The organism is Staphylococcus intermedius NCTC 11048, from assembly GCF_002902385.1.
Lineage (GTDB): Bacteria > Bacillota > Bacilli > Staphylococcales > Staphylococcaceae > Staphylococcus > Staphylococcus intermedius.
Map to the genome: position 1 here is coordinate 1 of NZ_PPQH01000040.1, position 57,671 is coordinate 57,671.

Annotated in this window: 55 protein-coding genes, 1 riboswitch and 1 other annotated feature; of the genes, 40 read left to right on the forward strand and 15 right to left on the reverse strand. The window is 37.4% G+C overall.

Going from position 1 to position 57,671, the window contains the following annotated elements; genetic code table 11:
* The first annotated feature begins 63 nt into the window (after positions 1–63).
* Positions 64–975, forward strand: coding sequence for an NERD domain-containing protein (locus tag CD138_RS08730; protein WP_019168372.1), 912 nt, complete (start codon positions 64–66; stop codon positions 973–975).
* Between the two features lie 180 nt (positions 976–1,155).
* Entirely contained in the window at positions 1,156–1,992 is an 837-nt protein-coding gene (locus CD138_RS08735) for an aldo/keto reductase (RefSeq protein WP_019168373.1), read from the forward strand.
* 15 nt (positions 1,993–2,007) lie between these two features.
* On the opposite strand, the gene CD138_RS14655 is transcribed toward CD138_RS08735, so the two are convergent.
* The 4 genes from CD138_RS14655 to CD138_RS08750 all read right to left on the reverse strand — a co-directional run bounded on the left by CD138_RS14655 (position 2,008) and on the right by CD138_RS08750 (position 3,297).
* The gene (locus tag CD138_RS14655; RefSeq protein ID WP_258026496.1) at positions 2,008–2,142 is read right to left on the reverse strand and encodes a hypothetical protein; all 135 of its coding nucleotides are present in this window, start codon (positions 2,140–2,142) and stop codon (positions 2,008–2,010) included.
* A 109-nt stretch (positions 2,143–2,251) separates the two neighbouring features.
* A complete protein-coding gene (gene crcB / locus CD138_RS08740) occupies positions 2,252–2,599 on the reverse strand; it encodes a fluoride efflux transporter CrcB (RefSeq protein WP_019168374.1) in 348 nt (115 codons plus the stop codon).
* The gene (crcB, locus tag CD138_RS08745) at positions 2,596–2,961 is read right to left on the reverse strand and encodes a fluoride efflux transporter CrcB (protein ID WP_026066838.1); all 366 of its coding nucleotides are present in this window, start codon (positions 2,959–2,961) and stop codon (positions 2,596–2,598) included. Before crcB (CD138_RS08745) ends, crcB (CD138_RS08740) begins: the two co-directional genes overlap by 4 nt.
* 33 nt (positions 2,962–2,994) lie before the next feature.
* Positions 2,995–3,297 (reverse strand): hypothetical protein, encoded by a 303-nt coding sequence (locus CD138_RS08750; RefSeq protein WP_019168376.1) that lies wholly within the window; start codon positions 3,295–3,297, stop codon positions 2,995–2,997.
* Positions 3,298–3,449: 152 nt separating this feature from the next.
* On the opposite strand from CD138_RS08750, the gene CD138_RS08755 reads away from it, so the two are divergent.
* Both CD138_RS08755 and CD138_RS08760 read left to right on the forward strand, forming a co-directional pair.
* On the forward strand, positions 3,450–4,160 hold the full coding sequence (locus CD138_RS08755) for a transaldolase (RefSeq protein ID WP_019165952.1): 711 nt from the start codon (positions 3,450–3,452) through the stop codon (positions 4,158–4,160).
* Between the two features lie 177 nt (positions 4,161–4,337).
* Positions 4,338–4,787 (forward strand): HPP family protein, encoded by a 450-nt coding sequence (locus tag CD138_RS08760; protein ID WP_019168377.1) that lies wholly within the window; start codon positions 4,338–4,340, stop codon positions 4,785–4,787.
* A 2-nt stretch (positions 4,788–4,789) separates the two neighbouring features.
* On the opposite strand, the gene CD138_RS08765 is transcribed toward CD138_RS08760, so the two are convergent.
* Together CD138_RS08765 and CD138_RS08770 are read right to left on the reverse strand one after the other, a co-directional pair.
* Entirely contained in the window at positions 4,790–5,221 is a 432-nt protein-coding gene (locus CD138_RS08765) for a competence protein ComK (RefSeq protein WP_019168378.1), read from the reverse strand.
* Between the two features lie 2 nt (positions 5,222–5,223).
* Positions 5,224–5,721, reverse strand: coding sequence for a sigma-70 family RNA polymerase sigma factor (locus CD138_RS08770; RefSeq protein ID WP_238310407.1), 498 nt, complete (start codon positions 5,719–5,721; stop codon positions 5,224–5,226).
* Between the two features lie 190 nt (positions 5,722–5,911).
* Between CD138_RS08770 and CD138_RS08775 the strand changes: the two genes are divergently transcribed.
* The 7 genes from CD138_RS08775 to ribH all read left to right on the forward strand — a co-directional run bounded on the left by CD138_RS08775 (position 5,912) and on the right by ribH (position 12,922).
* Positions 5,912–6,133 (forward strand): hypothetical protein, encoded by a 222-nt coding sequence (locus tag CD138_RS08775; RefSeq protein WP_019168380.1) that lies wholly within the window; start codon positions 5,912–5,914, stop codon positions 6,131–6,133.
* Between the two features lie 157 nt (positions 6,134–6,290).
* Complete coding sequence (gene sagB, locus CD138_RS08780; RefSeq protein WP_019168381.1) at positions 6,291–7,154, forward strand: peptidoglycan release complex glucosaminidase SagB; 864 nt, start codon at positions 6,291–6,293, stop codon at positions 7,152–7,154.
* Positions 7,155–7,527: 373 nt separating this feature from the next.
* Positions 7,528–9,111 (forward strand): FAD/NAD(P)-binding protein, encoded by a 1,584-nt coding sequence (locus CD138_RS08785; RefSeq protein ID WP_019168382.1) that lies wholly within the window; start codon positions 7,528–7,530, stop codon positions 9,109–9,111.
* Positions 9,112–9,286: 175 nt separating this feature from the next.
* Positions 9,287–9,420: riboswitch (FMN riboswitch) on the forward strand.
* Between the two features lie 147 nt (positions 9,421–9,567).
* Positions 9,568–10,614: a bifunctional diaminohydroxyphosphoribosylaminopyrimidine deaminase/5-amino-6-(5-phosphoribosylamino)uracil reductase RibD gene (ribD, locus tag CD138_RS08790; protein WP_019168383.1), complete on the forward strand. Its 1,047-nt coding sequence runs from the start codon at positions 9,568–9,570 to the stop codon at positions 10,612–10,614.
* Positions 10,615–10,618: 4 nt separating this feature from the next.
* Positions 10,619–11,248, forward strand: coding sequence for a riboflavin synthase (locus CD138_RS08795; protein WP_019168384.1), 630 nt, complete (start codon positions 10,619–10,621; stop codon positions 11,246–11,248).
* Between the two features lie 12 nt (positions 11,249–11,260).
* Positions 11,261–12,442: a bifunctional 3,4-dihydroxy-2-butanone-4-phosphate synthase/GTP cyclohydrolase II gene (locus CD138_RS08800; protein ID WP_019168385.1), complete on the forward strand. Its 1,182-nt coding sequence runs from the start codon at positions 11,261–11,263 to the stop codon at positions 12,440–12,442.
* Positions 12,443–12,454: 12 nt separating this feature from the next.
* On the forward strand, positions 12,455–12,922 hold the full coding sequence (gene ribH, locus CD138_RS08805; RefSeq protein WP_019168386.1) for a 6,7-dimethyl-8-ribityllumazine synthase: 468 nt from the start codon (positions 12,455–12,457) through the stop codon (positions 12,920–12,922).
* A 172-nt stretch (positions 12,923–13,094) separates the two neighbouring features.
* Here the strand turns inward: ribH and CD138_RS08810 are convergent, their stop codons facing one another.
* Positions 13,095–13,628, reverse strand: coding sequence for a TetR family transcriptional regulator (locus CD138_RS08810; RefSeq protein WP_019168387.1), 534 nt, complete (start codon positions 13,626–13,628; stop codon positions 13,095–13,097).
* A 164-nt stretch (positions 13,629–13,792) separates the two neighbouring features.
* Between CD138_RS08810 and CD138_RS08815 the strand changes: the two genes are divergently transcribed.
* Positions 13,793–14,716: an alpha/beta hydrolase gene (locus CD138_RS08815; protein ID WP_019168388.1), complete on the forward strand. Its 924-nt coding sequence runs from the start codon at positions 13,793–13,795 to the stop codon at positions 14,714–14,716.
* 302 nt (positions 14,717–15,018) lie between these two features.
* Here the strand turns inward: CD138_RS08815 and CD138_RS08820 are convergent, their stop codons facing one another.
* Complete coding sequence (locus tag CD138_RS08820; protein WP_019168389.1) at positions 15,019–16,005, reverse strand: proline dehydrogenase family protein; 987 nt, start codon at positions 16,003–16,005, stop codon at positions 15,019–15,021.
* Positions 16,006–16,493: 488 nt separating this feature from the next.
* Between CD138_RS08820 and CD138_RS08825 the strand changes: the two genes are divergently transcribed.
* The 4 genes from CD138_RS08825 (at position 16,494) to CD138_RS08840 (ending at position 19,609) form a co-directional block, all read left to right on the forward strand.
* On the forward strand, positions 16,494–16,826 hold the full coding sequence (locus tag CD138_RS08825; RefSeq protein WP_019168390.1) for a hypothetical protein: 333 nt from the start codon (positions 16,494–16,496) through the stop codon (positions 16,824–16,826).
* A 140-nt stretch (positions 16,827–16,966) separates the two neighbouring features.
* A complete protein-coding gene (locus CD138_RS08830) occupies positions 16,967–17,791 on the forward strand; it encodes an alpha/beta fold hydrolase (RefSeq protein WP_019168391.1) in 825 nt (274 codons plus the stop codon).
* A gap of 160 nt (positions 17,792–17,951) precedes the next feature.
* The gene (locus tag CD138_RS08835; RefSeq protein WP_019168392.1) at positions 17,952–18,902 is read left to right on the forward strand and encodes an L-lactate dehydrogenase; all 951 of its coding nucleotides are present in this window, start codon (positions 17,952–17,954) and stop codon (positions 18,900–18,902) included.
* A 296-nt stretch (positions 18,903–19,198) separates the two neighbouring features.
* Positions 19,199–19,609, forward strand: coding sequence for a transcriptional regulator, SarA/Rot family (locus CD138_RS08840; protein ID WP_019168393.1), 411 nt, complete (start codon positions 19,199–19,201; stop codon positions 19,607–19,609).
* A 365-nt stretch (positions 19,610–19,974) separates the two neighbouring features.
* On the opposite strand, the gene mnmM is transcribed toward CD138_RS08840, so the two are convergent.
* On the reverse strand, positions 19,975–20,541 hold the full coding sequence (gene mnmM, locus CD138_RS08845) for a tRNA 5-(aminomethyl)-2-thiouridylate-methyltransferase MnmM (protein ID WP_019168394.1): 567 nt from the start codon (positions 20,539–20,541) through the stop codon (positions 19,975–19,977).
* Complete coding sequence (mnmL, locus tag CD138_RS08850) at positions 20,538–21,491, reverse strand: tRNA modification radical SAM protein MnmL/YtqA (RefSeq protein ID WP_019168395.1); 954 nt, start codon at positions 21,489–21,491, stop codon at positions 20,538–20,540. Before mnmL ends, mnmM begins: the two co-directional genes overlap by 4 nt.
* A 146-nt stretch (positions 21,492–21,637) precedes the next feature.
* Here mnmL and CD138_RS08855 point away from each other — a divergent pair, with 146 nt between their 5' ends.
* The 3 genes from CD138_RS08855 to CD138_RS08865 all read left to right on the forward strand — a co-directional run bounded on the left by CD138_RS08855 (position 21,638) and on the right by CD138_RS08865 (position 25,882).
* Positions 21,638–22,819, forward strand: a complete 1,182-nt coding sequence (locus CD138_RS08855; RefSeq protein ID WP_019168396.1) for an MDR family MFS transporter — start codon at positions 21,638–21,640, stop codon at positions 22,817–22,819.
* 69 nt (positions 22,820–22,888) lie between these two features.
* Positions 22,889–23,080: a binding site (T-box leader), on the forward strand.
* A gap of 47 nt (positions 23,081–23,127) precedes the next feature.
* Entirely contained in the window at positions 23,128–25,542 is a 2,415-nt protein-coding gene (gene leuS, locus CD138_RS08860) for a leucine--tRNA ligase (protein ID WP_026066840.1), read from the forward strand.
* A 28-nt stretch (positions 25,543–25,570) separates the two neighbouring features.
* Positions 25,571–25,882 carry a rhodanese-like domain-containing protein gene (locus tag CD138_RS08865; RefSeq protein WP_019168398.1) on the forward strand — a complete coding sequence of 104 codons (312 nt, stop codon included), beginning with the start codon at positions 25,571–25,573 and terminating at the stop codon, positions 25,880–25,882.
* A gap of 740 nt (positions 25,883–26,622) precedes the next feature.
* Here the strand turns inward: CD138_RS08865 and CD138_RS08870 are convergent.
* Positions 26,623–27,879, reverse strand: a complete 1,257-nt coding sequence (locus tag CD138_RS08870; protein ID WP_019168400.1) for a BaiN/RdsA family NAD(P)/FAD-dependent oxidoreductase — start codon at positions 27,877–27,879, stop codon at positions 26,623–26,625.
* A gap of 116 nt (positions 27,880–27,995) precedes the next feature.
* Here CD138_RS08870 and CD138_RS08875 point away from each other — a divergent pair, with 116 nt between their 5' ends.
* The 8 genes from CD138_RS08875 (at position 27,996) to CD138_RS08910 (ending at position 36,148) form a co-directional block, all read left to right on the forward strand.
* Positions 27,996–29,630, forward strand: a complete 1,635-nt coding sequence (locus CD138_RS08875; RefSeq protein ID WP_019168401.1) for a putative polysaccharide biosynthesis protein — start codon at positions 27,996–27,998, stop codon at positions 29,628–29,630.
* Positions 29,630–30,328, forward strand: coding sequence for a pseudouridine synthase (locus tag CD138_RS08880; protein WP_019168402.1), 699 nt, complete (start codon positions 29,630–29,632; stop codon positions 30,326–30,328). The genes CD138_RS08875 and CD138_RS08880 overlap by 1 nt, the downstream gene beginning before the upstream one ends.
* 82 nt (positions 30,329–30,410) lie before the next feature.
* The gene (locus CD138_RS08885) at positions 30,411–30,809 is read left to right on the forward strand and encodes a YtxH domain-containing protein (RefSeq protein WP_019168403.1); all 399 of its coding nucleotides are present in this window, start codon (positions 30,411–30,413) and stop codon (positions 30,807–30,809) included.
* 330 nt (positions 30,810–31,139) lie between these two features.
* Positions 31,140–32,549 (forward strand): dipeptidase PepV, encoded by a 1,410-nt coding sequence (pepV, locus tag CD138_RS08890; protein WP_019168404.1) that lies wholly within the window; start codon positions 31,140–31,142, stop codon positions 32,547–32,549.
* A 3-nt stretch (positions 32,550–32,552) separates the two neighbouring features.
* Positions 32,553–33,401: a D-amino-acid transaminase gene (gene dat, locus CD138_RS08895; protein ID WP_019168405.1), complete on the forward strand. Its 849-nt coding sequence runs from the start codon at positions 32,553–32,555 to the stop codon at positions 33,399–33,401.
* Positions 33,402–33,633: 232 nt separating this feature from the next.
* Complete coding sequence (locus CD138_RS08900; RefSeq protein ID WP_019168406.1) at positions 33,634–34,425, forward strand: phosphotransferase family protein; 792 nt, start codon at positions 33,634–33,636, stop codon at positions 34,423–34,425.
* A 15-nt stretch (positions 34,426–34,440) separates the two neighbouring features.
* Complete coding sequence (trmB, locus tag CD138_RS08905; protein WP_019168407.1) at positions 34,441–35,094, forward strand: tRNA (guanosine(46)-N7)-methyltransferase TrmB; 654 nt, start codon at positions 34,441–34,443, stop codon at positions 35,092–35,094.
* Between the two features lie 220 nt (positions 35,095–35,314).
* Positions 35,315–36,148 (forward strand): YtnP family quorum-quenching lactonase, encoded by an 834-nt coding sequence (locus tag CD138_RS08910; protein WP_019168408.1) that lies wholly within the window; start codon positions 35,315–35,317, stop codon positions 36,146–36,148.
* 67 nt (positions 36,149–36,215) lie between these two features.
* Here CD138_RS08910 and CD138_RS08915 read toward each other — a convergent pair whose 3' ends face one another.
* A complete protein-coding gene (locus tag CD138_RS08915; protein WP_241522226.1) occupies positions 36,216–36,449 on the reverse strand; it encodes a hypothetical protein in 234 nt (77 codons plus the stop codon).
* A 179-nt stretch (positions 36,450–36,628) separates the two neighbouring features.
* On the opposite strand from CD138_RS08915, the gene CD138_RS08920 reads away from it, so the two are divergent.
* From CD138_RS08920 to ccpA, 10 genes are all read left to right on the forward strand, one after another.
* Positions 36,629–37,696, forward strand: a complete 1,068-nt coding sequence (locus CD138_RS08920; protein WP_019168410.1) for a M42 family metallopeptidase — start codon at positions 36,629–36,631, stop codon at positions 37,694–37,696.
* Positions 37,697–37,707: 11 nt separating this feature from the next.
* Entirely contained in the window at positions 37,708–38,016 is a 309-nt protein-coding gene (locus CD138_RS08925) for a thioredoxin family protein (protein WP_019168411.1), read from the forward strand.
* Between the two features lie 92 nt (positions 38,017–38,108).
* On the forward strand, positions 38,109–38,975 hold the full coding sequence (locus tag CD138_RS08930; protein WP_019168412.1) for a DUF1444 domain-containing protein: 867 nt from the start codon (positions 38,109–38,111) through the stop codon (positions 38,973–38,975).
* A gap of 5 nt (positions 38,976–38,980) precedes the next feature.
* The gene (gene ytpR / locus CD138_RS08935) at positions 38,981–39,580 is read left to right on the forward strand and encodes a YtpR family tRNA-binding protein (RefSeq protein ID WP_019168413.1); all 600 of its coding nucleotides are present in this window, start codon (positions 38,981–38,983) and stop codon (positions 39,578–39,580) included.
* A gap of 19 nt (positions 39,581–39,599) precedes the next feature.
* Entirely contained in the window at positions 39,600–42,869 is a 3,270-nt protein-coding gene (locus CD138_RS08940) for a DNA translocase FtsK (protein ID WP_019168414.1), read from the forward strand.
* 28 nt (positions 42,870–42,897) lie between these two features.
* Complete coding sequence (gene murC / locus CD138_RS08945; RefSeq protein WP_019168415.1) at positions 42,898–44,211, forward strand: UDP-N-acetylmuramate--L-alanine ligase; 1,314 nt, start codon at positions 42,898–42,900, stop codon at positions 44,209–44,211.
* Positions 44,212–44,290: 79 nt separating this feature from the next.
* Positions 44,291–44,899, forward strand: coding sequence for a DUF948 domain-containing protein (locus CD138_RS08950; protein ID WP_019168416.1), 609 nt, complete (start codon positions 44,291–44,293; stop codon positions 44,897–44,899).
* Positions 44,900–44,994: 95 nt separating this feature from the next.
* The gene (locus tag CD138_RS08955) at positions 44,995–46,056 is read left to right on the forward strand and encodes a hypothetical protein (RefSeq protein ID WP_096560124.1); all 1,062 of its coding nucleotides are present in this window, start codon (positions 44,995–44,997) and stop codon (positions 46,054–46,056) included.
* Between the two features lie 316 nt (positions 46,057–46,372).
* Positions 46,373–47,464: a bifunctional 3-deoxy-7-phosphoheptulonate synthase/chorismate mutase gene (locus CD138_RS08960; RefSeq protein ID WP_026066884.1), complete on the forward strand. Its 1,092-nt coding sequence runs from the start codon at positions 46,373–46,375 to the stop codon at positions 47,462–47,464.
* A gap of 422 nt (positions 47,465–47,886) precedes the next feature.
* Positions 47,887–48,876 (forward strand): catabolite control protein A, encoded by a 990-nt coding sequence (gene ccpA / locus CD138_RS08965; RefSeq protein ID WP_019168988.1) that lies wholly within the window; start codon positions 47,887–47,889, stop codon positions 48,874–48,876.
* A gap of 84 nt (positions 48,877–48,960) precedes the next feature.
* On the opposite strand, the gene CD138_RS08970 is transcribed toward ccpA, so the two are convergent.
* Positions 48,961–50,118 carry an acetoin utilization protein AcuC gene (locus CD138_RS08970; protein ID WP_019168989.1) on the reverse strand — a complete coding sequence of 386 codons (1,158 nt, stop codon included), beginning with the start codon at positions 50,116–50,118 and terminating at the stop codon, positions 48,961–48,963.
* Positions 50,119–50,132: 14 nt separating this feature from the next.
* Entirely contained in the window at positions 50,133–50,765 is a 633-nt protein-coding gene (locus CD138_RS08975; RefSeq protein WP_019168990.1) for a GNAT family N-acetyltransferase, read from the reverse strand.
* A 166-nt stretch (positions 50,766–50,931) separates the two neighbouring features.
* Between CD138_RS08975 and acsA the strand changes: the two genes are divergently transcribed.
* From acsA to CD138_RS08990, 3 genes are all read left to right on the forward strand, one after another.
* On the forward strand, positions 50,932–52,641 hold the full coding sequence (acsA, locus tag CD138_RS08980) for an acetate--CoA ligase (RefSeq protein WP_019168991.1): 1,710 nt from the start codon (positions 50,932–50,934) through the stop codon (positions 52,639–52,641).
* Between the two features lie 555 nt (positions 52,642–53,196).
* On the forward strand, positions 53,197–54,483 hold the full coding sequence (ltrA, locus tag CD138_RS08985) for a group II intron reverse transcriptase/maturase (protein ID WP_096601439.1): 1,287 nt from the start codon (positions 53,197–53,199) through the stop codon (positions 54,481–54,483).
* Between the two features lie 301 nt (positions 54,484–54,784).
* Positions 54,785–56,452, forward strand: a complete 1,668-nt coding sequence (locus tag CD138_RS08990; protein WP_019168060.1) for a formate--tetrahydrofolate ligase — start codon at positions 54,785–54,787, stop codon at positions 56,450–56,452.
* A gap of 162 nt (positions 56,453–56,614) precedes the next feature.
* On the opposite strand, the gene CD138_RS08995 is transcribed toward CD138_RS08990, so the two are convergent.
* On the reverse strand, positions 56,615–57,511 hold the full coding sequence (locus CD138_RS08995; protein ID WP_019168059.1) for a biosynthetic peptidoglycan transglycosylase: 897 nt from the start codon (positions 57,509–57,511) through the stop codon (positions 56,615–56,617).
* Between the last annotated feature and the right edge of the window lie 160 nt (positions 57,512–57,671).

Here is a 57,671-nt window from a genome sequence, read left to right on the forward strand (position 1 = left end):
ATTTTATAGTTATTTAATATAATAGAAATAACTGTAGAAAAGTGATAAAGGAAGGTATTGCTCATGACACAATTTGGTCCAATGGAAATCGGCCTCATTGCTGCGATTGTTGTAGCAGCATTATTCTTTATTTTGTTCTTAGTGGCATTGAAAAGCAAAAAGAAAGCGAAACAAACTTATGCAACTCAATACCAAACAAAACAAGATAAATTAACACATGAACATCAAGAAGAACTTGAAAAAGTACGCATCGACAAGAAAAAAGCTGAAACACGTCATAAAGAAGAATACGAAACAATGGTATCTTCTAAAAACAGAGAAATTGATGCACTGAAACTATTTTCTAAAAATCATAGTGAATATGTAACAGATATGCGTTTACTTGGTATTCGTGAGCGTTTGGTCAAAGAAAAGAGAATCCGTCCAGAAGATATGCATATCATGGCGAATATCTTTTTACCGACAAATGATTTAGAGGACATCACACGTGTCAGTCATCTTGTTTTAACACGCACAGGCCTTTATGTGATTGATTCAGAATTGTTAAAAGGGCATGTCTATCAAGGTATCAGTCAACAACAGTTTGCTGACAATCCAATGATGGAACAAGTGTTCAAAACGTTGAACTTAAGTCCTCAAACACCACAGACAGTTGTGTTAGATCAAAGTGAAGCAGCTCAAAATACATTATCAGTTGTGGATTACACAGACCGTTTGGCACATGTGGAAGCTTTAGCCGTGAAGTTACAGAAAGAGTTGGATTTGAAATATACACCAACACCGATTCTTTATTTCAATCCACGTCATGAAGGTGATGTTACAATATCGAATTATGCTTCTCATGGTGTGACAAAAGTCTTAGTAGGTCCGGAACAATTGAATGAGTTTTTCAATCGATTCGTATTCCATGGACGTATTCAATATGATGTGAACGCTTTACAAAATATTATGGACGAAATTGAATCATTTAATTAATAGATGTATTGAATGGCATTAAGATGTTGTACGCATCTTACAAGAAGGGCTGGAGTCTGATCTCCGGCTCTTTTTTTGAGCAAATATAAGTATAAAGTTTCAATGCTACGGGTCATATTAATTGCGCAATAACGCTACGATTCGATACGATAAGGTGAGACGACAAAGGAGCGATGACTTATGAAACATGTAACGTTTTACAATGGCAATCAAATGCCTCAAGTGGGTTTAGGTGTATTTAGAGTAGAAAATAATGATACTGCAAAAGAGGCGGTTAAACATGCGATAAAAAGTGGCTATCGTAGCATTGATACTGCGATGATTTATCAAAATGAAGAAAAAGTAGGCGAGGGCATTCGTGAAGCATTAGCAGAAACGGATTTAACGCGTGAAGATTTATTCATTACATCAAAATTATGGCTCACTGATTATGGTCGCGAAAATGTCGCTGCAGCATATCAAGCCTCTTTAGATCGCCTGGGACTCGACTATTTAGATTTATATTTAGTCCATTGGCCAGGATTAGATGAAGATGTGATGATTGATACGTGGAAAGGTATGGAAGATTTATATCACGATCAAAAAGTGAAAAACATTGGTGTGAGTAACTTTAATGTTGAACATTTAGATAAGTTATTAGCGGCTTCACGTATTAAACCAGTGATTAACCAAGTGGAATTCCATCCTTATTTAACGCAAAAACGTCTACGTGTTTATTTAGAAGCACAAAATATTCAAATGGAATCTTGGTCACCATTAATGAACGCACAAATTTTAGAAGATGATACTGTGAAAAAAGTGGCTGAAGAAATAGGGAAGTCACCGGCACAAGTCATTATTCGTTGGAACATTCAGCACGGCGTTGTGACGATTCCAAAATCAACAACACCAAGCCGAATTGAAGAAAATTTGAATGTGTTCGATTTTGAACTTTCACTTGCACAAATGGAAGCATTAGATGCATTGAATGAAGATCGTCGTATTGGACCTGATCCATTACAATTCAATGGGAAGTAATTTCTAATGCGTCTCTCATGCAGCTTTGTACGCATTCGTCATCACTGTACCGCATGTGTCTGATCCATAGACTGAACTTTCGTAGCATTCTTGTCGGCGATACTGAGATACTGATGATAGATGTTTAAGTTCAGCAATAGGTTGAATCATATTGCGCTGTTTTACGATTGTTGACAGTGTGTAAATATTAATTTGTAATACAAAAATAGCAACGTGGCCTCACTGGCATCACGTTGCTATTTTTGTTTGATATCAATGGCTACAATTGCATGCCAAGAAAACAAAAAACAAAACAACCGACATATTGCAAGGTGCTATAAATGAAAAATGAGATCCACAATTTGGAATTCAACATTTGAAACAGCTCCAAAGTTAATGTCGAAAACGTCGTGAAACCGCCGAGTAGGCCTGTGACGATGAATAACTTCATATCAGGTGATAGCCACGCAAAGTGAACGCAATAACCGATACAAAATGCACCCATGAGATTGACAATAAGTGTCGCGATAGGGAATGACGACTTGATTAAACGTGATGATGTTGCGCTAATGAGGGCACGTAAAACAGCGCCGATACCACCGCCCAATGCCACAAATAAAATATTCAAGTGTGCACACCCCCTAATTTGTACCCAAAGAAACAACAGATAAGTCCTCCACAATAGCTGGACAAACCGTAGATGATTAAAGTCAACCAGTCAAACTGTTGCGCAAGTGTAACGAGTTCAAGTTGAAAAGTGGAAAATGTCGTTAACGCGCCTAAAAAACCCGTTGTCAGTCCTTGCTTGAGCTTTGGATGCTTAATGTGCCAATGCTTCAAACGTACCGTGAAATACCCCATCAAAAAGGCACCTAACAAATTTGCGATGAAGGTGCCTAGCGGTATATGATATCCAATTGTGATGAGGCTCGTCTGCCATCTTAATAGTGCACCTATGCCACCACCAAGAAAAATTAAAAAATACTTCAAAATATCACCATTTCTTTTTAAAATTTCTTTATATTAAATGATGCCAAAAGTGTAAAGTGACGCAAGAAGATGTAACACTAATACGATGAGTAGTAACAATGGTTGTATTTTAGAGGCTTTATGGATCCAACTTCGACGCTCTGGTAAATGTTTAATTGATTTATCAGCATAACGAATGGCCAACAGTAAAATGACACAATTGACGATACTACATAATAAAATGAGTTTAATGATTGATGTAAAATGTGTGTTAAGCCATGGATTTTGCGTATTAAAATAGAGACTGATGAGCATTAACAACACGGATAAATAAAAATATTTCTTAGACTTAGACATCGTATGCCTCCTTTTCGTATCGTTTGTTATCATATCACATTTTTGCAGTCATTTGAATCTGGTTAAAAATCTTGTAAGCGTAAAAATGGCATTACAGTGATAAAAAATGTTATAACTTTAGTATGATAAAAATATCAAGGAGGCACAATTTAATGGCTGATTTAAAAGTACGCGTGTTTGCTGATGGTGCAGACATCGAACAAATGAAAAAAGCATATCAAAATAAAGAGGTAGACGGTTTCACTACAAACCCAAGCTTAATGGCAAAAGCAGGCGTGAAAGATTACGTTGAATTCGCTAAAGAAGCAGTTGAAGCGATTCCTGATGCTTCTATCTCATTCGAAGTGTTTGGCGATGACATGGAAACAATGGAAAAAGAAGCTGAAATCATCCAACAATTTGGTGAAAACATCTTCGTTAAAATTCCAGTTGTGAACACTAAAGGGGAGTCAATGATTCCACTGATTAAAAGTTTATCAGCTAAAGGCGTAAAACTTAACGTTACAGCTGTATACACAATTGAACAAGTTAAAGAAATCACTGAAGCTGTAACTGCAGGTGTTGAAACGTATGTATCAGTATTCGCTGGTCGTATTGCCGACACAGGTGTAGATCCAATGCCTTTAATGAAAGAATCAGTTGAAGTGACTCACAGCAAGGAAGGCGTGCAACTTTTATGGGCAAGCTGTCGTGAATTATTCAACGTCATCCAAGCTGATGAAATTGGTGCAGACATCATTACTTGTCCTTCAGATGTTGTTAAAAAAGTATCCAACATCGGTCGTGACATCAATGAATTATCAGTAGACACTGTTCAAGGTTTCGCTAAAGATATCAAATCTTCAGGTTTGAGCATTTTATAATCTGACAGTATCTCATTCATACTGATAGAATAAAGCACATGAGCGTGGGCAAGAAATCTAGTCAAGTTTAGATTTTAATGCCCAGCTTCATGTGCTTTTTTGTGTTGAGTCGAGCTTGCAATACAGCTCGATTTTAGCTATGCTTTGTGAAGGTAAAACGACATAAAGGAGTCTATCATGCGAAAAGACGTATTTGAATATAAGGTTAAAAAAGAGCTGTGGTATCTCAATCGACGTGAAAAAAATGATTTAACACAATACTTTGAAAAGCATTCTATTGAGACATTGCAACAACAATTTTCGACACCACGACGTTTTGTGAGTCATTATTTGCAACATGAAATATTTGGAACACGTATCGTTTCATCGGGTCATTTAGTCACATCATTAGTTGGCTTGCTTGTTACGAACATTTTGTTATTAGGATTGTTTATTACTGGTATGTTGCTCAGTTTAAGTGCAGTGAATTACTTTATCCAGCCTCAAGTCAGCTTATCGATGAGTGTTGTCATTGCTATATTATTAAGTGCCATCATATTAATGATTGTTGCTGTTTACTTCATGAAACGCGCGAATGCATTCTTCACAAAAAGATTGCTATTATATAAATTTAATAAAGTGAGTTAAAGCTACATTAATGCTGTGAGCAAATAAGCGTCTTTCCATTTGCGAACGAATTGATTGATAGGCATAGGGACAATGAGTGATAAGTTGTTGTAAAAATGAATGCGTGTGTTTTGTTTGTGAGACGAAACGGCAATGACTTGTGTGATATTGATATAATATTGCATCGTTGCGCGCTGTGATTGAAGCGGACATAGAATGAGTGACTTACTTAAAAATATAGGCACCATTTGATGTACTTTCAATATCTCGCTCGCAATTTTTTGTTGGGTGCGCACATCTCTTTGAAATTGATAAGCCAGTTGTTCAATAAACTGTTTCATCGACATTTGGCTCGTTTGTTGATGTGTGAGATGTTGAATGACCAATTGATAATCTACTGTTTCTGAAGATTTAATATAAAGTATGCTTTCGTAATGTGGTTTTGATACTGTCATGGCTAAAATCCTTTCTTTAAATCATCTAGTGTCAAAGTTTGTTGGATATGGTGAAAGGTAGCAATTTTATATTTACGAATCGTAGTGGCTGACACTTGCATCAACTGTTGAATTTCTTTTTGTTGATAACCTTGCAAATAAAAACGAAACCAAGTGCGATGTGTCGGCTTTAATGTTTGAACGACATCTTCAAGTAACCAATAAAGATGCGATGGCGATATCGCTTTTATTTCATGAGCAGATGCTTCAAGTGAGGTCGTTGTATACTGTTTCTGTGCTGAGCGTAATAAATCAATCAGATAATATTTCAGTTGATAATTGATATACGTCTTAAAAGATTGGTTAAAAGAGGCATCATATTTCATTGAAAGTTCCCATAACCGTATCAATAACAATTGGAAGTATTCATCATAATTATACGAAATTTGATGCTGATGTAGTAAAAAATGTATCAATTTATAGTATTGTGCATAAAGCGTATCAAAAACGATATGAATCACTCCTTTTCTGATTTTGACCGGTCAATGGAGTTATACCATAGCGAAATGATTGTGACATATTACTTTTTGTGCTATTTTATGTTTAATACAAGAATTAGGCACTGTTTTACCGTTATTTTTTTGAAGAAACGATGTAAAAGTGATGAAAGAAAACATTTCGTATGTAATGAATGATTAGGGGGAGGTTATTATGGATTACGAACATTTAAATTTAGAACATTTTTTTGCACGCAATGATGATTTGGACATCATTAGAGACCGTTCAGAGTTCGTCATGATTAACAATATGACAAAAGAAATGATGTATCGCGATGGGGATGTAGAAGGTACAATCAATCTTGCACGCTATTATTATAAAAATCGCTCGCAGGCAGCAAGTTTCATAATGATGGATTATCACCGCGAAAAATAGTAATGAATTAGTTTACATATTCATTACTATTTTTTTATGAATTTGTAACAAGACATGAAACCAATTGTACAGAGTCGTCTAAGGTGGTAAAATTTGAAGTCAAGCGAGTAAATTTTATTTCATGTAATAATATGAAACATTCTGAAGAGGTGTGTTTATGAGAAAGCACAAGAAAGGTTCCATTCTTGCTGTCCTTGCATCGTTAATCATTGCTGCAGCTGCAGGCTTTTTCTTTTTCAAAATGATTGAAGATCAAATATTCTTCAAAAGTGTTGATCAAGTAGAAAGAGTCGAAAAGTTAGATGTCACATTAAAAGAAGCATCTGAAAAGCAAATTGATAACTACACAAGTCAGCAAGTTTCAAATAAAGACCATACCAATTGGCGTGACGCATCAGATTCTGAAATTCGAAATGCGATGGATAGCTCATCTTTTATGGATGATAAGCGTCAGAAATACCAATTTTTAGATTTGTCAAAATATCAAGGTATTGATAAAAATAGAATTAAGCGTATGTTGCGAAATCACCCGACATTGTTAGCACATACGGATGATTTTGTAGATGCGGCAAAAGAAAAACAAGTCAATGAAGTGTATTTGATTTCTCATGCACTTTTAGAAACCGGTTCTGTCGTTTCCGAATTGTCAAACGGTGTTGAAATTGACGGAAAAAAATATTATAACTTTTATGGTGTTGGTGCATTAGATGAAGCGCCTGTTAAAACCGGAGCAGAATATGCGAAGAAAAAAGGTTGGGATACACCAGAGAAAGCGATTAATGGTGGTGCAGCGTTCATTCATGACCATTACTTATCCAATCCAAACCAAAACACGTTATACAGTATGAGATGGAATCCGAAAAATCCAGGTGAACATCAATATGCCACAGACATTAACTGGGCAAAAAGTAACGCAGTGATTATGGCGGATTTTTATAAAGATATGAAAACTGAAGGTAAATATTTTAACTGGTATGTATACAAAGATGATAAAAAGCATCAAAATGGTCATAACTATTAACCAATATTTGAATAAAAAGGTTGTGTCGACACGATATATGTGTGCGACACAACCTTTTTTGATGCAATAGGATGAAATTACTCCGCTTTATTGTTACGACCAATTACAAAAAATAATACGATAGTTGAAATGATAACTTTGATAATCATTTTTAACATAGTATGCACTCCTTTATGCCATCAGTTTACTATTAAGATGATGACGAATCCAATTTATTGTGTATTTCATCTACAATTTGAACAACCATTTTTCAATGTACAGTATAACGAATCAATGTGGACAAAAAATGGTGAATTGTAAAATAAAACATTATGCGGTGTCATTCAGGGTATAATAGAGGTGAATATATTAATGAGTGTAAGGATGGTGCAAAATGAGAGTAGCCATTGTCGGAATGGGAACAGCAGGCGTGAGTGTTTTGAGACAACTCGTAAAGTATAAACAGTTTAAAAAGTTAGAAGTCGATTTATATGATGATGCAGATCGAATGGGCCAAGGAGAACCTTTTCAAAATGATAGCGAAGATTTTTTAATCAATGTGCCTGTTGACCACTTATCATTAAATATTGATAATGTTTTAGAATTTAGAGAGTGGTACAACGAACAAGATACTTTTGATTATGGGGATGCCGAATATTTACCAAGATATGTATTTGGACATTACATGAAGAGCTATTTAGAACAGTTTGACACGACATTCGATAATGTCAATGTCATTAAACATGAAGTGACGCATATGTATGTTGAAGAGCAAAAAAGCGAAATTATTCCTAAGCGTATTGTCGTATGCACTGGGGATGATGTCAATTCATGTCAAAAATATGATTATGTGTTCTTCACAATAGGTACGATGTCTTATCAGGATCCATTTGGTTTGAAAGGGCTAAAAGGTTATATTCATTCGCCGTATCCAGCCAATCAAACGTTAGCTGAAGTTGATGATAACGAAGCTGTAGCGATTATTGGGACAGGGTTAGCAAGTTTAGATGTCGTACGTCATGCTTTAAGTCATCATCAGCATCGACCTATTGTGATGGCGAGCCGTAGCGGTAAATTACCTAGTGTGCGTGGAACGATGCAAGACATCATGTTCCAATTTGTAACGATTGAAAATTTTGACGCATTGAAAGCTAAAAACATGGGTGTAGTGCCTTTAGAAGAAGCGGTTGCATTGTTTAAAAAAGAGTTTGAAGTGCGCGACATTCCATTAGAGAAGTTGTTAAAGCGTCGTAAATATGATGCGATTCGTGACTTGAATTATGATTTGAATCATCCAGAAGAAGTCGGGGCGTTACAAAGTATATTTGAAACGTTAAAAGAAAATATGGATTGGATTTGGAATAGTTTAAGTCGTGAAGACCAAGAACAATTTCTCAATAAATACCATCGCTACTTGAGGGAAAATACGAATCCGATGCCAAGAGAAACTGCACAATTGTTAGTGGATGAAATCAAAGCAGGACATCTACAAGTGTTGTCAGGTTTAGAGCACGTACGCCAATTTTATGGTAAATATCGTTTACGCTTTAAAAATGTTGATGAAGAGATGAAAATGGATGTCATCATTAATGCTACGGGGCCAAAGAAACATTTAAGCCAATTAGATGAAGACGACGCATTACTTTTAGATGTGGCCAACCGTCAAATCGTTCAAGCGCATCCACTCGGAGGGATTCAAATCGTACCGTCAACGAACGAAGTCATCAGCCCGTTGTATGGCACGTTAAACAATATGCGTGCAATTGGACAAATGACGAACGGTGTTAACTTTGAACGTAATGGTGTAACGATGATTATTCAACAAGCCGTTCGTGCGGTAGAAAATTTATATGATACGTATAAAGCGAAAAAATCACTAGAAAAAGAAGCGCGTAAACAACAAAAGAAAGCTGAAGAAAAAGCAAAAAAGAAAAAAGAAAAGAAGAAAGATAAGAAGAAAAAGAAGAAGAAAAAATAAAGGGATTACACATAGTAGAATCGGTTAAACAGTGAAATAAATGACAATACTTTTAATTTGATGGTTCCTAATTTTTGATGTTCAATCAATTGTAAAAATAAAAAAGATACGCTAATATAGACGCATGGACTTTTCATAAGTTCATGCGTATCTTTTATTCTCAATACAATTTCATATATTCTTTCGGGGCTGGGTGAAATTCCCAACCGGCAGTAAATGTAAGCCTGCGACCCGTATCATTGATTTGGTATGGCTGATCTAGTGAGAATCTAGAGCCGACAGTGAAAGTCTGGATGGGAGGAAGAATAGTGACGACAATTTTTCACAATTCAGTTGTGGGTTTATTTGTCGTATCCAAATTTTGAATGAAACAGAAGCAATGTGTTTTGCTTTCTTTTCATATATCCTACCACTCGAAGTCGACAATCGGGTGGCTTTTTTATTGAGGTGAAGGTTTTGAATCATTATTTAGAATATGCGATACAATTGGCGGAAATGACGGAAGGCCAAACTGGAACGAATCCAGCAGTGGGTGCCGTCATTGTAAAAGATGGCCGTATCATTGGTTTTGGTGCGCATTTGAAAAAAGGTGAGCGACATGCCGAGATTCAAGCGATTGATATGGCAGGTTCAGAGCAAGTTAAAGGTGCGACCATTTACGTTTCACTCGAACCATGTTCACATTACGGAAGTACACCACCATGTGCCCAACGGATCATTGACACAGGTATTGCAAAGGTCGTCTATGCTGCCAAAGATACGACGTTACAAGAAACGGGTCATGACATGATGGCGCAACATGGCATCGAGGTAGCATATCGTCCGCATCCACGCGCACAACAATTGTATGCTGATTTTTATAACAGTAAAGAGGAAGCAGTGCCCATTGTGACAGTGAAAGTCAGTGCGAGTTTAGATGGCAAACAAGCGACAGATCATTTTGAAAGTCAATGGATTACATCAAAAGCAGTAAAAGCAGATGTTTTTCAATTAAGACATACGCATGATGCCATCTTAACGGGAAATGGGACACTGACTCATGATAATCCGAGTTTAACGACACGCATTGAAGACGGGCATCATCCAGCGAAAGTGATTTTGTCGCGTTCTGGCAAAATTAACTGGGATGCACAGCTGTTTCAAGATCGCGTGACACCGATTTATATTTATACAGAAAATCAAGCACTGTCAACGTCAATGGACCATGTTGAAATCATCTATCAAACAAATATCCAAATTGAAGCAGTGCTCAAAGATTTATATCAAAAAGGTTATGGTCGTGTTCTTGTCGAAGCAGGCCCTAACGTCACTTCACAATTTTTAGCGTCTCGATTTGTGACGCACTTCATCCTATATTTAGCCCCGAAAATCATAGGTGGTCAAGGTGTCAACCAATTTTATCAAACTGAATTTGTTACACCTTTAAACCAACTACCACAATTTGAAATTGTACACACTGACATATTAGATACCGATATTAAATTGCACATGCAAAGGAAGTGACGACATGTTCACAGGTATCGTTGAAGAGGTCGGTACAATTCAACATATTCAAAAACGTAACCCCACAACAACACTTACCATTCAATGTCAAAAAATATTAGAGGACATGCAAATTGGAGATTCGATGAGTGTGAACGGTACATGTTTGACTGTGACACGGTTTGACCAACATAGTTTTACAGTTGATGTCATACAAGGTACCGAAGATAGAACATACTTAGCTGACTTAAAAACAAATGATTCGGTTAATTTAGAACGTGCACTATTGGCCACTGGAAGACTAGGGGGTCATTTTGTACAAGGTCATGTCGATGGAAAAGGCGTCATTCAACACATTCAAACATCGCAAAATGAATGGATTTATACGATTAAAGCTGAACCGTGTTTGCTCGATCAAATGATTCCACAAGGCTCTATTGCTGTCGATGGTGTGAGCTTAACGGTGTTTAAAAAGTATCGTGATCGTTTTGATATTCATTTAATTCCCGAAACACGTAAAGCAACGATTCTTGCTGACAAAAAGCAAGGCAATCCTGTTCATTTAGAAACCGACATGCTATTTAAATATGTCCAAGCGATCACAAAACAAAAATCACAGCTGTCTGTAGAAGATTTATTGAATGCAGGTTTTTAAGGAGGGGCTTAAATGCAATTAGACAAAATTGAAGAAGCGTTAGAGGCATTGAAACAAGGCGACATGATTATTGTCGTTGATGATGAAGACCGTGAAAATGAAGGAGATCTTGTTGCCATTACAGAGTGGATGCATGATGATACGATAAATTTTATGGCGAAATATGGCCGTGGCCTCATATGCACACCAATTTCTGCAGAGATTGCCAAACAAGCAGGCCTTGATAGTATGGTTAAACATAACAATGATCCACACGGCACAGCATTTACACAAAGTATTGATCACGTGCATTCGACAACAGGTATCAGTGCTTTTGAAAGAACAGCCACAGTCAGAGCGCTGATTGATGATGAGATGACAGCAGAAACATTTCATCAACCTGGCCATATTTTTCCACTTATTGCCAAAGAGAAAGGTGTCCTTGAACGTCGTGGTCATACGGAAGCGACGATTGATTTGGCCAAATTAACAGGTGCACGTCCAGCTGGTGTCATATGTGAAATTATGAATGAGGATGGTACGATGGCGAAAGGTGAACAATTAGAACAATTTAAAGCGAAACATCAATTGAAAATGATCTCAATTGAAGACCTTGTGGCATATATTAAAGCGGAACAGCCATTGATTTCAGTGGAAGCTAAAATTAAATTACCAACAAAATTTGGTGAATTTGATATGTACGGTTTTACATCAACCATTGACGGAGAAGAACATTTAGCATTGGTGAAAGGTGACATCAAACCAATAATGAATGTTCGCATCCATTCTGCTTGCGCAACAGGCGATATTTTTCATAGTGAAAGATGTGACTGTGGCGAACAATTGGAAGCTTCAATGGCATATATACAAGAACATGGTGGCATGGTGCTGTATTTGCCGCAAGAAGGGCGTGGCATCGGCTTGATGAATAAATTGAAAGCTTATGAATTAATTGAACAAGGTTATGATACTGTTTCGGCAAATGAAGCACTTGGTTTCGAACCGGATTTACGTGAATATGATATTGCAGCCCAAATTTTAAAACATTTTAATATTACGGCTGTCAATTTATTAAGCAATAATCCTGAAAAGTTATATGGATTACAGCGATATGGGATTCAAATTGCACAACGTATTCCAGTCATTACTGAAACAAATGTGCATAACCATGATTATATGCAAGTGAAAAAATTACAAATGGGACATTTAATTTAAGGAGGAATTAGGATGAAATTCGAAGGTCAATTAAATGGTAAAGGGTTAAAAATTGGAGTCGTGGTGAGTCGTTTTAATGATTTAATTACAGGACGTTTATTAGATGGTGCTCAAGATGCGTTGAGAAGACATCAAGTAGCAGAAGAAGATGTGGATGTTGCATATGTACCAGGTGCATTTGAATTGCCAATCGTGGCGAAAAAAATGGCACAATCAGGTCAATACGATGCTGTCGTAACATTAGGATGTGTCATTCGAGGCGCAACATCACATTATGATTATGTCTGTAATGAAGCGGCAAAAGGCATTGCTAAGGCAAGTGATGATACAGGCGTACCGGTGATTTTCGGTGTGCTTACGACAGAAAATATCGAACAAGCAATTGAGAGAGCAGGAACAAAAGCCGGCAATAAAGGGGCTGAATCTGCAGTCGGTGCAATTGAAATGGCTAACTTATTGCGACAAATGAATGCGTCATAACGTGTTGTGATGATGCGTTCATTTGAGTGAATGTGCTATAGATTATTGAACTTGCCCTTGCGCACTAGAAATGTGGCTAGGGCAGGTCCTGTAATCTTATGCGTAATGCGACAAATACATCAATGAATAGACCGACGAAAAACGGATACGAATTCTAATACGTTTCAAATGGTTAATCATTGTAAAATAGGTTCATTAAAGATGCGACTTGTGACTCAATGGATTTCCTTTGATGATTATCGTCATTTAAGTAAATCGTCACTAATTCTATCATGCCGCCTGCAAAAAATTGTATAAACCAATCATGATTGACAGAAGTTTTTAATGTCGGAAGTCCTTTTTTGTTTAACTCATTGACAATTAATGTTTTAAACTGACTTTTATATTTATCCGCATTTTGAATGTTAAATAACTTTTTAAAAAATGTTTGGTGTTCATGAAAATAATGAAACCAAATTTTTGTACCCTCTGAAAGGCCTAATTCCTTTTTGGCTTCACAAATCTCCTCTAATTCTTGAAATTTTTCACTTACAATAAAGTTGAGTAAATCATATTTGTCCAGGTAATGGAGATAAAAAGTTTTACGTCCGATTTGCGCATGTTCTGTAATCTGTTTAACAGTGAGACAATCAAAATCTCCCTCGTTGAATAATGTTAAGAAACTTTGCTGAATGCCACGTTTCGTTTTGACAATTCGTAAATCCATTAATCTGAACTCCTTTTATAACCCAAATTGTGATAAGTGGGTTTTATTTCACATGTTTGAATAGCTATTCATTGTATTCATCCAGTAATTTGCTATCATACATTATACACAGGTGAGTATTAAACATCCAGAGAGTTTTAAAGTTAAATGGAGGGATATTCAAAATGAAAACAGAAAATGTGAAGTTTAAAACACGAGGGATCCATACAGCTGGAATTTTAAGAATACCTGATGGAGTGGCATCACAAACACTACCAACGATTATCGTCATGCATCCAATTAGTAGTGTTAAAGAACAAACAGCTAGTATTTATGCTGAAAAGTTAACTGAAGAAGGATTTGTAACGTTTGCTTTTGATGCAGGTCATCAAGGTGAATTAGCTGAAGCACCAGATTATATTGAAAACCCATATTATAGAGTAGAAGATATCAAATATGCGATTGATTATTTGAATACGCGAGACGTTGTTGATAATGCACGTATTGGAATTTTAGGTATTTGTGGTGGTGGCGGTTATGCTGTGAATGCAAGTTTAACAGATAAGCGGATTAAAGTTGTCGGTACAGTCGTCGCAGCAGATTTTGGTACGTTAATTAGAGAAGGCGATTTATCACCGGATGCCGCTTTAGATACACTTCATTCTGTGGCACAACAGCGCGAAGCTGAAGCGACAGGTGCTGAGGTGTCTTATACACAATATATTCCTGATTCAGAAGAACAATTGAAAGAAGCGGGGATTAATGATATTGATATCGTTCAAGCTGTAAATTATTATCGAACAGATCGCGGTCATCATGCAAATGCGATTAACCGATATCGTCAAATCAGTATAGGGGATATTGCTGGTTTTGATGCATTTCATTTAGCCGATAAATTGTTAGATCAACCATTGTATATTGTTGCGGGTAATATTCCAGGTGGCTTTGGTTCTTATCGATTTGCGTATGAACTTTTCGATAAAGCTTATACAAGAGTTAAAAAATTGCACATTGTCGAAGGGGCTTCACATTACGACTTATATGATCAACCAAAACCTGTAGCAGAAGCATTATCAGGCTTAATCCCATTTTACAAAGAAAAGTTATAAACCCATTTTAAGAACAAAATCATTTCTACTTGGAAGGGGGATGGGACATAATCATTTTTGATGCTGTGGATGCAGTATTTTGTTTTTAACTTCATCCCTTAAGAGTCTCAGCCTTCTGGCAACCATGCTCCAAATACTGAAAGAGAGGGAAAGTTTCTAATATGAAGACAATCCATAGCATTTAATGATGACGACCAGTTCATCCTCATTTTTGGATGTTTTACCATCATAGATACATGTAAGTCCACAAAAATATAAGGACTGGGAAAACTTAATGTCCCAGCCCTTTTCCTCAGATTCAGTTAATGCTTGCGTCTCAAAATTTTAAATAACGCAACTGCACCTAATGTGACACTTGCTAATGAAATCAACGCTTTTGGTTTCACAAACTCTTTTAATGCAAGTGTGATATTTTGTGGTCTTTCAGCTAAACGACGCATGAAATAACCAAACCAATCATCACCATAAGGCACATAAATTGTGAAGTTGTAACCTTCTTTAGCAATGGCTTCAGCAAGTTCAGATCTAAAACCATACAGCATTTGGAATTCAAATTTTGATTTATCAATATCATGCTTTTCAGCAAAGTCTTTGACATGATTAATGATGTTATGATCATGTGTTGCAATCGATGTAAAATTCTTTGTAGTCAACAATCGTTTTTCGATTAAGCGAATATAGTTTTCATCGATTTCTTCTTTCGTTTGGTAAGCAATGTAAGGTGATTCTTTGTAAGCCCCTTTAACGAGTCGTAAGCGCAAGTCTGGATATTTATCGATGAGTACGTCAGCTTTAAATAGGTAAGCTTGAATCACAGTACCAACATTGTTGAACTCAGGCTTTAAACGATCTAATGTCTGCGTAATATCAAATAAACTGTCGTATTTTTCAGTATCAATATTGATATGCATATGATCGTATGCTTCCGCTTTAGAAACGATTTGATGAATGTTGCGATATGAAAGACCGCGATCAAATTCGCTACCAAGTTGACTCAATTTGACAGACATATGAGCGTCTAATTGATGTTCATGAATTGCTTCCATCACTTTTAATATATTATTTTTCGCTTCAATAGCATCTCGTTCGTTGTTCACAAATTCACCGAGATTATCTACTGTAACTGAAATGTTTTTCTCGTTCAGTCGTTTAATCGTTTTAATCACATCATCAATTGTATTCCCTGCAACGACTCTGTTTGCCCCTAATGAAGGCCCAATAGTTTTCGCTGCTGAATTTAAAAATGCATTATTAGACAATGCGATAAAAAAGTTTTTGACTAAGGCCATGCTGAATTCCTCCCATTATGTTTCTGATGTAATATCAGTGTATCATGAACAGATAAGGGAGGAAAACGTTTTCATTAAAATAGAGGCGATTTTTCTTAACATAACGACTTGGTGTGTGTTCCAAATACAATTCGATGTAAAAAGTCACTGTTGGCGTATCAGGATGAGTGATGCTGTGCTTCAACATGAATAGGTTCTTGAGCAAAAGCTGTGATGAGCGGTGTGCACAAGAAAAGAGCGACACAAAACAAACATTTATAAATGAGCTTCATCAAAAACTCCTTTAATCTGACTTTGTTTAACTTCAATATATCACCGCGATGTCAACGGACAATGAAGCCAATGTGAAGTTCTTCTTAAGTTCATCAATAGTAGTGTTAAATATTAACGTTTTGTAAAGAGAGTGACTGATTCTTTACGATATCTTTAAATGGCACGTAAGCAAATCGTGATAAAATAAAGTGAAAACAAATTAAGGGAGATAGACAATGTTTAGAGATATGGCATACTACATTTTTGGGACTGAGTTAGATACGTTTGTGCAATATTTTATATTTGAACTTATAATGTTGGTCGTTATCGGATTAATCGTCGGTATCTTAACGAAAAAGGTTTGGCCAGTCATCATCGTGATCATTGGTTTAAATGTGATTGATGTTGGCATTTTAGCACAATTTAATGCAAGCCAAGGTGAGGGGACATTCTTTGGGCAGTCGATATTACTCTTAGTGGCGAAATTTTTCCCGACTTTTTATGAAATACTCGTCACTGTATTACTACTACGTGTGAGCTGGATGCGTAAAACATTTAAACTCGTATAAAATTAAGCAACACGAGATTTGGTCGTGGTAAGATGTCATGACGGATTCTCGTGTTTTTTATGTTTTTAGTCGCGATGAATGGGTGAGTCACGCTATAATAGATATTATAATACATAGAATTAAAGGAAGGATCATGTGGTATGTGGAAATGGGAAACTGAAGGTGAGGCTAAAGGGGTCATCGTCATTGTACACAATATGTTAGAACATACAGGACGGTATGCGTATGTCATTACACATTTAAAACGCAATGGTTACCATGTCATTATGGGTGATTTACCAGGTCAAGGCCAAACTTCGCGAATGAATAAAGGGCAAATCCAAAGCTTTAAAGTCTATCAAGAGCGTGTGCTAGAATGGGTTGAAATTGCTGAAGAATATCATTTGCCTATTTTTATGATTGGTGTCGGCTTAGGTGGTTTAATTTGTTTGAACTTATTAGAAAAAGTGCAATTGGATATCGAAGGCTTAATTTTACTTTCACCACTTCTTGCGTTCCAAAAGCATTATAAAACACGCAAAAATATTTTAGTTTCAAATATTGGGGACGTTTCAAAAGGGACTAAGTTTGATATTGGCATAGAAGCTGAGACACTGACACGCAATCCAGAAGTACAAGAAGAAACTCGAAATGACGCGATGATGTTAAAAAAAGTGAGCTATCATTGGTATAAAGAAGTCGTACGTACAATGAAAGATACCGCTGATCATTTGCAAAATTTAACACCTAAACCGATGTGTGTGATGTATGGCACAGCCGATCAAATTTCTGATACTGAAGTGACACATCAATTACTACAATCATTGAATTTAGATGAAGTTTATTTTAAAGCATGGCCCGAGCTTGCACATGAAATTCATAATGAACCCGAACGTGAAGCTGTCATGCGCTACATTTTGAGCTTTTTAAACAATCGCGTATATGCGGCTGGTTATTTAGTTGAAGATGAAAATAGTCTTAAATAAGTTAAAAATGTACTAAAAGTATAGGATGAACGATTCATTTTCGTTTGTCCTAAAAATTTATCATTGAAAGTCATTGCAAAACATGTTAGATTATATATGTGAAAAGAATCACAAGTAATAAATAGTGAACAAAAATGGCGTAGTTAGGAGAGTGTTTTTCATGAAGACAAAAGGTAATAAAGTGGTATTAGTAGGTAATGGAGCAGTGGGTGCAAGCTATGCCTTTACAATGATGAGTCAAGGTGTGGCAGACGAACTTTTTATTATCGATATTAATAAAGATAAAGTACTTGGAGATGTTTTAGATTTAAACCACGGTGCACCTTATGCAGATTCCCCAGTTAAAGTGCAAGCAGGTGAATACTCAGACTGTGGAGATGCAGATTTAGTCGTAATTTGTGCTGGTGCCCCTCAAAAAGTTGGTGAAACACGCTTAGACTTAGTAGAAAAAAATGCAAAAATTTATAAAGATATCGTGACATCAATTATGGATAGTGGTTTCGATGGTATTTTCTTAATCGCAGCGAACCCAGTAGATATTTTAACTTACGTAACATTAAAATATTCTGGCTTACCAAAACATAAAGTTATCGGTTCAGGTACGATTTTAGATACAGCACGTTTCAGACACTTAATTAGTGAAGAATTTGGAGTAGCACCAGCAAGCATTCATGGTTATATTATTGGTGAACACGGTGATTCTGAAGTGCCAGTATGGTCAAGTGCAACCATTGCAGGTGTATCCATTTACGATCAATTGAAAAATGACCCTGAAAAAGCACATTTAATTGAAGATATTTATGTGAATACACGTGATGCTGCGTATGACATCATTAAAGCAAAAGGTGCGACATACTACGGCGTGGCAATGGGATTAATGCATATTTCAAAAGCGATCTTAAAAAATCAAAATGTTGTATTAACAGTGTCAAGTTACTTAGAAGGTGAGTACGGTCATGAAGGTGTATACACTGGTGTGCCAACTGTCATTAACGGTGATGGTGCAGCACGTGTTATCGAAACACCATTAAATGAAGAAGAAAAAGAAAAATTTGCTAAATCTGTAAAAATTTTAAAAGATATGCAAGACTCTATTTCTCACCTATTCTAATCAATTAAATTGAATTAAGTGATATCATCAATGGTCCTATCTCTTTATATTTAGAGTAGGGCCATTCGTTTTATGATGCTTGAGCATGCACCATTGATGGATATGAGTAGCACTGATTTTTAAATTTAATCACGCATTTTAAATAGTAGTTACACATAAAAAATAAATGATTTGAAGAAAAGGTTCTACAATTTCAAATTTCAAAACGACAAAGTATTGAAAATGTATTAAATTGGATTAGATTTCTATTTTAAGGGTAATTATAAACAGTAGGTAGCAAACAATGGGGGTTAATTATGACTGAACAAAATAATTATAACGTGAGCGACATCATGCTTCTTGACCAGTTACAAAAAGAAGTTGAAGCCATTTTTGAAGAAATTGAGAACAAATACCATTTATCGAAAGAAGAATTTTTGATTTTATTGACACTTTGGGATAAAGGTTCGATGACATTAAAAGAAATGGATGACTATGTGAAAGTGAAGACTTACAAACGTACTCGAACTTACAATAACTTGGTAGAAATGAAATGGATAGTTAAAGAGCGCCCAACAAATGATGAAAGAACAGTGATTATTTATTTTAATGAAGATAAAGAAGCAGACAAACAAGACTTAATTGATTTTACATGTATGGAAATTGAAAAAAGAGATGAACGTTTAAAATCGTTATTAAATGACATTGTCAACGGCTGTAACATTTAACAACAATCACACGCTCAATAGACATCATGATTTAACCCGCCCATTCTAATTAAAGCGAATAAGCATTGCCGATGGTATTAAAGTTCGTCATTCTAGCCATCACCAAAGACGAAATGAAATGGATCAATGAGCGTGCAAACGAAAAAATATTCATACTACCTATTAAAAAATCAAAAACCAACGTTTACCTGTAAATGGGTAGGCGTTGGTTTTTGTTGTTGATGCTAATGGTGATATCGTGATGCAAACTGTAGACTTTCAACGATTGTATGTTTCAGAATCCATGTTTTGCATGACCTCAAGCACTGACTTCGAATACAACATTCATCGTTTTTACGCTTTCTACAATGCAGCTGTCCCAAAGGTCATTGAGCTCGTTTCTCAAGTGCAATGACATAAGGTGGTCGATTGCGTTGATTGATAAATTCATATTTCAAAACATGCGCCAGTTGTTGATCAAATGCTTGTAAATGTTGCATCAAAGTCGCACTTTCTTCAGCACCTTCTTCATGACCTGGGTAAACGACTAAAACGATAATGCCCTCAGGTTGTAATACATCAAAAATCGTCTGTACAGCAGCGAGTGTTGTCGATGAATGTGTAACGATAGATTTGTCGCCTTTAGGTAAATAACCTAAATTAAAAATTGCAGCATGTACTTGTGCAAGGTGCTCAGATGCAATATATTGAGTGATCCATTCGTGGCCAGTTTGAAACAAAGAGATGTTGTTGTACGCTTGCACACGTTGTCTTGTATATTCTATGGCTTCTTTTTGAATGTCACAGCCATAAACATGGCCATTGGGAACAAGGTCGGCTAAAAACTTGGTGTCATGACCGTTGCCACAAGTTGCATCAATCACAACACTTTCTGGTGTCACATGGCTGCGAATTAATGACTTGGCAAAAGGGAGTATCCGTTCGACAATCATCGCTTCACCTGAGATGTGTATGATGCACCTTGCACTGTACCGCGACGTTCAAGCTCGGCGTCGATATCATTTAATACTTCCCACTTATTGACGCTCCACATTGGGCCGACCATTAAATCGATAGGACCATCACCTGTAATACGATGAACGATCATTTCAGGCGGCAATTGTTCGAGTTGGTCGCAAACGAGTTGAATGTACTGTTCTTTCGTCATAAATTCGAGTAAGCCTTTGTCGTATTGCTTCATCATAGGTGTGCCTTTTAATAGGTGGAGCAAATGAATTTTAATGCCTTGGACATCCATTTGAGCGACAGCTTTTGCAGTCTCCATCATCATGTCATAATCTTCACCCGGTAAGCCATTAATAATATGTGAACATACATTAATGTTGTGACGACGTAGTTTTGCGACGCCTTCATAATAACAGTCCATATCATGTGCTCGATTGATTAAATCAGACGTCTCTTGATGAATGGTTTGAAGGCCTAATTCGACCCATAAATAAGTACGTTCATTTAATTCGGCTAAATAGTCCACGACATCATCAGGTAAACAGTCTGGGCGTGTTCCGATAGATAAACCGACAACACCTGGCTCTTTTAATGCGGCTTCAAATTTTTCGCGTAAGACAGCAACTGGTGCGTGTGTATTTGTGAAGGCTTGGAAATAGGCAATGTATTGACCTTCATGCCACTTTTCATGCATTTTGTCTTTAATTTCTTTAAATTGCACTTCGATAGTATCGGCACGGTTACCAGCAAAGTCACCACTTCCTGCTGCGGAACAAAATGTACACCCACCATGAGCAACAGTACCATCTCGGTTTGGGCAATCAAAACCACCATCTAAAGCAACCTTGAATATTTTTTGACCAAATTTATTTTTCAAATGATAATTTAAAGTGTGATAGCGTTTCTTTTCAAAAGCATATGGGAAATAAGTGCCCATCATAATCTTCCTTTCGACTTACTAAGTTAAAACTGTTCTTATCATATCGTATTCATTGTTTTTCTTAAACAGTATTTGAAGATTTTAACATATTTTCATCATTACGTGTTATAGTGTGAGCTAGAGAGAAAAGGAGTGAAACATCAGTGAATATGCCTAAAGGAATATGGTGGCTCGTCATCGGGATGGCAATTAATATCACCGGTGCGAGTTTTTTATGGCCGCTGAATACCATTTATATGAATGAGGAACTCGACAAATCATTAAGTACAGCCGGACTTGTATTGATGGTCAATTCATTTGGGATGATTGTAGGAAATTTACTCGGTGGAACATTGTTCGATAAACTTGGTGGCTATCGAACAATTATGTTAGGAACGATTGTAAGTCTGGTCGCTACCGTTTTATTAAATTTCTTCCATGGTTGGCCTTGGTATGCAGTATGGCTTGTGATGCTTGGCTTTGGCGGGGGCATGATTATCCCAGCGATATACGCGATGGCTGGAGCGGTATGGCCACAAGGTGGAAGACAAACGTTTAATGCAATTTACTTAGCCCAAAATATCGGTGTGGCATTAGGTGCAGCACTTGGCGGTTTTGTTGCTGAACTGAGCTTTAATTACATTTTTATGGCGAATTTGGCGATGTATGTTATTTTCTTTTTTATTGCTTTATTTCAATTTAAAATGGATTATCAAGCGACAGTTAAACATCAAGAAACCTTGGAAAATGTGGCCCGAATTCAAAATAAGAAGCATTTTACCGCACTCATTTTGTTATGTGTGATGTTTGCGTTATGTTGGATTGCATACGTACAATGGCAAACGACAATTGCATCATTTACACAAAGTATCGGCATTTCCATGAGTCAATACAGCTTATTATGGACAGTGAACGGTGTGCTCATTTTAGTAGGACAACCTTTAATATTGCCGATCATTCACCTTATTAAAGGCCAGCTGAAAAAGCAACTTTACTTTGGCTTAGGTGTGTTCATACTGTCATTTTTCGTGACAAGTTTTGCGACATCATTTTCGATTTTCGTCGTAGGGATGGTCATTATGACATTTGCTGAAATGTTCGTTTGGCCAGCAGTTCCGACAATTGCCAACAATTTAGCGCCTAAAGGTAGAGAAGGGGTCTATCAAGGCATTGTCAATTCGGCATCGACAGTGGGGAAAGCTTTTGGTCCGTTAATTGGCGGCATATTAGTTGATATATTTGATATGCAAATCATGTTTTTATCAATGATAGGGTTACTTGTCATGGCTGTGATATTCCTTTCTATTTATGATAGAAAAGTAGATCCGAAAACGCTATATCGTTAAACACAGATAATGACACTTGCATCTTTGTACTAAATTGCATAATATAGAAGTTAATTACGTATCAAGCATGTGGTCGTGCTGTACTGGAGTAGTAACTTAAATGGTTTTCCACAGAGAGTTAGTGGTGGTGCGAACTAACGAAAAACTTTAAGTGAACTTGCCGATAAATAATGAAAAATTAATGACATCTCTTACTATTTAAAATGAAGTGCACTTCAAGAAGTGAATGAGGGTGGTACCGCGGCAAATGTCGTCCCTTAGCATATCTGAATAGTTTGAGGTGTCTTTTTATGAATGAGGAGGATTTAATTGTGAGTTACAATCATCAAGAAGTCGAAAAAAAGTGGCAAACGTATTGGCTAGAGAACAAAACGTTCAAAACAGAAGATAATATTGGTCAGAAGAAATTTTATGCGTTAGATATGTTTCCGTATCCATCAGGTGCTGGTTTACACGTAGGGCATCCAGAAGGTTATACAGCAACCGATATTTTATCACGTTATAAAAGAATGCAAGGGTACAATGTGTTACATCCAATGGGGTGGGATGCATTTGGTTTACCTGCTGAACAATATGCCCTCGATACTGGGAATGATCCAGCTGAATTTACAAAACGTAACATTCAAACATTTAAGCGTCAAATTCAGGAACTGGGCTTTAGTTACGACTGGGATCGTGAAGTGAGTACGACGGATCCTGAATATTATAAATGGACACAATGGATTTTTATTCAACTTTATAAAAAAGGCTTAGCGTATATTGACGAAATTCCAGTAAACTGGTGTGAAGCGTTAGGTACTGTGCTATCGAATGAAGAAGTGGTCGATGGTGTATCAGAACGTGGGGGGTTCCCGGTTGTTCGACGTCCGATGAAACAATGGGTATTAAAGATTACAGAATATGCGGATCGTTTACTTGAAGATTTAGATACATTGGACTGGCCAGAATCGATTAAAGACATGCAACGCAACTGGATTGGCCGTTCTGAAGGGGCGAAAGTAAACTTCGAAGTTGAAAATATTGACACACCGATTGAAGTATTTACTACACGCCCAGATACGATTTATGGGGCAACATTTTTAGTGTTAAGCCCTGAACATGGGTTAGTGAACCGTATCACAACACCACAACAATATGAAAAAGTGAAGCATTATCAAGATGAAGCAGCGAAAAAATCGGACCTAGAACGTACAGACTTAGCCAAAGAAAAAACAGGTGTCTTCACAGGTGCGTATGCGATTCATCCATTTACAGGTGAGCAAGTGCCTATTTGGATTGCAGACTATGTGTTAGCATCTTATGGTACAGGGGCTGTAATGGCAGTTCCCGCGCATGACGAAAGAGACTACGAATTTGCGACAACGTTTGATTTACCAGTCGTGAAAGTCATCGAAAACGATGCAGACACACCATATTACGCAGGTGACGGGGCACATATTCATTCAGGTGAATTGGATGGTCTTCATAACGAAGAAGCGATTTCAAAAGCAATTGAGCTATTAGAAGCAAAAGGTCTCGGTGAAAAGAAAGTGAATTATAAACTCCGTGACTGGTTGTTTAGTCGTCAACGTTATTGGGGTGAACCGATTCCGATTATTCATTGGGAAGACGGCTCAATGACAACTGTTCCTGAAAGCGAATTGCCATTACTTCTTCCTAAAACAGATGAAATTAAGCCTTCAGGTACAGGTGAATCACCACTTGCGAATATTGATGACTTTGTGAATGTGGTTGACCCTGAAACAGGTATGAAAGGTCGACGTGAAACAAACACAATGCCACAATGGGCGGGTAGCTGTTGGTATTATTTACGTTATATCGATCCTAAAAACGATCAAATGCTAGCTGATCCAGAGAAATTGAAACATTGGTTGCCTGTTGACCTTTATATCGGTGGCGTAGAGCATGCTGTATTGCACTTATTATATGCACGCTTCTGGCACAAAGTACTTTATGATTTAGGGGTTGTCCCAACGTCTGAACCTTTCCAAAAATTATTCAACCAAGGTATGATTTTAGGTGAAGGTAACGAAAAAATGAGTAAATCAAAAGGTAATGTTGTAAACCCTGACGACATTGTGCGTTCACATGGTGCCGATACATTACGCTTATATGAAATGTTTATGGGACCGTTAGAGGCATCGATTGCTTGGAGTGAAAATGGTTTAGATGGTTCACGTCGCTTCTTAGATCGTGTATGGCGCTTGTTCGTCACTGAAGATGGTCAACTTACAGATAAAGTTATTGAAGCAGACACACCAGCATTACAAACGGTATACCATCAAACCGTTAAAAAGGTCACTGAAGATTTCGAATCATTGAGCTTCAATACAGCAATTAGTCAGTTAATGGTCTTTATTAATGAATGTTATAAAGCTGAGCACATTTCTAAAGCCTTTGCAGAAGGTTTCGTGAAAATGTTAGCACCTATTGCACCACATATCGGTGAAGAATTGTGGTCTATTTTAGGTCACGATACAACAATCACTTACCAACCATGGCCAAGTTTCGATCCATCTTTATTAGAAGAAGATGTTGTTGAAATCGTTGTACAAGTGAATGGTAAAGTCCGTGCTAAAATTGAAATTCCTAAAGATATGACTCAAGCAGATATGGAAACAACAGCCTTAGCGCATGACAACATTAAAACTGCAATTGAGGGTAAAGAGATAAAGAAAGTAATTGCAGTCCCTCAAAAATTAGTGAACATTGTTGCAAAATAATGATGAATGAAGGAGCGTGGAGGAAAAAATGAAAGAAATAAGTACTGATGAATTAAAAGAGATTATTTTAAGTTCTGAACCTGTGAATATTGTCGATGTACGTGAAGATGAAGAAGTGGCGATGGGGATGATTCCTGATGCTGAACATATTCCGATGAATGACATTCCGGATCACGTGGATGATTTCAAAAAGAACACGACGTATTACATCGTTTGTGCAGGCGGTGTGAGAAGTGCGAAAGTGGTTGAGTTTTTGAATGATCATGGTGTTGATGCAGTGAATGTTGAAGGTGGTATGCGTGCTTGGGGCGATGAAGGGTTAGAGTATAAGCGGATTTAAGTATTGAAGTATGACTGCTATTGTCGTATGGGGGGACCGTACGATGATAGCAGTTTTTTGTTTTTTGTTTAGCATTGTAGTTGTTTAGCATTTTGTTAACATGTTTTAAATGGCATCTTACAGATTGCTGAACGGTGCGGCGCTTTCCTAGGGGCTGGTCCTGCAACTAACCAACGCTTTGATTTTACTATTACATTAGTTGATGAAGCGTTGGTGGATTTTCCGGACCAGCTGATTCCTCAGGAGTCTTGCACAGTTCATGCAATCTGAACGGTAAAATAGAAATGCAAAGAAACAAAATATTACAATACAAAACGTATTTTCATCTATATTTCCCCATACCTCAATCACATCATATTTCTGTTTGGATGGAGAGAGGGGATAGTGAGGATACATAAGTGAGTAGGGGAGCTGACTTGTGCGGCGCTTTCCTAGGGGCTGGTCCTGCAACTAACCAACGCTTTGATTTTACTATTACATTTGTTGATGAAGCGTTGGTGGATTTTCCGGACTAGCTGACCCCTCAGGAGTCTTACACAGTTCATGCAATTGATGCAGTATTTTTGGAACGTTTGAAAATGTTAACAACAAAAGCACGCTTCAACTTCATAATCTTTTTTGTGGGAAAGAAGAGAGCAGAGTTAATTTGATATGTGCGTAAAATGCTACAATCAACAAAAAATCCTACCTCATATTACGGATTTTGAGATAGGATAAATGTTGTGGTATGTGATTTACATTTATTCTGCAAAGCCTGCAAAATAACCTGCGACGTAACCTGTGACGAGTGCGCTCGTGATGTTATAGCCTCCAGTATAGCCATGAATATCCAATACCTCACCGCATAAATACAGTCCGGGTGTCATTTTAGATTCCATTGTCGTTGGAACGATTTCCTTGATTGACACGCCGCCCCCAGTTACGAAAGCTTTTTCTAACGGTAACGTACCATAAACTTCGAAAGTAAATGCTTTAAATTGGTGGGCAAGTGTACTCAATTGTTGCGCACTGATATGGTGATACGTTGTTTCAAATGGAATATGAGCACTTTCAATCATGAGTGTCAAATAGCGTTCTTCGATGAATCCTTTTAATGCATTTTTAATATGCTTATCGGGTTGTGATTTTAACAATTGCGTGATTTTTTGTTTGAGTTCTTCTTCATTGATTTCAGGAAAGGCATCGATTTGCATTTGAATATTTTGTTGTTTTTGATTTTTTTGTTCTTGATAAATAAACTGGCTACATCTTAACGCAGCAGGGCCACTAATTCCGAAGTGTGTAAATAGCATGTCCATTTGATGTGTGATACGCTTTTTGCCATTTTTCTTTAAAACGGATAAACCTACATTTTTCAGACTTAATCCTTTTAGAGACTGATTTTTAATAAATGGTGCGTTAGATTTAATCGGTACTTCTGTTGGAAACAGTTCTGTAATGTGATGTCCGAGCGACTCAGCGAAACGATAGCCATCACCTGTTGAACCGGTTTGAGGAACACTTGTACCACCAGTTGCAATAATGACTGTTTTGGCTTCATAACGATCACCGTTTTGGAGTTGTACTTGAAAATGAGCTGCGTCAACTTTTTTTACAGCTACGACAGTTTGTTCTTCTTTGACTGTCACGTCATTTTGTTTCAATTCACGAATTAATGCATCGAGTACATCTTGTGACTGATTGGATACAGGAAACATTCGACCATGATCTTCTTCTTTTAAAGCGACACCACGGGATTCAAAAAATTCGATTATGGATTGGTTGTCGAAAATTGAAAAAGGACTATATAAAAATTTTCCGTTGCCGGGGATATGTTTAATGATTTCATCGTAAGGCAAGTTGTTGGTCACATTACAACGACCACCACCGGATATTTTCAATTTACGTCCTAAACCTTTCTTTTTTTCTAATAGGAGCACGGGTTGCCCGTTTTGACTTGATGAAATGGCAGCCATCAATCCACTTGGTCCGCCACCGATCACAATTGTTTGATACATTTGATAAAAACCCCTTAAAATTGATATTTTGATTTTAACATATTCTTAATCAGTGTATAATATCCATATCGTGTTATAATTAAATCTTGAAAAAATGTAGAGTAGGTAGGTTATCTATGAGTGAAAACAAAGAATTAGTAAGAGGCACCTTTTTACTAACTTTAAGTATTTTAATCACAAAAGTATTAGGCATTATTTACATTATCCCGTTTTACCAAATCATTGGAGGTGCAGACAATCTTGCACCTTTTAACTATGCTTATGGTCCATACAATGTTGCAATCGCTGTTGCCACTGCGGGTGTGCCACTTGCAGCGTCGAAATACGTTGCGAAATACAATACAATTGGTGCATATCGTGTCAGTCAAAAATTGTATAAATCTAGTTTTATCGTGATGAGTATCACAGGTTTACTTGGATTTATCATTTTATATCTTTTGTCACCGATGATTGCTGCTGTGACGATTGCCAATAATATGGATAAAAATGCAGGATGGACAGTGGATCAAATTACGGCTATCATTCGCACAATTAGCTTTGTTGTTATTTTTATCCCTGTGTTAGCGACTTGGCGAGGCGTGTTCCAAGGATATAAATCGATGGGACCAACAGCTTTATCAGAAGTCACAGAACAAATTGCACGTATTATTTTTATTTTAGTCGGCAGCTATCTCGTGTTGAATGTCTTTGATGGCTCTGTATTATTAGCGAATGGTATTGCGACGTTCGGTGCAGCTATCGGTGCCATTGCAGGTATCTTGACACTTTGGTGGTATTGGATTAAGCGACGACGTGGCATACAAGAAATGGTTGCTTCTGATATGACCGGAATAGATGTACCATATTCGAAAATGTATAAAGAAATTCTTTCATACAGCATCCCATTTGTGATAGTCAGTCTTAATTTTCCACTGTTTATGATAGTGGACCAATTAACGCACAATAATGCACTGTCGATTGCCGGTGTAGAGACGAGTTTACAAGGTACATTTTTTACAATGCTGAATATGACAACAAACAAAATTGTGATGATTCCGACGTCATTAGCGGCGGGGTTTGCGATCAGTTTAATTCCGTTTATTACGAAAACATATGAAAAAGGCGACTATGTTGAAATGCATCGTCAAATTCGCACTTCATTAGGTGTATTGATGTATATTACAGTACCGGCAAGCTTAGGGATTATGGCATTAGCTGTGCCGCTTTATACGGTGTTTTATGAATATAGTATGGATGGTAGCCGTCTGTTATTCTACTATGCACCTGTAGCAATTTTAATCTCGCTTTTAAGTGTGACGGCATCGATGTTACAAGGTATTGATAAGCAAAAATTAACAGTGTTCGTCATTATTGGTTCAGTAGTATTGAAATTTATTTTAAACATGCCATTAATCATAATGTTTGAAACGGCCGGTGCGATTTTAAGTACAGCCATTGCGTTAACATTTGCAATCATTTGTAACTTTATCATTCTTAAAAAATACGCACACTTCAAATTTAATGAAACGATGATGGATGTTTCCAAAATCTTATTGTACAGCTTTGTGATGATGATTGCTGTTGAAGTCATTTATTTTGGCTTAGAGTTTGTTATTTCTCCAGCCAGTCACATTGGCGCGTTTATCATTACAGTCATTTGTGCAAGCGTGGGTGTTATCATTTACGCCATTTTGACAATGAAAACGCGTTTAGCAGATAAGTTTTTAGGTGAAATTCCTAATAAAATTCGCCGTAAAGTGAGCTTTTTATAATGCGTATTGATAAATTTTTAGCGCAAATGGGTGTTGGGACAAGAACGGAAGTTAAGGCGTTGTTGAAAAAAGGAGCCGTCATGTGTAATGGAGTGAAAATTAAATCTGCCAAAACACAAATTGATCCTGAGCATGATACTGTAGAAGTAGAGGGGCAGGTCATTACTTATGAACCGTATGTTTATTTGATGATGAATAAACCACAAGACGTCATTTCTGCAACGGTAGATGATCGACATCAAACAGTGATTGATTTAATAGATAACTACCAACATTTAGACTTATTTCCAGTGGGTCGGCTTGATAAAGATACAGAAGGGCTCTTGCTGATTACCAATGACGGTCAATTTAACCATGCGTTGATGAGTCCGAATAAGCATGTATCGAAAACGTATTGGGTTCAAGCAAAAGATCCATTAAAAGCAAGTGATTCTCAAACTTTTGAAGCAGGAATCACTTTAAAAGAAGGACAGCTACAACCTGCGCATCTTGAAATTTTGGAAGAGCGTACAACGGCTTTCGTAACGATTCAAGAGGGGAAATATCATCAAGTAAAGCGAATGTTCCATGCAATTGACAATGAAATTGTTGCACTTAAAAGGGTGTCTATTGGTGCGCTTAAGTTAGATTCACAACTGTCTCCAGGCGACTATCGACCTTTAACAGCCGATGAACTGAAATTGTTAAATGTTCATTAATTGTTAAAATATTTATTTAAAATAGGTTTAACAGATTTGTCTATCGGGTAATCTTACATTAAAATGAGTTGAGGTGATCAAGATGGCAAAATCAGGTAAACTATTTAAAGCGATTCTTGGCATTGGAGGTGCAGTCGCAGCGGTTGTACTTTCAAACAAGCAAAACCGTGAAAACTTGAAACAAGAATATCAAAAGTATAAAGACAATCCAGAAGACTATAAAAAGCGCGCACAAGAAAAAGCTGCTCAAGTGAGTGAAGCTGCAACGCAAGAATTTAATAAAGCGAAAGAGGATCCTAAAGCTTATATTAATGAAGCGAAACAAGATCCAAAATCTTTTATTAACGAGAAAAAGGAACAATTGTTGAGCGGCGAACAACGTGATAATTTAGATAATAGGGAAGCGTTGTTTGATGATGAAGGTGGCGGAGATCCTTCACACAATTTACATGTTGTACGTGATAATGAACCGAATAAGTAAAGATATTAAAACCAGACGTTAAGGCTTCAAAATGTTGACCTTAACATCTGGTTTTTTATTGCGCGTTACAATTTGAATGATGATGGTGCTGTCAGTATACATTTGAGTTTGTTGGATACATGAGCAAACAATTTTGGATACAGTCACCCTTTAATCAATATTTTTTACTCATAACAATTTAGGCGTTCGAACGTGTGAAGAGACATTTGAAAACGAAAGACAACATTTTGTCAGAAAAATTAAAAAAATGTGCAGAAATATTACTGTTGTTTAAGGGATAATTCATGTAAAATAAGAAATACAATCATGAAAAAAAGGAAGTTGATCTGCATGTGGAGAGAAAAAGTACAAGAATATGAAACGCAAATGATCGAAGACTTAAAAGGACTTTTAGCTATCAAATCAGTCCGTAATGATGCAGAAGCTACGGAAGATGCGCCAGTTGGTCCTGGTCCTAAGGCGGCACTTGAATATATGTATCAGTTAGCTGAACGCGATAGATTCAACACATTTGATACCGATCATTTAGCCGGCCGTATCGAGTTGGGAAAAGGTGAAGAACTTTTTGGTATTTTAGGTCATGTTGATGTTGTGCCTGCAGGTGACGGTTGGGATACTGATCCATTTGACCCTGTTGAAACAGATGACCGTATTATTGCACGTGGGACACTCGATGATAAAGGGCCAACCATTGCGGCTTATTATGCGGTAAAAATTCTTAATGACATGAATGTTGACTGGAAAAAGAGAATACATATTATTATCGGAACGGATGAAGAGTCAGATTGGAAATGTACAGATCGTTATTTCAAAACTGAAGAAATGCCAACGATTGGTATTGCGCCTGACGCGGAATTTCCACTTATTCATGGTGAAAAAGGAATTACTACATTTACAATTAAACAGCAAACTTTAACGTTAGACGATGATGAACCTGAAATCGAGTTGAAGCAATTTGTATCTGGTGAACGCTTTAACATGGTACCAGATGTTGCCCATGCAAATATTTTGGTTAAAGAAAATATGACGGATACGATTCAACGTTTTGAAGCATTTTTATCAGAACATCAATTAGAAGGTCAACATGAAATTGATAGTGGCATTTTAAAGTTAACTGTATTCGGTAAAGCTGTTCATGGTATGGATCCATCGATTGGTGTGAACGCTGGTTTATATTTAATCCATTTCTTGAACACGTTAAATTTAAATCAATCTGCGCAATCTTGGACATCTTTTGGGGAAAAATACTTATTTGATTCTCATTTTGGTGAAAAGATGGGAATGAAGTTTCATTCAGATATGATGGGCGATTTAACGACAAATATCGGTATCATTCGCTATGATTTGGACGAAGGTGGCTCGTTCGGTATTAATTTACGTTATCCAGAAGGTTTTGATTTTGATCGTGCTATCAAAGACTATACCGCTGAAATTCAAGAACTAGGTTTTGATATTGAAAGCCTTAAAGTACAAACACCGCATTTTGTGAACCCAGAAGATCCATTTGTTCAAAAATTGTTAACAGCCTATCGCAATCAAACAGGAGACATGCGTCCATCATTTACTATTGGTGGTGGGACTTATGCCCGTAATTTAGACAAAGGTGTCGCATTCGGTGCAATGTTCGAGGATTCTGAAGATTTAATGCATCAAAAAAATGAATACATCACGAAAAAACAACTATTTGACGCAACGAGCATCTATTTAGAAGCGATTTATGCAGTTTGTGTGGAGGGATAATTTATGATGAAAGTATTGATTAATGAAAGATTTGTAGAAGAAAGCGAGGCACAGGTTGCTTTTAATGACCGTGGATACAATTTCGGGGACGGTATTTATGAATATGTGCGCATTTATGATAACAAGTTATTTACAGCTAAAGAACATTTCGAACGTTTACTGCGCAGTGCAAACGAAATCGGTTTAGAATTGGATTACACAGTGGCATCATTAACTGAACTTGTCCGTGAACTTGCGCAAGTTAACAATGTGACGAATGGTGGGGTCTACATGCAAGTGACACGTGGTGCAGCACCGCGTGACCACGCTTTCCCGACACCATCAGTAAAACCTGTACTAACAGCTTTTGTAAAAGCCTATGATCGCCCGTTTAAAGCCCTTGAAGAGGGTGTATCTGTTGTGACAACCGATGATATTCGTTGGTTGCGCTGCGATATTAAAAGTTTAAACTTATTAGGTAATGTGTTAGCCAAAGAGTATGCCACAAAATACAATGCGACGGAAGCGGTTCAACATCGTGACGGTACTGTGACAGAAGGCGCTTCAAGCAACGTCTATGCGATTAAAGACGGCATTGTCTATACACATCCGGCAAACAATCTCATCTTAAATGGAATTACACGCCAAGTGATTAAATGGATTTGTGAGGATGAACAAATTACGTTTAAGGACGAAGCATTTTCAGTAGAGTTTTTGAAAGATGCAGATGAAGTGATTATTTCAAGTACATCTGCTGAAGTGATGCCTGTTGTTAAAATCGATGGTGAAGCTGTTCATGATGGCAAAGTTGGCCCGATAACAAGACGCTTACAAGAAGGTTTTGAAAGATATATTCGTTCACATTCTCACTAAATTCGATCATTTAACAGGATTATGAAGGGTTTGTGAAACTTTTAAAACATATAAAGGTAAAAAGTCACATTTTGTGTTTCATTTTTGGTTGAAAAAAAGGCTCAATAATTATAAAATCTTAAATGAGTGCAAAACGTGAACGTGAATTTAAAATCATTGAAAAGATGATTTCAATATGGCTCTTGAAAAAATTTCATGAGCCTTTTCTATTTGAAAGTGAGGTGAGCGAGTTGTGGAGCAGTTTTATCAGTTAGGATGGACGCTTGACTCGGCTGGTGGTGCATCAGGTGAAGCTTATATGGCTGAACAAGATGGTCAAAAGTTGTTTTTGAAACGTAATTCCAATCCATTCATTGCTGCGTTATCAGCAGAAGGTATTGTCCCAAAATTGGTTTGGACGAAACGTATCGAAACGGGCGAAGTCGTGACAGCACAACATTGGAAAAATGGGCGTGAACTTGAATCGCTAGAAATGGCGCAAGATCGCGTGGCACATTTATTGAAAAAAATTCATCAGTCAAAACCATTGTTAACGATGTTGAAGCGTATGGAAATGGCGCCTATCACACCTGAAATTATGTTGCATAAAATTAACGCCTCATTGTCACGTGACGTGTTAACGCATCATATCGTGAGAAAGGCTTTAACGTATTTGGAAGAGCATATGCCAGAGTTTGATCCGCGTTTTTATACGGTGGTTCATGGTGATGTCAATCATAATAACTGGCTCTTATCAGATAAAGATGAACTCTTTCTAGTCGATTGGGAAGGTGCGATGATTGCTGACCCTGCAATTGACATCGGTATGCTGCTCTACAACTACGTGCCTGAAACACAGTGGTCGAGTTGGTTTGACACATATGAAGTAAAAGAAACGATGAATCTAAAAAAACGTATGAAATGGTATACGGTGATTCAGTCTATTGGTATGATTCAGTGGAACGAAGAGCATAAACGTTATAAAGATATGAATACTTGGCTCAAATTCTTAAATGAAGTCATGAAGAGTAATGTATTTATTTAAGGAGTATGAATAATCATGAGAATGCGAAATAAACCGTGGGCTGAGTCTTACTTAACTGAGCATAGCGATATTGTGGATTTAGAAGCAATGCATGCCCATCAAGTTAGCGAGTGGTTTGAACAACAACAGCCGATTCACATAGAAGTAGGATCAGGTATGGGCAAATTCATTACGACGTTAGCGCAGCAAAATCCACATATTAATTATGTTGCCATTGAAAGAGATAAAAATGTTATGATTCGTGTGCTGGACAAAGTACGTGAATTAAACTTAACGAATATTAAACTATTATGTAACGATGCGGTGATTTTAACAGACTATTTTCGTCAAGGCGAAGTGGACCGTATTTATTTAAACTTTTCTGACCCTTGGCCGAAAAAGCGACATGCGAAACGTCGATTAACGTACCGTAGTTTTTTAGCGCTCTATCAACAAATTCTTCGTGAAGATGGTGAACTTCATTTCAAAACTGATAATCGTGGGCTGTTTGCGTATAGTCTTGAAAGTATGTCTCAATTTGGCATGTATTTTACAAAAATCAACTTGAATCTCCATCAAGAAGATGAAGGCGAAAATATTCCAACAGAGTATGAGCATAAATTTGCTGAAAAAGGCTCACGTATTTATCGAATGGAAGCGAAATTTCATTCTAAACATACAAATGAATAATATCTCTAAAAAGCAATGTTAGCGTCTTAAAATCGTTGACATTGCTTTTTTCATTATGGAATACGGTTTATTCACCGAGATATGATTTGTTATTGTGAAGGGAGACTAGGCATAATTAGCGTACATTTTAAATGGTCTAATACACAAGATGTGAGACTTGATTCACGTCAGACTTTTAATTGATAATAGAATTGCGTAAAAATAAAACGAGGTGTTCATCATGCAATTAGGCAAATTTCAAATAGATCCACTAAATGGGGGCTTTACTCAAATGGACGGTGGAGCTATTTTTGGAGTCGTCCCTAAGCCTTTATGGGAACGACAATATCCAGTGAATGATAAGAACCAAGTCCCATTAACAACTTCTCCGATTCTCATTCGAACTGAAGATAAAAATATTTTAATCGATGCTGGGATAGGTAATGGTAAATTAACTGAGAAGCAATTACGAAATTATGGTGTGCAGTATGAATCGGATATTGACGCATCACTCGCACAATTCTCTTTAACGCGTGACGATATCGACATGGTCCTCATGACACATATGCATTTTGATCATGCGACAGGATTGACAGATGCCAATGGTCAAGCACAATTTCCTAACGCGTGGCACTATGTTCAACAAGATGAATGGCATGAATTTATTGCGCCGAATATCCGGAGTCAAGCGACGTATTGGCCGATTAATAGAGGAACGTACGAAGAAAAATTGATCCTGTTTGAAGATGGAATTGAACCTTATCCAGGCATAAGAATGAAACATACGGGTGGTCATAGTTTTGGGCATGCTGTGATAGAGATTGAAAGTGAAGGCGAAAAGGCAGTGCACATGGCTGATATTTTAAGCACCACTGCACATCGTAATCCATTGTGGGTGTCTGCTTATGATGATTATCCGATGCAATCCATTCGTGAAAAAGAGAGACTCACACGTTTTTACGTCTCACAGCAATATTGGTTTTTGTTTTATCATGATGTTCAATATTTTGCAGCGAAATTGAGCAGTGATTTAAAACGAGTTGACGCGACGATTTTACGTGAGCATAATGAATAAAATGAAAGTGAAACAGCTTCCAATACGTCATGCATTGGAAGCTGTTTCACTTTTGAGATGAGCAACGCTAGATTTCTATAATATCAATGATTTGGCCATTATAAGCATCTGCAATAAATTCATAATTAAATGTTTTTCCATGTCGCTCAGCAGTGATGCCGCCTTTATAAACCTCATATTCAATACCAAATTTACGATATGTCGTTGGTTCATACAAAATATAAGAACCTGTGACATGTCTGAAATAGCCCTTCACAGATTGAATCACTTTGTCTGCAGATATGTATTTTTGTTTGTTCATATTCAGCACATAAAAATAACTTCCTGCTAAAAGGCTAAAGATCAATATAGGGATCAATAAAGGCCAGTTTTTTTTCGATATCATTTTCCACATCTCCTTATTGAAGACTTAACTATAGTTTACCACAACAAAGATGATATACTAAGTAAAGAGAATAAAATTTCAGAGGAGTGTGTGTCATGTCGAATCGTACGATAGAAAAAATTAAAACATTAACGGAAATGCATGGTGCTCCTAACTTTGAACACCATGTCCGTGAATATATGAAACAGATGATGACACCGTACGTAGATGAATTTGTATATGACCGTATGGGTGGTTTTTATGGCGTGAAAAGGTGTGGTAAGCCGAATGCGAAACGTGTGATGGTAGCGGCACATATGGATGAAATCGGCTTTATGGTTACTGAAGTGACGTCACAAGGATTCATTAAATTTACGGCTTTGGGTGGTGTCGCAAATGATATTTGGCAAGGTCAACGTTTGAAAATTATGACACAACAAGGTGAAGAAATTATTGGCGTCGTTGCGAATATCCCGAAACATTTTAGAAGTGGAAAGGAACAAGCACCCCGCATTGAAGATTTGCTTTTGGATATAGGAGAAAGTGATGCTGACGCTGTATTCAACCGAGGTATTCAAATTGGAGATGCGATTGTGCCTCATACTGAACTCTTACAATTATCAGCGTATCGTTATGCAGCAAAAGCTTGGGATAATCGTTATGGATGTGTCATTGCGTTAGAATTACTCGAACAATTAAAAGATGTGACATTAGACTTTGACTTATACGTCGGTGCGAATGTTCAAGAGGAGGTTGGCTTACGTGGTGCTGAAGCTGCAGCACGTCTTGTTGACCCAGATGTGGCATTTGTGGTCGATTGTTCACCAGCCAATGATATGAAAGGGCGCCAAGGATTATCTGGTGTACTCGGCGAAGGGGCTTTATTACGTATTAAAGATGGTACGATGTTGTTAAAACCTGCTTTCAAAACATTTTTACAAGATGTTGCGTTACGTCATGGCGTCCCTTATCAACACTACATTTCTCCGGGAGGTACAGATGGGGGTGCCATTCATAAAGCGAACATCGGTGTACCGACAGCAGTTATCGGTGTGTGCGCACGATATATTCATAGTACCGATGCAGTGTTTGACATTCGTGACTATGAAGCTGCAAAATTATGGTTAACAGCATCTGTTCAGGCGTTAAACCTTGAAACGATTGAAAAACTAAAATATCAATAGGAGTGACAAAGATGATTCAATTAGAAAGTGAACAACAATTTAAAGACTTAAAAAATGACAACACTGTGTTTTTGTTTAGTGCAAATTGGTGTGGCGATTGTCGTGTGATCGAACCAGGATTACCTGAATTAGAAGAGAAATATTCACAGTTCAAATTTGTAAAAGTGGATCGCGATGAATTTATTGATTTAGCAATTGAACATGATATTATGGGGATTCCAAGCTTCCTTGTGTTTCAAGATGGTAAACAAGTCGGGTCTTATATTGGCAAGGAAAGAAAAACGATTGAACAGATTGACACATTCCTGAGTCAATTTTAATAAGATTTTAACCCTTAGGACGTGGTTTTTTTCTAGTCCTAAGGGTATATTTATTGTAAACTAATATAAGGCGTGCAATTAGGAGTGAAAACATGAATGTCTTTAAAATGAGAGACTTAATCAAATCGCGATTGACACATTTAGACGTCGATTATCAATTTAATCGCGACGAAGAATCATTAAGAATTTATCGACAAGATAATCATAAAGGGATCACTGTTAAACTTTCGCCTGTTGTTGCAAAATACAATAAAGGACAAGAAACAATTGTTGATGAGATTATCTATTATGTAGAAGAAACAATTCAACAAATGAAGGATGAATCACATAAGGCATTAGATGAAATTCGTGTTATGCCTGTGATTCGTGCGACAAGTTTTGATCAACAGACAAAAGAGGGGAAAGCATTTATAACGGAGCCCCACACTGCTGAAACACGTGTGTACTATGCGCTCGACCTCGGAAAGTCTTATCGTCTGATTGATGAAGATTTAATGCAGTCTTTAAATCTAACGCAACAACAACTTAAAGAAATGGCGATGTTTAATGTTAGAAAATTAGATAATTCATTTACGACTGATGAAGTCAAAGGGAACATTTTTTATTTTATTAACAAAAATGATGGTTATGATGCAAGTCGGATCATGAATGCAAAATTGTTAGCTGAATTTGAAGAACGATGTGAAGGGGAAATGCTTGTTGCGGTCCCTCATCAAGATGTGTTGCTCATTGCAGATATTCGTAATAAAACAGGTTACGATATTATGGCACATATGACGATGGAGTTTTTCGCACAAGGTCTCGTACCGATTACTTCACTCTCTTTTGCCTATGAGAATGGTCATTTCGAACCGATATTTATTTTAGGTAAAAACAACAAGCAAAAACCGAATGAAAATCCGAATGTTGTCCATCATTTACGCGCAACAAAAGATATTAAGAATAACAATGAGGAGTAATGAAGATGAATTTGTTTTATAACCCAACTGGTGTAGGAAATGTGGCATTTTTACAACTTGAACAAGGTGAAGGGTCATTTGAATACGAGCGTCATGGTGATGTCGTGGCGATTAAAGAAAATGATAAAATTGTAGGTTTCAATTTATTTGAAGCGTCAAATCATTTGAATATTGATGGTGTAGGGCATATCAAATTAACAGAGCAGTTACTTTCAGATATTCAAAAAATGATCGACAACACAGATTTAGATTATCAAATTGAAGCAGATTTATCCCCAAAATTTGTTGTAGGTTACGTTCAATCTAAAGAAAAACATCCAAATGCAGATAAATTAAGTATTGTTCAAGTGGATGTAGGTTCTGAAACATTACAAATTGTATGTGGTGCACCGAACATTGATCAAGGTCAAAAGGTTGTTATCGCAAAAGTGGGCGCGGTCATGCCGAGCGGGATGATTATTAAAGATGCAGAATTAAGAGGTGTTCCTTCGAGTGGTATGGTATGTTCAATGAAAGAGTTGAATTTACCGAATGCACCACAAGAGAAAGGGATTATGGTACTAGATGATCATTATCAAGTAGGTCAACCATTTTTTGATGAATAGAGGAAGGTTGTGAAATTAAATGAGCTGGTTTGATCAATTATTTGGTGAGGATGATAAAGACCAATCGTCACAACGTTCTAAACGTAGAAGACAAAGTGAAGTATCTCGAGAACAGAAACACGCAGCTTTTGTTCAACAAAGCCAAGATGTTTATCAACGACCTCGTGGTAAATTTCGTTTTCCAATTGAGATGCATGATGAAGAGATTGAACGTCAGCATCCACAGGCCAATACGACGCATGACGACTATGTGACAAACCATAATGCATCATATGATCGTCATCCTTCCTTTACTACTGATCGTCAACATCGTAGACATCGAGGTGTGCAGCAAGCGCGTTACTATGAACAACAGCAAAACCAAGATTCAAATCCAACATATCGACATGATATTCAAAACGACGCTACATTCAATCCGCATTCGTTACAGCGTTCTAAAAAGTTAAAACGCAAAAGTGATGATTTTGTGGTTAAGCCGAATTATCATCATAAACCTTTCCAAGCAAGTGAAGTACCGTCTGCTATTTTTGGTACGAAGCAACCGAAAAAAATTGAAAACAGTGGATTGAATCAACCACCTGGCGCACGTAAAGCAGTGCCTAAGACAGAACAAACTGAACAGACATCACAAAAGTCAACATCACAAGCGCAGTCATCATCGGCAACACCAAACAAAGCAACAGCACAGAATGGAAAGTCAAAACCATCTTCACGTCGTCGTAACACCATTCAAATCGAAAACATTTATGCCTCTCAAATTGTAGAGGAGATACGTCGAGAACGTGAAAAGAAAATGTTGCAGAAGAAAAATTTCAAAGAGGCGCTTAAAAAGAAGCGGGAATCTTATGTACAACATGCGAATCCTGATATACAAAAAGCGATTGAAGAAATGTATTCTGCACAAGCACGTCAATTGTTAGGTGATCAATATGCTGAATCGGCTGATGAAGAAAGCGCTGATGATATAAACAATGACGTGTCAGTTGAGGCAACATCGACGAATCAAGATAATGATGTCGCTTCATTTGGATCCGACTTTAAATATGAAGAGGTCGATTTATCGGAAGTTGCATCAGAGCCAGAGAACGGCGCTGAAGCTGAAAGTGATACAGTAACCGGTGAAACACGCAATGAACATGAATTAGATATTGAGGAAGTATCGATTGACAATGTGTCATCGTTATCTGAACCAGATGAAGCACAACAGCATCATGTTACCGATGAACAAGATGAAACTGCTTCTAATCAAACGTCAGAGGACAAGTCTAAAACTGAAACACCGGCTATTGAATTTGAAGTTGTTGAAGTTGAAGAAGATCCGACAGTGGATGAGAACGATCCTGATGACATGGAGAGTGAACAGGTTGAAAATACGGCGCAACGTGATGCAATGACTGAGGTTGTCCAGGAAAGTGACATGGATGACCAACGTGACCAACAAGCTGTCGCAATACCGAAGCTTGAGCCTGAATTGAAGCCAGAAATTGTGTCATCTGAGAAAACGCTTGAAAATTCGGATGAAAATGGCGATGAATCACAGAGCCATGCATTTAAATCAGAAGTAGCGTCAGTGGAACCAGAGCTGTCACAACAGACTGAACAAGAGAAACCAGTCAAAGTGCCAATTCGAAAAGGAAGTAAACCATTCAACGTTGTCATGACACCGTCAGATAAAAAGAGGTTGATGTCACGTCAACAACAGGCAAACAATGAGAAATCTAAAGCGCAATCAGAAGAAGCACTTTCGAAAACTGCTCATGAGCCACCTGTACGCCCAGTACAACCCGTTGAACAACCGTCAGTGCAACAGTCAACTGAACATGTACATAGAGAATCACAATTGGAAGCGGGTCAGGAGCAAGCCCCACAACAAGAAGTCAAAACCATTCGTCGTGGACCGAATTTGAAGTTGCCAAGTCTTGATTTACTTGAAGCACCTGAAGAACATGAACAAGATGAAAATTGGATTGCCGAGAAAAAAGAAGAACTTAACAACGCATTCTACTACTTCAATGTACCTGCAGAAGTCGTGAATGTTGTAGAGGGACCAAGTGTGACGCGTTTTGAATTGTCGGTAGAGCGGGGCGTCAAAGTATCACGGATTACAGCATTACAAGATGATATCAAAATGGCGCTTGCAGCAAAAGATATTCGTATAGAAGCACCTATCCCAGGTACAAGTTTAGTCGGTATCGAAGTGCCTAATCCACATACGACGAAAGTCAATATCAGTTCTATTTTGGGTCATCCATCGTTCAAAAATGCTGAATCCAAGCTGACTGTAGCGATGGGGAATCGTATCAATAACGAACCATTGCTGATGGATATTGCGAAAACACCGCATGCTTTAATTGCAGGTGCGACAGGCTCTGGGAAATCTGTGTCGATTAACAGTATTTTAATTTCATTATTGTATCGTAATCATCCAGAAGAATTGCGATTATTACTCATTGACCCTAAAATGGTGGAGCTTGCGCCTTATAACGGCTTGCCACATTTAGTAGCACCTGTCATTACAGATGTGAAAGCAGCTACACAAAGTTTGAAGTGGGCTGTCGACGAAATGGAGCGTCGTTTTAAATTGTTTGCACATCATCATGTACGTAACATTTCTGCATTCAATAAAAAAGTAAGCTATGATCAACGTATTCCTAAAATAGTCATCGTGATTGATGAATTGGCTGATTTAATGATGATGGCACCACAAGATGTGGAACAATCGATTGCGCGATTGGCTCAAAAAGCACGTGCTTGTGGAATCCATATGCTTGTGGCGACACAACGTCCTTCAGTGAACGTCATTACCGGATTAATAAAAGCAAATATTCCAACTCGCATTGCATTTATGGTATCATCTAGTGTGGACTCTAGAACAATACTAGATAGTGGCGGGGCTGAACGTTTACTTGGCTATGGCGATATGCTGTATTTAGGAAGCGGTATGAACAAACCAATCAGGGTTCAAGGGACTTTCGTTTCTGATGAGGAAATCGATCAAGTTGTTGAATTTATACGTGCACAACGTGAGCCTGAATACTTATTCCAAGAAAAAGAGTTGTTAGAAAAAAATGACGCACCTAGTAGAGATGATCTCTTTGACGAAGTGTGCCAATTTATGGTGCGAGAACAACACATTTCAACGTCATTAATTCAACGTCATTTCCAAATTGGTTATAACCGTGCAGCACGCATTATTGATCAACTGGAACAACTAGGTTATATCTCAGGCGCAAATGGTTCTAAACCACGTGATGTTTATTTGACAGAGTCGGAATTAAGTGAGCTTTAACGGAAATAGAGAAAGGAGCGATGACACAATGACACGGTACCATTTTGTTGGTATTAAAGGTGCTGGTATGAGCTCGTTAGCACAGATAATTTATGATCTTGGCTATGAAGTTCAAGGATCAGACATCGAGCAGTACGTTTTTACTGAAATTGCATTAAAAAATAAAGGCATTCAAATTTTACCTTTTGATGCGGATAATATTAAAGAAGGGTTAACGATCATTCAAGGTAATGCCTTCAAAGATACACATGAAGAAATCGCTCGTGCACATGAACTTGGTTTAAAAGTGATTCGCTATCATGACTTTTTAAGTGAAGTAATTAATGAATATGTTTCTGTGGCAGTCACAGGCGCTCACGGGAAAACTTCAACAACAGGGCTACTTTCTCATGTCATGAATGGAGATAAAAAGACATCCTTTTTAATTGGTGATGGCACAGGTATGGGCTTGCCACAAAGTGAATATTTTGCATTTGAAGCATGTGAATATCGTCGTCACTTTTTAAGCTATTCACCGGATTATGCGATTATTACAAATATTGACTTTGATCATCCCGATTATTTTAAAGATGTTGATGATGTCATCAATGCATTCCAAGGCATGGCGAAAAATGTGAAAAAAGCCATTATTGCATGGGGAGACGACCCTTACGTTAAAAATATCGAAGTAGATATTCCGGTATATTACTATGGTTTTGATACTTCAATGGATGTGTATGCACAAAATATTGAAGTCACAGGTCGTGGAACAGAATTTGATGTGTATGTCAAAGGCGAATTTTATGGTCATTTTGTGTCACCTCAATACGGTGATCACAATATTTTGAATGCATTAGCCGTATTAACGATTAGTTATCTTGAAAACTTAAATATTGATAACATTAAAGAAGCATTAATCACTTTTGGTGGTGTGAAACGTCGCTTTAATGAAACATTTGCTCAAAATCAAGTATTAGTTGACGATTATGCACACCATCCGAGGGAAATTAGTGCTACAATTGAGACAGCTAGAAAAAAATATCCAAATAAAGAAGTAGTGGCTATATTCCAACCACATACTTTTTCAAGAACGAAGGCATTTTTACAAGAGTTTGCAGATGTATTAAATCTTGCGGATCAAACGTATCTTTGTGATATCTTTGGTTCCATTCGTGAAAATCAAGGCGAATTATCTATTAACGATTTATTAAATTTAGTCGATGGCGCGTACTTGATTGATGAAAATAGTGTAGATCAACTGCAAAAGCACGACAATGCTGTACTTTTATTCATGGGAGCTGGAGATATTCAAAAAATTCTTAAAGCCTACATGGAAAAAATCGGCGTTGAACAGCTGTTTTAATGTTTGAGTTCAAATAGGTTGGGTATTTAATTAAAATAAATAGCATATCATTTTAAAGTCAATTAGGAGGCGTTTAGGAATGGAATGGATTTTACCTATCGCGGGAATTATTGCAGCAATTGCTTTTCTTATTTTAGCAATCGGTATCGTTGCTGTATTGGTTTCTGTTAAAAAGAACTTGGATCATGTGGCTAAAACACTTGATGGTGTAGAAGGACAGATTCAAGGGATTACGCGTGAGTCAACTGACCTACTACACAAAGCGAATCGTTTAACTGAGGACGTTCAAGACAAAGCGAACCGTTTAAACTCTGTTGTAGATGCGGTTAAAGGTATTGGTGATTCAGTACAAACATTAAATGGTTCAGTTGATCGTGTCACACATTCAATCACGCATAACATTTCTCAAAATGAGGACAAAATTTCACAAGTTGTTCAATGGTCAAACGTTGCAATGGAAATCGCTGACAAATGGCAAAATAGAAAAAGCCGTCGCAACAGTGCAGCTTACAAAACGAACAACGTAGCAGATGATGCAAATCGTAATGCAAATCATAAAGGTCAACCTTTATCTAATGAAGAATTAGTGAACAACCAATATGAAAACAAAAACATTAACGATTTTGCAACAAATCCTAGCGATGTCAACACAAAATACACAACATTGAATGACACAGATTCAAAATAAGTGTTGTCATGTTAAATAAGCTTTAAACAGAATGCACTTAAATGAGTTTTTATACTTGATTTAAGTGCATTTATTATAGGAGGCGCAAATTAAAGATGGAAAAATATAACCGTGATTTGTATACAAAAGGTCTAGAAAGTTATGAAGTTCCCCAGTATGAACCAGGATATAAACCATTAGATTTTGTATTTGGTTTTATCGCTGGGGCCGTTTTAGGTAGTGCATTAGGACTCATTTTAAAGCAAGGTTCAGCAAAACAACATAAAGGTTCACAACAAACTGGCAATGCTGAAACTTCGACTGCTTTAAAGGAAGAAGCCATTCGTAAAGCTGAAGCATTAAAAGCACAAGCGCGCCGTGTGAGAGAAGAATCTAAAACAGCAAAGGATGAACCGACAACTGATGAATTATCTGCGCAACAACGCGCGATTCGAAGTGAAGTGGATTCCGATCGTTTAGAAGGTCAAACACCACGTGAACAATCATCTGAACAGCCTTCAGTTGCGACATCAACGAAAGATGCGGTAACACCAACAGGTTTGGCTCAAGCTGCAAAACAAAGCCAATCTCAAAAGCAACAAGAAACAGAAGCATCTACGCAATCGACAGCGCAACAGCGTGCAATTCAAAGTGAAGTTGATTCAGACCGATTGCAAGATACCTCTGTACGTGTGAAAGATACAAATGTCAAAGTCAATGATAAGGGCGAATCTGAAGCACAGTCAATGGAAGACAACTCTGTGAAAGCACAACAACGCGCGATTCGAAGTGAAGTCGATTCCGATCGTTTACAAGATAAAAGTCCAAGTACCCATGCACAAGTGGACGACCAAGGAAAAACTGTGGGTGCTGGAGCTGCGAAATCAACGACAACAGTTCCGAAAAATTCACATAGCGAAGCGACATTTGAAAATGGTGTCATTACGCATGATCGTCAAGGTGTGACAGCAGAACCATCGACGTCTACAAAAGCAACAAGCACGACCCAAGCAGCTAACAAAGCTCAAACGACTGCGCCTGCTCAAAAGGCTAAAGAGACGTCAAATGCGAAAAAAGCGACAGCATCAAAGCAAGGAAACAGCAGCAAAAAAGTAACAGAAAAAGCTAAAAAAACGAATCAAAAAGTAGAGAAACATACATTTAAAGATGAATCGTAAAGTGTAAAATTTCTGCTTTAGCTTATGGTGTAACAGTTGAGCTTGTGAGCGATAGTTGAACTCACAAGCTCAAATTTTTACAATAATAAGTTATCTAAATTTTCAAAAATTAAAGCATAAAAAATAAACAACAAAGTTGCTGTTCATTGACAGATACCAATGGATACTTTACATTTTATAACATACTAGAAAAATATTTTAACCAAAATAAGCACAAAAGGTTGAAATTGCTACATAATATTGTTAGTATACTCAATATCTACTTTTAAATTTTACTGCTTTAAAGCAAGTTAGAAAAATGGTTGGGGTGAAAATGATGACAAGTAAATTAGAAACGTACAGAAAACAGATTGAAGAAATTAACGATCAAATTTTGGACTTATTATCAAAAAGAGGTGAGTTAGCACAAAAAATCGGTGAGGAAAAACGTAAACAAAGCACTGTAATTTATGATCCTCAACGTGAAAAAGAAATGCTCAACACACTAATTGATAAAAACCAAGGCCCATTTAATGATAATGTGATTAAACAACTGTTCAAAGAAATTTTTAAAGCCTCAACAGATTTACAAAAATCAGATAATGAAAAACATTTATATGTCTCTCGTAAATTAAAACCAGAAGATACGATTGTGCACTTTGATAACGGTGGCATTATTGGTGAAGGGCAAAAATCATTCGTCTTTGGTCCATGTTCAGTTGAATCTTATGATCAAATCGATGCTGTGGCTAAGGACTTGAAAGCAAAGGGCGAAAAATTCATCCGTGGTGGTGCATTTAAACCACGTACTTCTCCATACGACTTCCAAGGTCTAGGCGAAGAAGGATTAAAAATACTTAAACAAATGAAAGATAAATATGACTTAAATGTAGTAAGTGAAATTGTTCATCCAAATGATTTTGAACTTGCTGATCAGTACTTAGATGTTTTCCAAATTGGGGCGCGTAACATGCAAAACTTCGAATTATTAAAAGAAGCTGGCCGAACACGTAAACCGATTTTATTAAAACGTGGATTATCTGCAACAATTGAAGAATTTGTTTACGCTGCGGAATACATTGCATCAGAAGGAAATCAAAATATTATTTTATGTGAACGTGGTATTCGAACTTATGAAAAAGCGACACGTAACACATTGGATATTTCAGCAGTACCGATCTTAAAACAAGGGACACATTTACCAGTTATGGTCGATGTGACGCACAGTACTGGACGTAAAGACATTATGCTACCAGCAGCGAAGGCGGCGCTAGCAGTTGGTGCTGACGGTGTGATGGCTGAAGTACATCCTGAACCAGCAGTTGCATTAAGTGATAGCGGTCAGCAAATGGATTTAAATGAGTTCAATGAATTCTACAATGTGATAAAACCATTAGCTGATATGTACAATGATAAGAAATTGAAATAATTTAATGATCTTAAAAAGGACAAAACCTTATCTCGCGTGTAAGGTCTTGTCCTTTTTTATGTTTCATTCATATATATAGAAATGCCTGATGCAATTAAGGATGTTATTAAATTTGAGATTTTCAACTTCAGAATAGGAGTCATATCTTTTCAAATCATATGTCATTCCGTTTACATACAACAAATGCACAAATTTTGATATGGAGTCAAATACACATGTCATTTGTATTTGCGCTGTCCCAGATTTAAAGTTATATCTGCTATTAAAACACATTTGCTAAAAATGACGCTTGATTTAAATTTGACAAATCGATGACAAGAAAACGTTTTAGATGTCATATGAGTGGAATTTATGATACACTTTGAAAATGACATGAAAACTTATTATAATAATAAATAAAGCGTTTTCTAGGAGGAAAGATTATGACTGTAACCATATATGATGTGGCGAGAGAAGCAAGAGTGTCTATGGCAACGGTATCACGTGTCGTGAATGGTAATCAAAATGTGAAGCCCGAAACAAGAGACAAAGTAAATGAAGTAATTAAACGTTTGAATTATCGTCCCAATGCAGTAGCAAGAGGATTAGCAAGCAAAAAAACGACGACAGTAGGTGTGATTATTCCGGATATTTCTAACATCTACTATTCGCAATTGGCACGTGGATTGGAAGATATTGCGACGATGTATAAATATCACACGATTATTTCGAACTCAGATGATGATCCTGAGAAAGAAAAAGAAATCTTTAACAATTTATTAAGTAAACAAGTTGATGGCATCATTTTCCTCGGTGGTACGTTGACTGATGAGATTAAAGAACAAATTAACCGAGCGTCCATTCCTGTTGTGGTATCAGGAACAAATGGTAAAGATGATGGTATCGCATCCGTTAACATTGATTTTGTACAAGCAAGTAAGGAAGTGACAGCGCAGTTAATCAAATCAGGCTCTAAAAAGTTTGCTTTCGTTGGTGGTGGCTACTCTAAAAAAGCACAAGAAGATATTTACGAAGGTCTTAAAGAAGTTTTAGAGCAACACCAACTTGCCGTTGATGAACATTTATTATATGTCGGTAATGAAACGTATAAAGATGGATTACGCGCATATGAAAAACTAAGTCATTATCAACCAGATGCAGTATTATCTATTAGTGACGAACAAGCGATTGGCATTGTTCACGGTGCGTTAGATCACGGATTAGAAGTACCGAAAGACATTCAAGTTGTCAGCTTTAACAACACACGTTTAGTTGAAATGGTACGACCACAACTATCAAGTGTGATTCAACCTTTATATGATATCGGTGCGGTAGGTATGCGTCTCTTAACGAAATATATGAATAATGAAGATATTGAAAATCCGAATGTAATCTTACCACATAAAATTCAATATCGTGGGACGACACGTTAAAAATTGCATTAAAAAAGGACGAATGAAGCGTAGTTATACGTGGACTCGTCCTTTTTGATATGTCAGTATATTGTTGTGTGAGAGTTAAAACCAACTTAAAATATTTTCAGCGACTTGGTTATTCTGTTGTGTAATTTCTGCGCGTCGAGGTATGGGTTCGTAATCTTGAAATTGTTCTTCCCAATATTCTGGAATCGGGACAGGACTATAATGACGCCATTTGTTCAACCAGTCTTCAGGCAAGCGCCCATGCAGTCGAGGTTGGTCGATTAAACTGAGATAAATATGACTCCATGCTCTTGGTACGACGCGCCATATATTGTAACCTCCGCCACCTAACATGATTTGCTTACCATCACAATATTTTTCAGCGATTTCGGTAATGATATAAGGAATTTCATAAAGTGTATTTAAATCACAACTCATATGTGTTAAAGGGTCTAAATAATGAATATCCGAACCATTCACACTGACAATAAAATCAGGTTGAAAGGATTCAGCAACTTGATGCAATGTCTTTTTAAAAACATCTAAAAAAGAGTCGTGTTCTGTATATGGTTCGAGTGGGACATTGATTGAATAGCCAAAGCCTTGGTCTGTCCCTCGCTCTGTGTAATGGCCGGAACCTGGAAATAAAAATTTACCTGTTTCATGTATAGAATAGTTCATCACTTGATCCGAAGTATAAAACGTCCATTGCACCCCATCCCCATGATGTGCATCAGTATCGATATACATTACTCGTTGATGATATTTTTCATTAAGGTATTTGATGTAAATGGCCGCATCATTGTACACACAAAAACCACTTGCACGACCTTCATGTGCATGGTGTAATCCGCCTCCTAAATGACAGCCATTACGAAATCTTCCTTCCATAATTGCATCGACTAAATTTAAACCCCCACCGATTATCGTTGCAGTGCTTCGATGTATACGCGAAAAGACATGTGTATCTTCATCGTCTAAGCCATATTTTTGTTGTTCATCAGGGGCGAGTAAGTTTTTTTCACCGCGCATCACCGCCTGAATGTAATCATATTTATGCACCATCGCAATCTCATCAATAGTCGCTTGTCTTGGTTTAATAATTTGGGATTTAGATAAAAACCCTGTCGATAGTAAAAGTTCTGTTGTCAGTTTCACCCGCATTTGATTGAATGGATGTTTATTATGGAAGCGATAGCGTAGTAAGGCATCGGAATAAACATACCCCGTTTCTCGTTGTGACTGATTTGTCATATCACATCCCCCCTTTAGAAAAAGAAACGATTCATAAACCTAATATCATCAAAAGCTTCCATTTGGTCTACTGTAATGTTTTTGCCAATGCGTGCCATTAAACAATTGGCAGGATGACTTGTGATTTCTGGGTCGTCAGTGGCAAAAACTTCTAACCCCCCATTTGACATCATCCGCTGCATTAATTTTTTATATTCAAAAACGTCGAGTTTTGAGTTTTTCAAATCCCAATGCCAATAGTATTCGGTCGTTATGATGATGTAGTCTTCCAATTCAGGACTGCGCGTGCTCACTTTTAACAGCATGCGACCTAATCCTAATCCTCGATAGTCTAAACTAATTTCTATCGCACCAAGTTCTAATAAATAGGGGAGTTGACCTTCAGACCATCTTTCCATTGGATCCGGATATAAATACGTCACGTAACCAATAATATGATTTTCCTTGCGAATGATGTAAATGCGCCCCTCGTCTAACGTACTGATATCTTGAATCGCTTCAAATTGCTCAATAGGAATTCGAAATGCATCGAGACCTTCATCAAAAGTAAAAGTTTGTAATTGTGTTTTAGAAACAGGGCCTTCAATGATAAACGTTTGTCCTTCGACAGTATAGCTTTCATGTTCATAGGTTTTAATATGTTTCATGGGCACATCTCCTTTCTTACATATTGCACTATTTTTATTATATGACAACGTACACTTAATTTCACCTTAAATTCTGAATAAGTACAATTTTTTGAAAACAATACGCGCATAGGGTATAATGATGTTAGTTTTGAAAGCGATTACACAATACAAGGGGGTACTTGTGATGAAAGTCGAAGTTTACAAAGGGGAGCAAGGCAACTTCAATTTAACTGATTATCAAGCAACATATGACCAGTTTGATTGGAAAGAAGTAGAGAAAGTATTTTCTTGGTACGAAACTGGAAAAATCAACATGGCATACGAATGTATCGATCGTCATGTACATGAAGGTAAAGCAGATAAAATTGCTTTAAATTATAAAGATAATCGACGAAAAGAAAGTTATACATTTAAAGATTTACAAGAAAAATCAAATCAAGCTGCAAACGTATTGAAAGACAAAGCCAATGTTCAAAAAGGGGATCGTGTTTTCATTTTCATGCCACGTACACCAGAACTTTACTTTGCATTTTTTGGCATCTTAAAATTAGGCGGTATTGTAGGACCTTTATTTGAAGCATTTATGGAAAAGGCAGTGAAAGACCGTTTGGAAAATAGTGATGCGAAAGTCATTATTACGACGAATAGTTTATTATCGCGTATTCCACAAGATCAACTTCCGAATTTAGAAACGATTGTTGTTGTTGATGATGAGGTCGATGCAAAGTATGTGGACTTTAATCAAGAAATGACATCAGCATCAACATCTTTTGACATCGAATGGTTAGACCGTGAAGACGGATTAATATTACATTATACATCTGGTTCAACTGGTCAACCAAAAGGTGTGTTACATGTACAAGAAGCGATGTTACTGCATTACATTTCGGGTCAATATGTCCTCGATTTTCAAGAAGATGATGTGTATTGGTGTACGGCAGATCCAGGTTGGGTAACTGGTACATCTTACGGTATTTTCTCACCATGGCTTCACGGCGTAACAAACTGTATTGCGGGTGGACGTTTTTCACCGGAGAATTGGTATTCTATGATAGAAGATTTCAAAGTGACAATTTGGTATACCGCACCGACTGCATTACGTATGCTCATGAGTGCAGGTGATGACTTAGTTGAAAAATATGACTTGTCTACAGTGAGAAGTATTTTATCAGTAGGTGAACCACTGAATCCAGAAGTCATTAAGTGGGCGAAAAAAGTTTACGGCAAACGTGTATTGGATACGTGGTGGATGACTGAGACAGGTGGCCATATGATCGTCAACTACCTTGCAGAAGATATTAAACTCGGTTCAATGGGTAAACCACTACCTGGTATTGAAGCTGGGATTATTGATAATGAAGGGAACGTCTTACCACCGAATCGTATGGGTAACTTAGCGATTAAAAAAGGTTGGCCGTCTATGATGCGTCAAGTTTGGAAAAATCCTGAAAAATATCAATCTTATTTTATTGGTGACTGGTACGTGTCAGGTGACTCAGCTTACCAAGATGAAGATGGATACTTCTGGTTCCAAGGTCGTGTTGATGATGTGATTATGACGGCTGGTGAACGTGTCGGTCCATTCGAAGTGGAATCTAAATTAGTAGAACATGAAGCAGTAGCAGAAGCGGGTGTCATTGGTAAACCTGATCCAGTGCGTGGTGAAATTATTAAAGCATTCGTTGCATTGCGTCAAGGTTATGAGCCTTCTGATGAATTGAAAGAAGATATTCGTAAGTTTGTTAAAGAAGGGTTAGCTGCCCATGCAGCACCGAGAGAAATTGAATTTAAAGATAAGTTACCGAAAACGCGTTCAGGTAAAATCATGCGCCGTGTGTTAAAAGCATGGGAACTCGATTTACCGACAGGCGATTTAAGCACTATGGAAGATTAAGAGAAAAATGAAAAGGTTTGGGCAACGTCATGTCCAAGCCTTTTTTTGAGTGCGCCCGGCATGGGTAACATCTTGACGGTGAAAGTCCGTTACAGGTTTGGTAGTAGGAACTGTTAGCGAAAGACAAGGGTGTCCATTGCGAAGTGGAATCTGAAGGAAGTCGGACGCAAACACTCGCACTGACGAACAGAAATATCATACTAAGGCTATGTAGAATGGATGAATCTGCTCAACAAGATGAAGTCCGATACTACCCGAGTTCTATATAGTAAATGATGCGGTGACATGAGTGGAAAGGGGTTACACCTTACCCGGGGAGGTCTCATCAGCGGTATGTTTCTACCGTAGTAACAACGAATGATGAGAAGTCAGCAGAAGTCATAGTAGGGAAAATGTACCGAAGGACTGAACAATATTCAATACAAAGTAAAGATTGGAGGTTATAGATTTACGACGTACAGAATACGGTGTTAGCCGGCAACTTATGGAAGGATAAGTAGTGGAACGAAAAGAATACATAAGTGTGTACAGTAAATCTTAGGTGAAATGAAAGAAATGTATCGTAAGTCTCCATCATTGATGGAGCTTGTTGTAAGACCCGACAACATAGAAAAAGCTATCAAGAAGGTTAAGAAAAACAAAGGTGCTCCTGGAATTGACGGCATGAAAGTCAGTGAACTCCATGCTCACTTTGCGCAGTACTTTTCGCAGATAACGAAAAAACTGCTTGATGGTACATACCAACCTCAAGCAGTTCGAAAAGTTCAAATCCCCAAATCAAATGGGAAAATGCGTGTACTTGGTATTCCTGTCGCTAGAGATAGAGTAATACAACAAGCCATTAGACAAGTGATTGAACCAGGCATCGACCGAACATTTTCAAATCATAGCCATGGTTTCAGACCTCATCGTAGCACAGGAACAGCACTTAAGCAATGTGCTGCCTACTACGAAGAAGGCTATAAAATAGCCGTGGATTGTGATTTGAAACAGTGCTTTGACATGTTGAATCATGATAAGCTGATGTATTTGTTCGAACGCCATGTTCAAGATAAGTCAATTTCCATATTTATCCGTAGAAGTCTACAAGTAGGTGCTATTGACCTATCTGGCGAAGTCGCAGAAAGAAAGATAGGTGCACCACAAGGGGGCGTTATCTCTCCCTTACTATGTAATATCTATCTACATGAACTGGATAAAGAACTCGAAAAGCGTGGACATCGTTTTGTACGATATGCCGATGACTTTGTCATCTTTGTACGCACAAAACGTGCAGGTGAACGCGTCATGTCGAGTGTAACGAAATTCATTGAAAAGCAACTGAAGTTGGTTGTCAACGAAGATAAAAGTAGAGTAGGAGCTGTTACACGTTTAAAGTTCTTGAGTTGTCTAATAACCAAGGTAAATGGGGTTTGTCGTTTCAGACCGACTACGGAAGCAAAAAGAAATTTAATACGCACCTTAAGGAAAATAACGAAACGAAATAGACCCGGTACTTTTAAAGAAATTATCACTGAAATTAACCGAGTGACTCGAGGTTGGATAAATTACTTTGGTAGAGGTTTTATCAGAGGATTTATTGAAACCACACAATCTTGGTTAAACCGCCGACTTAGACAACTCATTCTTAAACGGTGGAAAAGAGTTAGAACTAAATATAAAATGTTGCGTCAATATGGTCTTGACCATAGAAGTGCAATGAAAATCGCACAGTCTCGCAAGAAATACTGGCGGTTATCAAACACGCACGAGGTTCATCGTGCACTTACAACAAAACAACTCTACAAGTGGGGGCTGATACCATTAGCCCAGCTTGCAGAGCTGGCTTACGCAAGATATTGAACCGCCGAGTACGGAACCGTACGCTCGGTGGTGTGAGAGGACGAATAGTCAATTAATGACTATTCTCCTACTCGATTGGACTGATATTTTTGAATGATGTTGAAGCTGTCGAAAAATGAGAGTGAAGGAGACATAAAAATTGAATGCTATTGTTTGTCATTATTTCAGAAAAGAGGCTTGTTTTTGTTCGACAATCACTCCATTGTTCGTTATGATTAGTATTGAAACAGCTTAATATATTTTACTTGTATGCGTTTACATAACGTCATCATTTCTCAAATTGATTAAGGGGTTGAATCTTGTGAGTCATTTATCAGATTTAGAAATTGCAAATCAATCAACATTAAAACCAATTAAGGAAATTGCTGAAAAAGCAGGTATTTCCGAAGATGCACTCGAGCAATATGGGCACTACAAAGCGAAAATTGATATTTCCAAAATTCAAACTAAAAATGAAAAAGGGAAAGTCGTCTTAGTGACAGCTATGAGTCCAACACCAGCTGGAGAAGGAAAATCGACAGTGACAGTTGGGTTGGCAGATGCATTCCAACAGATCAATCAAAATGTCATGGTCGCATTGCGTGAGCCTGCACTCGGGCCAACATTCGGTATTAAAGGTGGCGCAACAGGTGGCGGATACGCGCAAGTGCTCCCAATGGAAGACATTAATTTGCATTTTAATGGTGATTTCCACGCGATCACAACAGCCAATAATGCACTGTCTGCATTTATTGATAATCATATTCATCAAGGTAACGAACTCGGTATTGATCAACGTCGTATTGAGTGGAAACGTGTGTTAGACATGAACGACCGTGCTTTACGTCAAGTGATTGTCGGCCTAGGTGGTCCAACACAAGGTGTACCAAGAGAAGATGGTTTCAATATTACAGTTGCATCAGAAATTATGGCAATTCTTTGTTTGAGTACAGGTATCAAAGACCTTAAAGAAAGTATTTCGAAAATTACGATAGGTTATACACGCGACCGTCAACCTGTTACTGTGAAAGACTTAGGTGTAGAAGGCGCATTAGCGATGATTTTAAAAGATGCCATTAAGCCGAACCTTGTTCAAACAATTGAAGGCACACCTGCGCTTATTCACGGTGGACCTTTTGCGAACATTGCACACGGTTGTAACTCGATTATCGCCACAGAAACAGCACGTGATTTGGCAGATATCGTCGTGACAGAAGCGGGCTTTGGTTCTGATCTAGGTGCTGAAAAATTCTTAAACATTAAATCTCGAAAAGCAGACTTTGAACCGGATGCAGTCGTGATTGTTGCAACGATTCGTGCGCTTAAAATGCATGGTGGCGTAGCGAAAGACAATTTAAAAGAAGAAAATGTTGAAGCACTTAAATCAGGAATTGCAAACTTAGAACGTCACGTCCAAAATATTCGCAAATTCGGTTTAGAACCTGTTGTCGCATTGAATGCATTTATTCATGATACAGAAGCAGAATTTGAATTTGTAGAGCAATGGGCGAAAGACAATCATGTCCGTTTATCATTAACAGAAGTTTGGGAAAAAGGCGGTAAAGGCGGTACAGACTTAGCAGAAAAAGTACTTGAAGTCATCCGTGAACCTAAACAATTTAAACGTTTGTATGAATTAGAAATGCCACTTGAAGAGAAAATCGAAAAAATCGTCAAAGAAATTTATGGCGGTTCAAAAGTGACATTTACATCAAAAGCACAAAAACAATTGGCACAGTTTAAAGCAAATGGTTGGGATCATTATCCAGTATGTATGGCCAAAACACAATATTCATTCTCGGATGATCAAACACAACTCGGTGCACCATCTAATTTCGAAATTACGATTCGTGAACTCGAAGCTAAAACAGGTGCGGGCTTTATCGTTGCGTTAACAGGTGCCATTATGACAATGCCAGGTTTACCGAAAAAACCGGCTGCATTAAAAATGGACGTAACAGAAGACGGCCATGCGATTGGTTTATTCTAATTCAGTTTCATTTATGTTTCATGAACAGTATAAAGAAAAGGGCTTGGAAAACTAAATTCCAAGCCCTTTTTCACGTGCCGTCTTAATCTCGGAACGCGAATCTATTATCGTAATCGTAAAATACGGTGGTTTTAGTGGTCCAGCAAGAGTCATACATCGAGATTAATTGTACAAATGTTCATAAATATCATAGTTGAGTGCTTTGGTATACGCATCTTTTGATATCTTCTTTTCTACTAACATTCGTTTTAATACGTAATGTTGACGGTGAATCGAATATGAAACATCATCTTCATCTTTAAGTGTGCCATCATGATTGAATGGTGTATATGCATAAGGACTTTGTAATAATCCGACGAGGTAAGCGGCTTCAGCTAAGTTTAATGTTTTCGGTGGTTTTCCGAACAATCCATATGAAGCTGAAGTAATACCCGTCACGTTTTGTCCATTAGTATCCAGCCCGAACGGCACAAGATTTAAATACGTGTAAATAATTTCGTCCTTTGATAAAATGTGTTCAATTCGTAATGCATACATAATTTCTTTCGCTTTACGGTCATAAGTGCGTTCTTTCGTCAGGATTTGATTTTTGACAAGTTGCTGCGTAATCGTACTACCACCTGTCGGAAATTGGGTATCAAAAATATCTTGGAACATCGCTCTTAAAATGGCTTTAGGTAATACGCCATTGTGAACGTAAAAATCAGCATCTTCGGAAGCGACTAATGCTTTTGTCACATAGGGTGAAACTTCAGCAGGACCTGCGATTAAACTCGGTTCTTGTTCATTATAAAGTGCAATAAAGTCGGTGTTTTCAGGTTGTTCAACGTTCAGTTCTGGCAGGCGAGTGACTTGTTGGATTAAATCATGATCATTGAGTGAATTTGAATCTGAGACAATACTCGCAAAGTAGCCGAGTAATAATCCGCATATAAAAATAAACCCAATGAGCAAAAAAAGAACAAACGAAATGATGAATTGCTTAATTTTACGCATGTAAAAGTCAAAACGCTTGAACGACATATGAGTAGTGCATTCACGTTGTTCATTCTTCTCCATTGGTCACAAACCTCCATTAATTTTTACCAACAGTATAGCATATTTACAAAATTGCGTCGTGATACATTGTGATTTTAGGATTGACTTTAAAATCATATATCTTTATAATGAATAGCAATCACATTAAGGTTTGAAATCGAGGACAAGTAGTAAATTGAGT

Bases quoted from the DNA above. Each gene is read 5' to 3' on its own strand.
- CD138_RS08760 (WP_019168377.1), top strand. From the start codon at position 4,338: ATGCGAAAAGACGTATTTGAATATAAGGTTAAAAAAGAGCTGTGGTAT.
- CD138_RS08835 (WP_019168392.1), top strand. From the start codon at position 17,952: ATGAAGACAAAAGGTAATAAAGTGGTATTAGTAGGTAATGGAGCAGTG.
- ytpR (WP_019168413.1), top strand. From the start codon at position 38,981: ATGAATTTGTTTTATAACCCAACTGGTGTAGGAAATGTGGCATTTTTA.
- CD138_RS08925 (WP_019168411.1), top strand. From the start codon at position 37,708: ATGATTCAATTAGAAAGTGAACAACAATTTAAAGACTTAAAAAATGAC.
- CD138_RS08840 (WP_019168393.1), top strand. From the start codon at position 19,199: ATGACTGAACAAAATAATTATAACGTGAGCGACATCATGCTTCTTGAC.
- mnmL (WP_019168395.1), bottom strand. From the start codon at position 21,491: ATGGGCACTTATTTCCCATATGCTTTTGAAAAGAAACGCTATCACACT.
- CD138_RS08885 (WP_019168403.1), top strand. From the start codon at position 30,411: ATGGCAAAATCAGGTAAACTATTTAAAGCGATTCTTGGCATTGGAGGT.
- trmB (WP_019168407.1), top strand. From the start codon at position 34,441: ATGAGAATGCGAAATAAACCGTGGGCTGAGTCTTACTTAACTGAGCAT.
- CD138_RS08810 (WP_019168387.1), bottom strand. From the start codon at position 13,628: ATGGATTTACGAATTGTCAAAACGAAACGTGGCATTCAGCAAAGTTTC.
- ccpA (WP_019168988.1), top strand. From the start codon at position 47,887: ATGACTGTAACCATATATGATGTGGCGAGAGAAGCAAGAGTGTCTATG.
- CD138_RS08970 (WP_019168989.1), bottom strand. From the start codon at position 50,118: ATGACAAATCAGTCACAACGAGAAACGGGGTATGTTTATTCCGATGCC.
- ribH (WP_019168386.1), top strand. From the start codon at position 12,455: ATGAAATTCGAAGGTCAATTAAATGGTAAAGGGTTAAAAATTGGAGTC.
- CD138_RS08960 (WP_026066884.1), top strand. From the start codon at position 46,373: ATGACAAGTAAATTAGAAACGTACAGAAAACAGATTGAAGAAATTAAC.
- CD138_RS08750 (WP_019168376.1), bottom strand. From the start codon at position 3,297: ATGTCTAAGTCTAAGAAATATTTTTATTTATCCGTGTTGTTAATGCTC.
- ltrA (WP_096601439.1), top strand. From the start codon at position 53,197: ATGTATCGTAAGTCTCCATCATTGATGGAGCTTGTTGTAAGACCCGAC.
- CD138_RS08915 (WP_241522226.1), bottom strand. From the start codon at position 36,449: ATGAACAAACAAAAATACATATCTGCAGACAAAGTGATTCAATCTGTG.
- CD138_RS08765 (WP_019168378.1), bottom strand. From the start codon at position 5,221: ATGACAGTATCAAAACCACATTACGAAAGCATACTTTATATTAAATCT.
- mnmM (WP_019168394.1), bottom strand. From the start codon at position 20,541: ATGATTGTCGAACGGATACTCCCTTTTGCCAAGTCATTAATTCGCAGC.
- dat (WP_019168405.1), top strand. From the start codon at position 32,553: ATGATGAAAGTATTGATTAATGAAAGATTTGTAGAAGAAAGCGAGGCA.
- acsA (WP_019168991.1), top strand. From the start codon at position 50,932: ATGAAAGTCGAAGTTTACAAAGGGGAGCAAGGCAACTTCAATTTAACT.
- CD138_RS08955 (WP_096560124.1), top strand. From the start codon at position 44,995: ATGGAAAAATATAACCGTGATTTGTATACAAAAGGTCTAGAAAGTTAT.
- CD138_RS14655 (WP_258026496.1), bottom strand. From the start codon at position 2,142: ATGATTCAACCTATTGCTGAACTTAAACATCTATCATCAGTATCTCAG.
- CD138_RS08825 (WP_019168390.1), top strand. From the start codon at position 16,494: ATGTTTAGAGATATGGCATACTACATTTTTGGGACTGAGTTAGATACG.
- CD138_RS08870 (WP_019168400.1), bottom strand. From the start codon at position 27,879: ATGTATCAAACAATTGTGATCGGTGGCGGACCAAGTGGATTGATGGCT.
- CD138_RS08755 (WP_019165952.1), top strand. From the start codon at position 3,450: ATGGCTGATTTAAAAGTACGCGTGTTTGCTGATGGTGCAGACATCGAA.
- CD138_RS08735 (WP_019168373.1), top strand. From the start codon at position 1,156: ATGAAACATGTAACGTTTTACAATGGCAATCAAATGCCTCAAGTGGGT.
- CD138_RS08830 (WP_019168391.1), top strand. From the start codon at position 16,967: ATGTGGAAATGGGAAACTGAAGGTGAGGCTAAAGGGGTCATCGTCATT.
- sagB (WP_019168381.1), top strand. From the start codon at position 6,291: ATGAGAAAGCACAAGAAAGGTTCCATTCTTGCTGTCCTTGCATCGTTA.
- CD138_RS08940 (WP_019168414.1), top strand. From the start codon at position 39,600: ATGAGCTGGTTTGATCAATTATTTGGTGAGGATGATAAAGACCAATCG.
- CD138_RS08930 (WP_019168412.1), top strand. From the start codon at position 38,109: ATGAATGTCTTTAAAATGAGAGACTTAATCAAATCGCGATTGACACAT.
- CD138_RS08920 (WP_019168410.1), top strand. From the start codon at position 36,629: ATGTCGAATCGTACGATAGAAAAAATTAAAACATTAACGGAAATGCAT.
- CD138_RS08820 (WP_019168389.1), bottom strand. From the start codon at position 16,005: ATGGCCTTAGTCAAAAACTTTTTTATCGCATTGTCTAATAATGCATTT.
- CD138_RS08975 (WP_019168990.1), bottom strand. From the start codon at position 50,765: ATGAAACATATTAAAACCTATGAACATGAAAGCTATACTGTCGAAGGA.
- CD138_RS08910 (WP_019168408.1), top strand. From the start codon at position 35,315: ATGCAATTAGGCAAATTTCAAATAGATCCACTAAATGGGGGCTTTACT.
- CD138_RS08950 (WP_019168416.1), top strand. From the start codon at position 44,291: ATGGAATGGATTTTACCTATCGCGGGAATTATTGCAGCAATTGCTTTT.
- CD138_RS08815 (WP_019168388.1), top strand. From the start codon at position 13,793: ATGAAAACAGAAAATGTGAAGTTTAAAACACGAGGGATCCATACAGCT.
- CD138_RS08785 (WP_019168382.1), top strand. From the start codon at position 7,528: ATGAGAGTAGCCATTGTCGGAATGGGAACAGCAGGCGTGAGTGTTTTG.
- pepV (WP_019168404.1), top strand. From the start codon at position 31,140: ATGTGGAGAGAAAAAGTACAAGAATATGAAACGCAAATGATCGAAGAC.
- CD138_RS08795 (WP_019168384.1), top strand. From the start codon at position 10,619: ATGTTCACAGGTATCGTTGAAGAGGTCGGTACAATTCAACATATTCAA.
- murC (WP_019168415.1), top strand. From the start codon at position 42,898: ATGACACGGTACCATTTTGTTGGTATTAAAGGTGCTGGTATGAGCTCG.
- CD138_RS08865 (WP_019168398.1), top strand. From the start codon at position 25,571: ATGAAAGAAATAAGTACTGATGAATTAAAAGAGATTATTTTAAGTTCT.
- CD138_RS08880 (WP_019168402.1), top strand. From the start codon at position 29,630: ATGCGTATTGATAAATTTTTAGCGCAAATGGGTGTTGGGACAAGAACG.
- CD138_RS08995 (WP_019168059.1), bottom strand. From the start codon at position 57,511: ATGGAGAAGAATGAACAACGTGAATGCACTACTCATATGTCGTTCAAG.
- CD138_RS08800 (WP_019168385.1), top strand. From the start codon at position 11,261: ATGCAATTAGACAAAATTGAAGAAGCGTTAGAGGCATTGAAACAAGGC.
- CD138_RS08775 (WP_019168380.1), top strand. From the start codon at position 5,912: ATGGATTACGAACATTTAAATTTAGAACATTTTTTTGCACGCAATGAT.
- CD138_RS08875 (WP_019168401.1), top strand. From the start codon at position 27,996: ATGAGTGAAAACAAAGAATTAGTAAGAGGCACCTTTTTACTAACTTTA.
- CD138_RS08730 (WP_019168372.1), top strand. From the start codon at position 64: ATGACACAATTTGGTCCAATGGAAATCGGCCTCATTGCTGCGATTGTT.